The sequence below is a fragment of the uncultured Shimia sp. genome, from assembly GCF_947493595.1.
Taxonomy (GTDB): domain Bacteria; phylum Pseudomonadota; class Alphaproteobacteria; order Rhodobacterales; family Rhodobacteraceae; genus Shimia.
Genome location: NZ_CANLRL010000001.1, coordinates 276,617 through 333,507 on the forward strand (window position 1 = coordinate 276,617; position 56,891 = coordinate 333,507).

Genomic DNA, 56,891 nt, shown 5'->3' on the forward strand with positions numbered 1-56,891 from the left:
GACACGTCTTTCCACTCTTACGTGCGTGTGTTTGAACACTATCTGGAGCGCATTGCGCACCTGATGGCACAGGCCACGCCGGAGGAGTTGGAAGGGCGCTTGACGCCGGAGAGTTTCACGGCGCTGGAAAACTTTGCGATTGCGCAGGGCTATGTGTTGCGCAGTCTGTTCCCGCTTTTGGGACGGGAGGTGCCGGAGTTGGCAGCGGCCAGTTCGGTGGCCGATGTGGCGGCGCGCGGGACGTTTGTTCGGGCGCAGATTGCGGGGCTGACGCCTTCGGGTTTTGCGGGGGCGGAGACCCGCGCAGTGACCCATGTGGCTGGCGAGGCCACGCTTACCCAGCCAGCTTGCGACTTCATCACCCTTTACGGGATGCCAAATTTCTTTTTTCATCTGAATATGGGCTACGCGATCCTGCGGGCGCAGGGCGTGGCCATTGGCAAAGGTGATTTTGACGGATTTCATAGCTACCCCAAGGGGTTCAGCTTTGTGACAAACGCCGCAGAGACGGTGTGACAACAATAAAATAGCTAAAACCAACAAGGAGATAAGCCAAAATGAAAACGATGATAAAAGCTCTGACAGCAGCGGCGCTGGGCGTGGCCGCCAGCGTGGCGCAGGCGGCAGATGATGTAACGTTGCAGCTAAAGTGGGTGACGCAGGCGCAGTTTGCGGGCTACTACGTGGCGCTGGACAAAGGGTTTTATGACGAAGAGAACCTGAACGTGACCATCAAGCCGGGTGGTCCTGATATTGCCCCGGCGCAGGTGATTGCCGGTGGTGGTGCGGATGTGGTGCTGGACTGGATGCCCTCCGCGCTGGCGAGTCGTGAAAAGGGCCTCGCGCTGGTGAACATCGCGCAGCCGTTCAAAAGCTCCGGCATGATGCTCACCTGCCGTAAGGATGCGGGTGTATCTTCGCCAGAAGACTTCAAAGACAAGACGCTGGGCGTTTGGTTCTTTGGCAACGAGTATCCATTCCTGAGCTGGATGAGCAAGCTGGGTCTTGCGACAGATGGGTCTGATGGTGGCGTGACCGTGCTGAAGCAGGGCTTCAACGTGGATCCGATCTTGCAGGGGCAGGCGGCTTGTGTGTCGACCATGACCTACAACGAATACTGGCAGATCATTGATGCGGGCCTGACCGAAGACGATCTGGTGGTGTTCAAGTACGAAGATCAGGGCGTGGCGACGCTGGAAGATGGCATGTATGTGCTGGAAGACAACCTGAAAGATCCGGCGTTTGAGGACAAAATGGTGCGCTTTGTGCGTGCGTCCATGAAGGGCTGGAAATACGCCGAAGCCAACCCAACTGACGCGGCGATGATCGTGCTGGACAACGATGCCTCCGGTGCGCAGACCGAAGAGCATCAGACACGCATGATGTTTGAAATCGCCAAGCTGACCAAAGGCACCAATGGCGCGCTCGACCCAGCGGACTATGAGCGCACGGTTGAGAGCCTGATGTCTGGTGGGTCTGATCCGGTGATCACCAAAGCCCCAGAAGGCGCGTGGACACACGCGATTACGGACAAAGCGCTGAACTAAGGTTCGGGTTACGTACTAGCAAAGGCCGGGTTTTGCCCGGCCTTTTTCTTTGGTGCAGGGTTTCAATTCTGGTATGTGCCACATATGTGGATTGCGGAATGTGATGGCGGAGATTTCCCATGAGCGGCAAGAAGCTGACCTGTTTTGACTGTGGCCAGGTGAACCGGGTGCCTTTTGACAAGCTGGGCGCTGGGCCGAAGTGTGGCACCTGCGGCAAGGGCTTGATGAGCGGCAAGGTGGCGGAGGTTGATCTCGCGACTTTTGAGAAGGCCGTGCGCACGGATGATGTGCCGCTGGTGGTGGATTTCTGGGCGCCGTGGTGCGGGCCGTGTCGGCAGATGGCGCCGCAGTATCAAGCGGCAGCACAGGAGGTCAAAGGTGCGGTGCGTTTGGTGAAGCTCAACACTGAGGCGCATAAAAACGCGGGGGCCAAGTATCGTATTCGTGGTATTCCTACGATGGCGGCTTTCACCAACGGCAAAGAGCGCGCGCGGCAGTCCGGTGCGATGTTCAAAGCGGCGATTGTGAAGTGGGTTAAGGCGTCCGTCTGAATGCGTTGAGCAAGTAGCGCGGCAGGCGGGCCAGCACACGGCGGGCCAGCTCCGGATATTCCACTTCGCCTGCCAGAAGCCGCATGTACATCATGCGCACGGTGCCGGAGCGGCGAAAAGTGGCGATGAAGGCTTTCTGCCAGCGTGGCGCAAAGATGATGCGGCGCAGATTGCGGGCGATACGCAAGTTGCGGTGCATGTCTTTGAGACTGGTTTTATAGAGAACAATGGCGGTGTGGGGCGCATTGGCTTTGAGCGCGTCACTGGCGGCCTGGGCAGCGAGCTGGCCACTTTTCATCGCAAAAGCAATGCCCTCGCCGGTGATCGGGTCCACCAGCCCAGCAGCATCGCCTGCAAGCAGGATATGGGCGCGTCCCGGAGTGGGGCGGAAGTCGCCAAACGGCAGGTGGTGGCCTTTGATTTTCACTGCTTCCGACGGCAGACCCAACGTGCGCATATAGCACTGCATGTGGTCTTTCATATCCGGGTTTGGTGCCCGCAGACCGCCTACGCCCACTGTGGTGGAGCCTTGTTTTGGGAAGGACCAGCCATATCCCCAGGTGGCGGCGGCAAAATCGATGCGTAGGGGCTGTTCGGCCGGATCCTGGGCCGACAAAGGCGCCTCGATTTCCAGGCCAAAGCCGATGGTTTTGGTGTCAAAGGATTTGCCAAACAACCGCTTAGCAACAATCGAGTTCACGCCGTCGGCGCCGATGATCACGGCGGCGGTCAGGGTCGTCCCGTCACGCAATTTCAACGCGGTTTCAGTGAGTTCTGCGATGGCCTGTCCGGTGAAGTCTTCCACACCGGCATCCAGCGCATGGGCAAACATCGCTGCATCCAGATCCAGCCGCATGGTCAGATGCAGGGGCGGGATGTCAGTGAGCACGGCCAGCTCGCGGCCTTCATGCCAGAAGGCAATTTCGTCACGCGTGACGGCATGGGCGAGGTCGACGTCCTGGCCAAAAATCTCATGGTAATAGGTCCGGCTGCGCTCTGTGAACAGCCCGCCGCAGAGCTTGTTGCGGGGGAAGGATGCCTTGTCGATCAGCGCCACGGAGCGGCCCTGTTTGGCAGCCCAGGTGGCCGCAGAGCTGCCTGCGGGGCCTGCGCCAATTACAATGATGTCAAACTGGGTCATGCGCGCGTCCTTCTGGGGCGGGTTTCTACCAGCTTTTCGCGGCGGCGCCAGAGGGTTAGGGTGGGGAAAGCCAAGAAAGGAAGCGCCATGAGTGACGAGACACAACCAAACGGAGAGGCAACCCTGCGGGTGCTGGCGATGCCGTCAGATGTGAACATCAATGGCGACATCTTTGGCGGTTGGGTGTTGAGCCAGATGGACATTGCCAGCGGGATCATCGCCGCCCAGCGCGCCAAGGGGCGGGTGACCACGGTTGCGGTGGACGCGATGCAGTTCATCAGACCGGTGCAAGTGGGTGATATCCTTTGTGTTTGGGCCTGGGTGGAACGGGTGGGGCGCAGCTCTATGGGCATCAAAATTGAGGCCTGGGCGGTGCGGCACCGGCGCGGTGTGTCGGAGAAAGTGACCGAGGCGGTGTTCACCTATGTGGCGATTGATGAGGACGGAAAACCGCGGGCTGTGCCGGAGGAAGATGCGGCCTGGCCGCCGCGCTAAAACGGGCCGATTGGCATGTCGGTATTGCGTCTGTATCGCGGCTGTTTTGCGGAGGTGCATATTTTTGCACTGCGCAACGGCGGCGGGCGGTGGGGTTTGGCGGCTTTAACGCTTGATGGGCAGGGTGTCTTTCAAGGAGGCGCAGGATGTCTGAGGATCAGAGCGAAGATTGGCCACCGTTTCAGCGGGCCAGCAAGGGCACCAAGACGCAGCGCATGGCGCGGGAGGCGTTGGGGCGCAACCTGCTGGCGTTGACCGCAGAGACCTGGATCACCGAAGCGCTGCGGGAAACCGTTCCGGAGGCATGGCATACGCTGGAGCAGGATCTGGATGTGGCGGAGCCGAAAGAGAAGGTGACGCTGTATCTGGATCGCTCGGTGGCGAAGTTTTACCGCGCCATGGGGCAGGGCTATCAGGCGCGCATCAATCGATTGTTGGCGACCTGGGCGCAAATGAAGATTGCGGAAGAGGTGCAACTGGACGCGCATTTGGCGGCGCGGTTGCGTGATTAGGGGGCGTTGCCCCCGTCCCTGCGGGGCAGGGACTCCCCCAGGATATTTTCAGACTGTGAAAGGCTTAGGCTTTGTAGAGGCCAAACTCGTCTTGTTCCGCAAAGCGGCCGCGTAGGGCGGTGAGCGTCAGGGCAATGAGGCCGGCGCTGAGCGGGAAGCCGAGGGAGAAGCTCAGATAAGTGGTGAGGGCGGTCCAGACGGAGGCACCTTGGAGCATCATCTGAACGCCACCAAGCAGGATGCCTGCGATGCTGCCAGCAAAGATGAGGATAAGGGCCATGTCTGCGTCTCCGATTAGTGTCGTTAACCATTACTAGGGTGAATTGGGGCGCAAATGTGGCACGTGTGGGGCTTTGCTGTGGGTGGTGGCTAAAACTTATCTGGATTTGTTGGGGCACAGGGTTTGGATGAGGGCTGTGAGCGTGGCCGTGAGGGTTGCGGCGAGGGTGGCACCGGTTGCGATCCAGCCGAAGTACCAGAGCTTTCCGGCCAGTTGATCCTCGGCATATGAGGCGGCGAATTGGGTTTGGCCGTATTTGGCGCAGGCTATGGCCAGTGCGGTGGTGATGACGAAAGTGATTGTGAGCGGGAGCGGGCGCAGTTTGAGGCTTGTGAGGGTGGCGAGGATCAGGCCGATTGGCGCGCCGATGAGGAGGGTCTTTTGGCTCCACCATGGGTGCGCGCCGAGGGGGCGGGCGATGTCGAGCGCAATGAGTTCACCCATGACGAGCGCGGCGATGAGGGTAGGGAGTATGTGGCGCATGGGGCGGTTCCTCGTGAGTGGTGGTTCACTGAGGGTGGGGGCGCGAGGAGGTGGTTTTAAGAGGTGTTACAGCGGGATGGCGGGGGTGTGATGTTTGTTGCTGGTGGGCCGGGCATCGGCCGACCTCGGGTGGGCGAGGGTTGGTGAGTGTCTTGGGGCGCTGTGTGACAAGACTATTGGCGGTGGTTTGAGGTGCTGCGGGTGCATGATCGCCCTCCCGTGGGGAGGTCGGGCGATGCCCAGCGGCTCGCGCAGCGAGCCTATTTTCTTTTAGTGTTGAGAATTTTTTAAGTTTAAGTGTAGAACATATAGTGAACAAAAGCGTCATTTGGAAAAGAGTTGAAATGGAGAGGGGTAATGCAACATATAGTAGTCTCATGGAACATTCAAAACATGTACTTACTTTAACTATCGATACAGAAGATCCGATAGAATTAGCGCATTTCGTAGGTTCGCTCACCTCTTTAGCGGACGAGTATAAGCAATTTGCCCGTAATCATGCGGACTTGGTAGCTGACGAAGCAAAGGTTTTTGTTTCTGAGGTACGAAAGGGATCTTACGTCGCGGACTTAATTCCCGTGGCCGCTTCCACGATACCGCTCCTTGCAAGTTACGCCTCTGATCTCAAGACCATCGAAGAATTTGTGAAACTTTGGGCGCATCGCGCCAGTGGTGTAATCAACGGCGTTTTTCCAGACAAAGAAACAAAGTCAAATGCCAAGCATTGGTTGGATACTTTTGCTGCAGTAGCGAATTCGAACGACGGTAAAGGAAGATTGGCCGTTGCAACCTACGAAAACGGGAAAACACAGGAACGTTATTCTTTCTCGTTTGATGCCGAGGAAGCGAAAGATGCCATGAAGACTATTGATGGCGTTTACGAAAGGTTGGAGGCTGAGGAACACCTCGATCACGAGAGAGTTTTGTTAACTTTCACCCGTACCGATGTGGGCGATGCGAAAGTCGGCAAACCATCTGGCGAGCGCGTGAAAATTGAGGAAATCTCCGAGAGACCGTTGGCATTGACCTATGCCTCTGAGTTGGCCGAAGAAAAAATTAAACATGAGATCAGGGATGTGCCTGAGAACATTTACCAAAAGGGGTTTGTTGTTGATGTAAATGTTCAGACTAGAAATACGAAGCCTGTGGCATATTCAGTAGTCAATGTTCATGAAATTGTGCTTTTGCCAGAGGACGGCAACACCGAAGATTAAAAGACACACGCGCCGGGGCGCGGGTGTTTTTTGTTTTGGTCACTCAGCGTTTGCTTGCCGTCTCACCGGGGCGCGTACGGGTTATTGGCTGCGCCAAAACCCTGCCACGCGCTGTAAGTGTTTGACGGGGTCAAACACTTACCGTGAAAACTTCTTATGCTTCAGGCGCTTCGGCTCCAAGGCATCGGCTCCCAAACGCCGTTTCTTGTCTTCTTCGTAGTCTTCAAAGTTGCCTTCGAACCATTCCACATGGGCGTCGCCTTCGAAGGCCAGCATGTGGGTACAGATGCGGTCGAGGAAGAAGCGGTCGTGGGAGATGACCACGGCGCAGCCGGCAAAATCCACCAAGGCGTCTTCGAGCGCGCGGAGGGTTTCCACGTCCAGATCGTTGGTAGGTTCGTCGAGCAGCAGGACGTTGCCGCCTTCTTTCAGCAGACGCGCCATGTGCACGCGGTTGCGTTCCCCTCCGGAGAGCAGGTTCAGCGGTTTCTGCTGATCGCCGCCTTTGAAGTTGAACGAGGAGCAGTAGGCGCGGGAGTTCACTTGCGCGTCGCCCAGTTCGATGATTTCTGCGCCGCCGGAGATGGCTTCCCAGACGGTGTCCTTGTCGTTCAGGTCATCGCGGGACTGGTCCACATAAGACAGCTTCACGGTGTCGCCGTACTCTACGGTGCCTTCGTCGGGCTGTTCCTGACCGGTGAGCATCTTGAAAAGCGTGGATTTACCAGCGCCGTTGGGGCCGATCACGCCGACAATGCCGCCCGGAGGCAGGGAGAACTCGAGGTTTTCGATCAGCTGCTTGTCGCCGTAGTGCTTGGACAGGCCGTTGACCTCGATGACCTTGGAGCCAAGGCGCGGGCCGTTGGGGATGACGATCTGGGCGCGGCCAACTTTTTCGCGCTCAGACTGGTTGGCCATCTCGTTATAGGCGGAGATACGGGCTTTGGATTTGGCCTGACGGGCTTTTTGACCCTGACGCATCCATTCCAGTTCGCGCTCCAGCGTTTTCTGCTTGGATTTGTCCTCGCGGGCTTCCTGCTCCAGACGTTTGGCTTTCTGCTCGAGCCAAGCGGAGTAGTTGCCCTCGTATGGGATGCCGCGGCCGCGGTCGAGTTCGAGGATCCAGCTGGTGATGTCGTCGAGGAAGTAGCGGTCGTGGGTGACGCAGAGGATGGTGCCTTTGTAGTCGATCAGGTGCTGTTGCAGCCAGGCGATGGTTTCCGCGTCGAGGTGGTTGGTCGGTTCGTCGAGCAGCAGCATGTCAGGCGCTTCGAGCAGCAGTTTGCAGAGCGCGACACGGCGGGCCTCACCACCGGAGAGGTCTTCGATGCGGGCGTCATCGGGCGGGCAGCGCAGGGCCTCCATGGAGATGTCGACCTGGCTGTCCAGATCCCAGAGGTTCTGGGCGTCGATGTCGTCCTGCAGCTTGGCCATTTCCTCGGCGGTCTCGTCCGAATAGTTCATTGCCAGCTCGTTGTAGCGGTCCAAAATGGCCTTTTTCTCGGCCACGCCCAGCATGACGTTTTCACGCACAGAGAGGCTTTCGTCGAGCTTTGGCTCCTGTGGCAGGTAACCCACTTTGGCGCCCTCAGCCGCCCAGGCCTCGCCCGTGAAGTCTTTGTCCAGACCGGCCATGATCTTCATCAGGGTGGATTTACCGGCGCCGTTGACCCCAACCACACCAATTTTCACGCCCGGAAGGAAGGACAGGTGGATGTTTTCGAAACACTTTTTACCGCCGGGATAGGTCTTGGACACACCCTGCATGTGATAGACGTACTGATAAGCTGCCATGAGAGAGACTCCGTTTGGCTGAATTCGTGGTTGGCGGATGTGATAGCGGAGGGCGGGGGCAGGGGCAATGGAGGTTGGTGTTTCGGATGTCAGCTTGCTTCAAAGCACTCACATACTTTGAAGGCGTGTGTTTTACTTGCTTTTGACGTGATCCAAAACAACTACCACAAACAGCAGTGACGCACCCAGTGCGATGTTTTCCCATGTCATGCCTGTCTCAATGCCGAACTTCAACAATACGAAGTTGGAGGACTGCGCGACAACGGCTGCCACAAGAAAGAAAATTCTCCAGAACTTTTTTGATGGTTTCAAATCTGTTGGCCTGCAGTGTTGCGATGTTGGGCAGTGCTTTTCAGCACTAGAGAGGCTAGCCAAGCGCGGGCAAAAGGGCAATGATCCGCACGATCACGGGGAAGGAATTTTCGATGCGTTGGGTGATGGTTTTGGCGATGATGTGGGCCTCTCAAGGAGGGGCGCAGGTGACCAATTATGAGGCGGATGGCAATCTGGAAAGCACATATGATGTGGGCTGTGTGGCCATCGGTGCGCTGTCCAATGACTATTCGCCCGCCGATTTGGCGGGAGGGGTGATCCGCTGTTTCGAAGATGGTGAGGACGATCGTGCCTTTGAGTTGGTGGTGGTGATGCAGCTGCGCACCGCGTTTGATACCTTGCGGGTGGAGGATACCACGGCGCACCAGGCCGGGCAGGTGATGATGTTGGAAATTCAATATGCCACCGGCGACGCGTTTGGGCCGCGCATGCAGGAGGCCGTGGCGCGGTTTGGCGATAGCGGCAGCCCCAAACATTCCGCATTGTGTGCGCAGATGGCAGAATTTGGACCGCCCACGCACTCGCCGCGCTATATGGTGCAGCATGGGATGACGGCGTTTACCGGACGCGAGGGCGACGGGGTTTTGGATGACTTTGATCCACAGGAGAGCTGGGAAATTCTTTTGGAAGAGTATCTTCAATGTGGATAATGGGATGAGGTATCGGTGACGGTACCGTTTCGAAGGGGGCGGTACCTGAGGCGGGCGCAATGGGGGGGGTGTGCAGGTCGGTTGATTGGGAACCGGCATTGGCTGAGGCCAAAAGTTAAATCACTTTCGCCGCAACGCGCGATAACACTGAAAAGCTATGTAGAAGTGGCCAAGAAAAACGGCGACACGCAAAAACCTGTCGCTGCCTCCGAAGTCCACCCCAACATAAGGTAAGCAGTAGAGGATCAAAGCGAGGGCATAGCCGATGAGATCGCTTTTCAGCTGTTCTTTTGGTGGAAGGTTTTTGTAAGAGTACTTGGATATTTGCGACAAGTTCCGGGTGGTGGCTATCTAACTTTGGCAAAAACTGAGGTTTTTTCTGACTTGGTGCCCATGCGCAATGCTCATGACGGCGGATCAAGGAACTTCTGAATTTGGTCATAAAACACCAAGCACAGTCCGATCATGACCAAGCCAAGAATGTCGAAGAAGCTGAAACGCCCATCGTCGTGATAGCCAATCAGCACAAAAACTGCGAAAATTAAGATGCCAGTTAAGTAGAGCATTTCCTGCGCCAAACTCGTCCAGCTAGCCCTTGTTTGAAAACAGAGCGGAAAAGATTTTTGCTATTAGAAAGATGGACGAGAACAGAATGAACCAGAAAGCCATTTTCATTGTCGCTTCGCTGTATAGGTGCGTCTCATGCCGACCTTGCCAAATGTGTGATGTATAGAAACCGGCTAGGCAGAGCGCACACAGAAAGGCGATCATCAACGCGCCGAGCCTCTGCTTTTCTTTCGGTTTCCTCCAAGGTCGGGCATTTCGTTTCTCACGCATTCAATTGCATCCAGGTTACAACTTTGGTCGCCGTGACATTATGCGGATATTGCCCAGTGTACAGGCGCAGACAACAAAAACTAGGAGTCATACTTTTTCTTTCGCTTCTACCGGCAAAGGAGGTAAAACTGGTGCGCTATGTAGTACGGCATGACAAAGAGGGATGCTCTGGCCACTGCGATGCCGTAGCCTTGTGGCAGGTCGTCCGAGAAGAGAAAGAACATCATGCAAATTGCGATTTAGCAGGCCAAATCAACTCGAATTTGCTCACTTTTGGTCATGCCGCGGTAATGTTTCATCGGAACTTGATAATCAAAAACTGTGGCCGAACCAACAGGAGTTTTTTGTTTCCAGGATGGCAACTTTGTCGTTGGATTATCACAATATCAGACAAACTGAGTCGACCTATTAAATAGAGCTGCCGTTTGCACTTAGAGTTGACCTTCCCGTTCCAAAAGCCCACTAAACCCCGTGCCTTACGGATTGCCATATGTCGCGCGCGGCCAGAGAATTGGGCTGCTGGGGGGATCGTTTGATCCGCCGCACAAAGGCCATGTGCATATCACGCTAGAAGCACTTAAGCGGTTTGGGCTGGATCAGGTCTGGTGGCTGGTCAGCCCAGGCAACCCTCTTAAAGATCGTGGACCGGCCAAGTTGGCACGCCGTATGTCTGCGGCGCGGGAGATCATGGATCATCCGCGGGTGCAAATCACTGATTTTGAGGCACATGTCGGCACGCGTTTCACAGCAGAGACTATTGCGGTGTTGCAGGACAAATGCCCGCAGGCACAATTTGTCTGGCTTATGGGCGCGGACAACCTGGCGCAATTTCATCTATGGCGCGACTGGCAAGACATCATGGCGCGGGTGCCTATTGGGGTGCTCGCACGCCCGGGCGACCGTATTGAAGCGCGCACTGCCAAGGCAGCGCAGGTGTACCGACGGGCGCGATTGCATCCGCGGAGCAGCTGGCAACTGAGTCGCGCAAAAGCGCCTGTTTGGGCTTTTGCCAACGTGCCGATGCGGGACATAAGCTCTACGGAGCTAAGAAAAAATGGTGCTTGGGCAGAGAGTTAAGGGCCATTTGTTTCACCTGTGAATTTCTGTCGCACCGCGTAAGTCTCTATTAACTCAGCGGGTCTAATTTGACCAAGGAACTAAAGGCGTCTGTGCGTCTTCTGGGGTGCCGAATTAGCGGTTTTCACATCAAGACACACAGGCACACTCAGAGTTGACGGTTTTTCATCTGGCGGTTGCGCCAGCTGGGAGGGTGACGTGTCCGGCCCGCCAAGGTGGCGGCGGGGCATATGTGATTGATTGAAACTGCGCCAAAAATCTGGCGCCTAATCAGGCCCCACCACAGGATGTGGCGATGGTCTGGCCGGAGCGAATAATGACTGGTGAAAAAAAGCGGTCTTTGGGGCTGTCGATCATGGGGCGGCTGTTGCTGCCTATCGTGGCCTGTATTTTGGTGGCCTTCATTGCCACCACGGTGTTTTGGGTGACCAAGCAGAGCAATACGTTGATCAAGGCGTTTGAGAGCGAATTGGCATTGTCACAGACCTTTGTCGCGCCACCGGTGGCCGCGGCAGTCTGGGATTTCAACACAGATGGCGCCGCGGGCGCAATCGCTGGCGTGACCCAAATGGAAAATGCTTTGTTTGCCAAAGTATTCGTGGACGGTGAGCTGTTTGCCAAAGTTGCGGTGGAAGGCGCGGATGATACCGGTTGGGACGAAGGCGTGGCCGAGATCCTGGCGATGGAGGCGGCTGAGGCGCGATTTGAGGCCAATCATGTGGCCTACGTGAAATTCCCGATCCACCACACCGATGGCACGGTGGTCGCGGAAATGGTCATGGGGTTTTATGACGGTGTGATCGCCGCTGTGGTCAATCAGCTTTACATGCAGTCTTTGATTGCTGTGGCTGTCATTTGCCTGGTGATGTCCGCAATTGTGTATTTCTCCGCTGCCGGTGTGACCCGGCCGCTGGCGCGGATTGTGGCGCGCATTTCAGCTTTGCGCGAAGGCGACACAGCCAGTGAGGTGCCGTTCACCGAGCGCAAGGACGAGTTGGGCCGTCTGGCGCGTGCAGTTCGGGAGTTTGTGGAGACCATCAAGGCCAACAAATCGATGGAAGACCAGGCCACGGCCGCCGCCCGTGAGCAGTCCGAAGTTGTGAATGAACTGGCCGACGGGTTGAACCATCTTGCGCAGGGGCAGTTGAGCCACCGCATCACAGCTGAATTCAGCAGCGATTATGAAATGCTGCGCGCGGACTTTAACAAGACTGCCGAGGCGCTGGATGATGTGATTGGCCGTGTGTTGGGCACAATTTCGCAGATTGAAGATGAGACCGGCGAGATGGCCGAAGGCACGCAAAATCTGGCGAAGCGCACTGAAGCGCAGGCCGCTACGCTGGAAGAAACCGCCGCAGCCATTGGCTCGATCACCGATGGCGTGCAGAAGGCGTCTGATCAGACCAAATCTGTTGAGAACACCGTGGACGCAACCAAGTCAGAAGCCCTGCGCGGGGGCGAGATTGTGAAATCTGCCGTGGAAGCGATGCAAGACATCAAAGACAGCGCTGGCAAGATCAGCGAGATCAATCGCGTGATCGAGGATATTTCCTTCCAGACCAATCTGTTGGCGTTGAATGCCGGGGTTGAGGCAGCCCGGGCTGGGGATAGCGGTCGTGGCTTTGCCGTTGTGGCCTCTGAAGTGCGCTCATTGGCGCTGAGATCTGCGACAAGTGCGCATGAAATCAAAGAGCTGATTGATACCTCTTCTGATCAGGTTGAGGTTGGTGTAGATCTGGTTGATCAGGCCGGTAAGGCGATTGAAGGTATCATCACCAAAATCCAGGATGTGAGCCGGTTGGCGGTGCAGATTGCCGACAGCTCCCGCGATCAGGCCACCGCGATCACCGAGATCAATTCCGGTGTGATGGATCTGGACCGTGTGACGCAACAAAACGCCAGCCTGGTGGATCGTTCCAGCGCGCAGGGGCGCGCATTGCAGGAAGCGGCCCGCGAACTGGCGGAATTGGTTGGCAGCTTCCGTCCGTCTTCGGTGGGCGGTGCGTCCAGCGAGCATTATGAAGCGGAGTACCGTCAGTCAGCCTGACACCAAGGTGGAAAAAATTTGAAAGGTCGGTGCGCAAAACTGCGCGCCGGCCTTTGTCGTTTTGGTACTGTGAAGCTTTTGACTCTGTGAAAGCGAATGCCCTTCACGTGGGCTTTACCGAATCCCATCAGGATGACTCTAACGGGGGGTGGTGTCAGAGAAAGGATTTGCGATGCAAAAACGCGCGATGATGTTTATGATGCTGACCGTTTTGGCGGTCTCTGCGATGGCGGCAACCGGGTCTGCCGAAAAAGGTTTTGCGGTTTCAGGCAGCCTTGGTTTTTTGAACAGCCGTTAATAAACGCGGCCTAGTTCATGGCAGTTGACGGGGCGGTGTTTCGGCTCGTGGCAGACCGGCGGTGAGGGCCTCCAGAGGGGCAAACCGCATTTGGCCGACGTAGGCCTGTGCGGTTGTGTTCTCGGCTGTCAGGCCGGCCCAAGACTGCACGGTTTTGTCAACGGCCCAAAGGTTGGCAAAGAGAAACCCAGGTTCTTTGGGCAAGTCAGCGGCGTCTTCGGTCACCTCAAAGATCAGGCGATCTTCGACAAACCAGCGCAAGCGGTCCGGATGCCATTCGAACGCATAGCGGCGTGGTTTGTCCGCGGCGTCAAATCCAAGTGCAACTTTATGGGCGGTGAGCTGGCCATCGACAAACCACGCAATTTGCATCTTTGTGGTGTCTTGTCCCAAAAACTCGATGTCAATCTCGTCATGGCGGGTGCCATAGTGCGGGCCGGTGTAAGTAAAGAAGCCCGTGACGAGCCCGGGGCCTTTCGCCGGGTGTAAGATTGCCTCGTAGCGGCCATAGTGCGTGCGGGTTTCACGCCGAATGGAGGCGCCCAAGAAGCGGTTTTCGGCGGCGGTTTGCGGGGTCAGGGAAAGATGCAGCCCGTGATCAAAGCGCAGATTGTCACGGCTCCAGTCCGTGTCAAACGCGGGATGGCTGAAGGTGTAATGTGCCACCTGCCAACCGCGGGCAGGCGCCCGGTCAAACCGCTCTGAAAATCCGTTGATTGAATCTGCGACACCAACGCTGCCCATGGTCAGAGCTATGGCCAGGCCAAGACGCAGACGGCGTCCGCCCTCGAATATCCTACGCATCAGACCCCCACCCGATTAAGGTTAATGGATCATGTCCATGACCTTGAGAGCATCAGGGAGGGAAGGGGTGCAAGACAAAACGCGCGTGATGGTTAACGCGCGTTCTGGTTAATATTTATAGTAGTGCAGGCAAAATTGGCGTGGTGTCCGGCTCAGGGACAGGTCTTGGCCTGAATTTCTACACGCCGGTTATGGGCCGAAGTGCCTTCCAGTCCAGTAAGAGGCCGGGACTCCCCCTCAGATTCTACCACACGGATGCGAGACGGGTCCTTGAGCCCGTCACGCAGGGCTGCGGCCACGGCTTGCGCGCGTTTGAGCGCCAGAGCCTTGTTGGCGGCGTCGCCCCCACTGCTGTCGGAATGCCCGATCAAGCGCAGGCAGGCCCGTTGCAGCACGGAGGTGTCCAACACAGAGACCAGGACCGCAAGCTGCACTTGCGCGTCCGCACTGAGGTTGGCACCGCCCTGCGTAAAGAAGATGTGGCTTTCCTGGATTTCGTCGGACAATGGGTTGGGGGCGCTGTCCGTCGGGTGTGATTGAGGGGCTGCACAGCGTGCTGGTGTGACTCCATATTGTTGCATCGCCTGGGCACAAAGGGCTGCGTCGTCCGAGGCGAGGCTTGTGGTGGCGGGGCCAAAAAGAGCCAGGATCAAGATCCCAAAACCGGGCGGGCGACAGGTACACATAACAACACTCCTAACCTCTTCAGGGTAAGAACAAACTCTTGCGAAGTGGTAAATGGAGGTAGAACAAAATAAAAACAAATGCAGAAGTGTTCACTTTTTGTTCAGATTTACCAGCGACACTGGTTGACGTTGTTTGTTTGGTAAATGGTGAACTGCATGGTTGCAGACGGTCCTGAGACGGGGCGGCAGACCTGGATTGATGCTTTGCGGTTGTGTGCGGGCGTATCCATGGTGGGGCTGCATGTGACGGCGGATGCTCACGGGCAACCGTTCCCGGATGCGGACCCGGCGGCGCGCTTGGCGCCTATGGTGCTACGCGCGCTGTTGTACACGGCGCGGACAGAACTTTTCTTGATGATTTCGATCCTGCTGTTGTTGATGGCGTTGACCAAGCGCCCACGCAGCTACGGTGCGGTTTTGCGCGAACAGGCCCGCAGGCTTTTGATTCCGTTTGTTTTTTGGACCGTGGCTTACGCGGTATACAACCTCTTGAAGGCCACTGCTTTTGGTTATGAGGCGCAGGTTGTGGCCGCGCTTAGCTTACCGGCGACCTGGGGGGGGTATCTGCTGTTGGGGGATGTGAAATATCACATGCATTTTATCCCGACGCTGTTTGCTTTGTTGGTGTTTTTCCCTCTGTTCCGACTGGCTGAGCGGCGGCCCCTTCTGGGGCTGACAGTGGTGCTTGGCTTGTTGCTGAAACAGGTTCTGGATCCGGTGATGTACAAGCTGTTTTGGGGCACGGAGGCGCTTGGCTACGCGGTGCGGGGCCTCAAGGTGGTGAGTTACCTTGGGTATGGCATGGCGGCGGGCGCGGTGCTTGGGTTGTGGCGGCGCACAACGGCGGCACAGCGAGAGGCCTGGTTTGGTCCTATCGTGGTGATTGCGCTGGCGTTGTTAACACTCAAGCTTATGGCCACGGCAAAAGTGGTGGCCACTGGACACTGGGTATTTGACAACCCGTTTGCGTATTGGGCGGACTATTTGATGCCGGTGGCACTGTTGCTGCTGTGTTTAAGTCTGGCGCACATGGCTTGGCCAGCGTGGATCGCGCGCGCATCCAAATATGCCTTTGGACTATACTTGTGCCACCCGATTTTTCTCGACCTTGCGGAGATGGCCCTGGCGGGACGTGCAGTTTCTCCCAGCCAATCCGTTGCGCTTGAATTTCTGTGGACCCTGCCGATGACCTGGCTGTTTGTTGTGGCGCTAAGCCGTCACCGGCTGACCGCCTGGACGGTGGGGCTGGGCCCGTCGCCTGATTTGCCTCTGCTGTGGAGCGGGCAACAAGCCTGAGCCCGCCTTTTCATAAAGGAGACCCTTATGCTTACCAATTCAGAAGACGTTGGCATGATTTCTATCCTGAAGATCGCAACCGCGCGGTTGACGTCCGCGGACTATGTCACGCTCAAATCGGCGGAAGCCCGTTGTTTGGCCCGGGGACGCTCTGCGATGCTGGTAGATTTGAGTGCGGTCCGTCGTGTGGCGCGGTCCGGGTTGGCCGCCTTGGTCGAGTTTCAAAGTGAGGCCCCGCAAGGCATGGCTGTGGGTTTTTTTGGCGCCCGGGAGCGGGTGGAAAACGATATCGCCAGATGTGCGCTGTCCTCACTGTTGACGCTGTTCAAATCGCGCAAGGATGCGCTTGTGGCCCCGCGGTTTCGTGCCCGGCAATTGGCCGGGGTGAAAGCGGTACTCCTTGTGGCAGGCAGTGGCAGCCGGATGGCTCCGCTCAGCGCGCACACGCCTAAACCGCTTCTGGATTTTCTCGGGCGGCCGGTGTTGGACCACGTGATGCGGCATTTGTCCGGCTTTGGCATCCGCGATTTTATCCTGAACCCCGGTCATTTTGCACCGCAGTTTCACGCGTATGTGCGCAGCTCTCCGTTGCGCAGCGTGCAGTTTCTCAACGAGGGGCAGTTGCGGGGCGACGTATGGCAAGCGGACCCGCTTGGATCGGCCAGTACCTTGCGACAGTTGCACCAAAATCATAACGCCTTTGATCAGGACTTTTTGGTTTTTTGCGGCGACGCGGTCACAGATATTGATGTGGCGGCTTTGATGGAGCAGCATCGGGCCAGCGGTGCGGATGTGACCATTGCCGCGCAAAAAGTGCCGCCGGATCAAGTGTATAAATACGGGATCATCGACGCGGATCGCGCCGGGCGTGTCCGTCGTTTTGTTGAAAAGCCCAGCTTACAACAGGCGCCGTCGCAACTGGCAAGCTGCGGGATCTATGTTGTGTCGCCGCGTGCGCTGTCTCATGTTGTGCCGCTCCCGGCGCAGGACATTGCTCAGCATCTTTTGCCAGGGCTGCTGGCGGCGGGGCGGCATCTGCAGGTTTATGATGCGGCCTTTAATTGGGTCGATATGGGATGCCCACAAGATTATTTTGCAGGGCTGTCTCGGGGGTTGCGCGGCTTGATCCCTGGCGTGATGCCGCTTGGACACTTGGTGCGCCGTCATGTGTGGGCGGCGGATGGCGCAAACGTCTCACCGCGCGCAGTGATTGTCGGGCCCGCCTTCATTGGGGCAGATGCGGTTGTCGAAGCTGGCGCAAAATTGGAGGGGCCAGTGGTGGTCGGGGCAGGGGCGCGGGTTTGTGGCCGCAGCTTGGTGCGCCGCTCTGTGATCAGCAGTCAGACGCGGATTGGTGCAGGAACATGGGTTGATGACATGATTGTCGCCCCGGATTGGGCGCTCGATCATCGGTTTTCGGAGAGTCATTTGCAATCGCTGACCCCGTTGGAAGGGGTGGTGTCGGAGACAGTCGCCGAGGAGATTCTGGCAGCGCCGCTTATGGATGTGCCGTCGCGCTGGGGAGGCACAGGATGACAGTATGGTGGCGTGGTTTTTGTTTTGCATTGATTGGCGGGGTGCTCCTGACGACTGGAACCGCACCGCGGGCGGACATGTCGGTGGCGACGGCGTCTGCTCAGGATCGGTTTTGGATCATGTGGGAGCGTGTGGATTTTGTTGGTCGCCATTGCCCTGGCGGGGCGCAGTGTCAGAAACGACGCAGCTATTCCAGTCGGCCGTTGGACACAAGCAACACGGGCTTTATCTATCGGCTTTTTGGTCTGCGTGATGGTGCCAACCGGACAGGCTCCCTGCCGCGAGATCACCCCGAGGCGCCAGTGATATGCCAGAAAAATCAAGCGGCTCTTGGACTTGGATTTGACCCGCGTGCCTTGCCGAGATCAGAGAAAGGTGAGGTGTTGCGCGGTATCAGCCAGTTGCATCTTGATCTGACCACCCTGAAACCTCCGCCGGGATTTGATGCCAGGTTTGGGGGGCGCTTGCATAAGGCGTTTGTGGCACGGCTCAGCGACGCGGGCATTCAGGTGGTGCCCAAAGATCAGCTGCATCTGGTGCCAGGGCAGCCAACCCTTAACCTGTATTTCTCGTTTTCCGATCTGGATGACCTGTGCAAATACGAATATTCGGTTTTTGCAAGCTTGACCCAGGAGGTTCTGCTGACCAGAGATCTGCGGATCAAAGTGGCGGCCGGCGTTTGGTCGCACTCCACCGGGTCCACAGCCAAGGGCCATCAGGGCACCGAAGCGGACGCCATATTGCGCGTGTTGGAGGCATTTGTACGTGATCACCAGCAAGCAAATGCGCGCTGAAATGGAGAGTGAACCGCAATGAGTAAGCCCTATTTTGAGGCGTTTTCCCATCGGCAGCCAGCTTACTTTGCGCCGATGAGCGCAAAGCGACGGTGGGTTTGGCATTTTTTGGCCGGGGCGACGGTTGCGGCCGGAGCGGCCTATCTACAGTGGCGCTGGACGGCGTCGCTGAATCCTGAGGCCTTGGTGTTTTCCGTTTGTGTGGCGTTGGCGGAGACTTTGTTTTTTGTCGGTACATTGTTGTTTTATTTTGACATTTGGGACGAGGGAGACACAGTGTCTCCCCCCCCAACAATTGCGAAAGTGGCCCAAGGCGCGCCTGCGTCAGTGACAACCGTGGATATTTTTGTGACCACATATGACGAGCCAATCGAGGTTGTGCGGCCGTCCTTGGCGGCCGCTGCGGAGGTGGAGGTGCCGGACGGGGTGCGGGTCCGCGTGTGTTTGCTGGATGATGGCGACCGGAGTGAGATGGCCCGTGAAGCAGAGCGGCGCGGGATCAGCTATTTTGCGCGGCAAACCAACACCGGGTTCAAGGCGGGCAATCTGCGCCATGCATTGCTGCGCACCTCTGGCGATTTTGTGGTGATTTGCGACGCTGACACCAGGCTACAACCGACCTTTTTGCAAAACACATTGGGCTATTTTTCTGATCCCAAAGTTGCATGGGTGCAGACACCTCATTGGTTTTATGACCTGCCGCCCGGCAAAAACTGGCAAGCTTGGATGGTTGACAATGTGCCACGCTGGCTATGGCCGCCGGCTGGAGTGACAGCGTATTTTGGCCGCCAGATCGCCTGGCTGGCCACTTGGATCACCGGGCGCACAACGGTTGGGGCTGACCCTTTTCTGTCGGATCCCAGCGTTTTTTTTGACGTTATTCAACGCCGGCGAAACCGGAATGGGGCTTCGTTTTGTTGCGGCGCAGCCAGTATTCACCGGCGCGAAGCGGTGTTTGATGCTGCGTTGCGCGATAAGGCCCATATGGTGAGGGCGCACGCCACTCCGTCGGGCCTGAACCGCGCGGCCTGTTTGGCGGCTCTGCCGTTACAACCTTACCGGTTTCACGTGTCTGAGGACCTATATACCTCGATTTTGCTGCATGCAGATCAAGAGGCCGGATGGACGTCTGTGTACCACCCCCAGGTTGAAGCGCGGATGTTATCGCCTTGGTCGATGACGGCCTGGGCAGCACAGCGGCTCAAATACGCCGGGGGCACGTTTGACATCGCTGTGTGGGACAATCCGATATTTCGGCGTGGGTTGAACTGGCGGCAAAAACTGCACTATGGCGCGACGTTCTGGTCATATTTTAGCGCGCTTTGGACGCCGGTTTTGCTCTTGGCGCCCGTGGTGTCGCTGTTCACCGGATTGGCGCCGGTGACAGCATATTCGATGGATTTTTTCCAACGATTTTTGCCCGCCGTTGTCTTGGGGGAATTGGCCATGGTGGCTGCCTGTAAAGGGCATTCTATTGGCGCAGGGCGGGTGTTGTCGGTGGTGGCGCTGCCTCTGCAATGGCGGGCGCTTTATTGCGTAATGCGGCGCCAGAAACCGCGGTTTGCCCCGACACCTAAGCTGCCCGGTGTCAATGAAACCTCAAGTCTGTGGCTGGTGTGGCCGCATGTGGTGTTGCTGGCGACGATGATAGCGGCCGCAAGTTGGGGGATTTGGCATACGTTGTTGCAAAGCCCCGGTTACAGCAGCGCGCTGTTGTGGGTGAATATGTTCTGGCTTGTGGTCAATATGCGTCTTGTGGCGCGGGCGTTGCACATGGCACGCTGGCGTCCACCTTCCCAACCGTCAGTGCAGCGCCCGGTCCTGTCTAAATCCAAACAACTGGAGGTGTCTCATGGTGTGTAAGTCTCCACAGGCTGAGGGCATCAGTCGGTCCAATCGTGGCAGTATAGCGTTTCTGGCGGGCTTGCTGTTGACTGCCGGCATTGCCGTCAATCAAGACACTTGGGGCCAGGTGATGCGCGACAGCAGCCTTGCGCAGCTGCCGCAGGCGCAAGGGCTTGTGCCGCAACCGGCGCGGGGTCTGACCGCGCAGGATTGGCAGTCCGCGGCAACGGCATGGCGCTATTTTGAGAGCCACTTCCGTGCCGAAACCGGGTTTGTGGACGCCATACATAATCATCCCAGTGCAACCCTATGGGATCAGGGCAGTTACTTGTTTGCGTTGATGGCGGCGCAAGGCCTTGGCCTCGTTGAGGCTGAAACCTTTGAGCAGCGGAGCGAGGCCTTTTTGAATGGGCTTGCACGGTTACCATTGTTTGACGGGCAATTGCCCAACAAGGCGTATGACACGCGCAGCCTGGCTATGGTGGATTACGCAAACACGCCGGTGCCTGAAGGGATTGGTTGGTCTGCGCTGGACATCGCGCGGTTGTTGATGGCACTGCGGGCGCTGGAAATGCGCGCGCCTTCTTTTGGCCCGCAGATCAGGACGCTTTTGGCAGGCTGGGATTTGGCGGCGATGACGGCCGAGGGTCGGTTGTGGGGCAGCAGCCGAAATCGGGGGCAGACCTGGTATCATCAAGAAGGGCGCATTGGTTATGAGCAATATGGCGCGCGGGCGGCGGCGCTTTGGGGGTTGGATGTTCTCGATGCCAGCACCGCGCGGCTGATTTTGGCCTGGGAGGAGGTTTCCGGTGTGCAGGTGGCAACAGATCGGCGCCGGGCCAAAGACTTTGGTGCAATTACGCCGGTGGTGAGTGAACCTTATCTGTTGCAAGCATTTGAAGTCGGGCTAAATGCTGAGGGGCGCTTGCTCGCCAGCCGCATTTATCAGGCACAAGAGGCGCGGGCGCGCCACACGGGCCAAGCTACGATGGTCAGTGAAGATCACATCGATCAGGCGCCACATTTTTTATACGGCAGCGTGTTTGGCAACGGTGCGGATTGGGCGGTGGTGGCCGAAGATGGCAGTACCCATCCGGAGTTGCGCACGGTCAGCCTAAAGGCGGCCTTCGGGTGGGATGCGCTTTATGGAACCGACTACACGCAAACGGTTTTGGCGGAAATGGCCCCGCTGGCGGGCGCGCAGGGATGGTATGCGGGACGGTACGAGGAAGATGGTCGGATAAATCTGGCATTGACCATCAATACCAACGCGGTGGTGCTTGAAGCCCTTCACTACAAGTTAAAGGGACCGCTATTGCAGGTGAAATGATCTTGCTCAGGCACGGTTGCCATCAAATGGATCAAGCAAAAGGCTCCGGTGACGTCCGGAGCCTTTTGCTTGAGCGGTCCTGATGTCCTCTTACATTTTACACTTAGAAAGATTGCAACAGTCGCTCCGTGGCGCTTCCAAGAATATGGCCGAGCCGTTGCATCGGCAGTTCAACCTGCATGGTGGAGCGCGTGCCGGCCGGCAATGTGCGGAGCGCAGCCTGGACTTGTGGCCCAGGATTGGACAGACGCACAAGCACTTCGCGTGCTGCGACGTCTCCCACATTGATCGATGAGATTGATTGAACATGAGCCGGGAAGCGGTTGTGCGGCTGGGGAATGCCAGCCAGGGAGATATGAAGTGGATCTCCTGATCGCAGGGCATCAGCTTCGGACATAGACAGCACAAAGCGGGCTTGGTACGCGGCGGGGGATGCAGTGTGAATCTGGGCCAAAGTCACATCCCATGCGCGCGCCGCCGTGTCCGGCATGCGGCGCAGCCGTTCGATACGCCCATCTTGTGGCGCGTAAAGCCAGGGAGCGGCAGCAATTTCTTCCAGCTCGATCACTCGTGTTTGCAGCGCGGCGGCTTGTGCCTCTAGGGCGACAATTTGCGCCAAGCTGCCAGCTTCCTGAGTCTGAACAAGCTGGGCCAGCTCAAATTCAACGTCACGCACCAGGCTCTGGAGGGTTTCGCGCTCCAGAGCGGCACGCGCCATCAAGATATTACGGATGGCTGGCGGCGTGTTCTCCGCCCGTAAGACCAATTCACGCACCGCCAGCGCGGTTTCGCGTTGCAGGCTTTCGCGGCGGTGCAAAAGCTGTTCGCGTGCCAAAAGTTCCTGGCGTTTTGTGTTTTGGCAGGCTTGCTGGGCTGTGTTGGCCTCTGGCTTGCCAGCCGGGGAGGGCTGGTCGGCGGTACGCCAGCAGGCAACCGCAGCTGCGGTGTTGGCGATGTCGCGGCGCAGATCATGTAGCAGCCGATGGATGCCGGTTTGATCCAAGCGCGCGACTTTCTGACCAGAAGTCACCTGATCGCCGTTTGTGATCAGCACCTCCGCCAGGGTGACGTCGGCGGGTAAAACCACATCCACTGTCGGCGTTTGGCTATCAAAGGTGCCGGATGCCACCCGGGCGGCGTAGACCGGAAACCGTGTCGCAAAGGCCCACGCACTGATTGTCAGAAGGGCTGTCGCAAGCACGGCCCACAACACCCACATCACTTGGAGGGGATTGAGGTTGCGGGGGGGGCGCAAGTCAAGTTTGGGGCGAAACATCAGCAGGCCCTTTGCGTTTCTCTAGCAGCCGTGGATCGTAGGTTTTTATTGTCACTTCAAGATGGCTTTGGCCATCTTCGTCGCCGGTTTGCACATCCAGGCTGTCGCGCATGATTTTGGCCAGCGGGGATAGGCGTTCCCCCTCCACCGAGGTGTCCGCCGCCACGCGGGCTTTTTGCATTGCGCCTGAGGACAAGGCCAGTCGCTGATCGATCATGCGCAACTGGCATTGACCAACAAAATGTTTGAACTCAAAGGAAATGTCATCGGAAGGCGCGTCGCTATCGGTGGGCGACTGGCAGGCCACTGCGAGCATTTCATTGGCAACCATACAGACCGCGCGGCGGTTGCCTTCGTCGCCGTCGCGCCGGAACTGGCTGCAGAGCCAGGCGTCCAATGCCTCCTCGTTGTCAAGTTCGCGGGTGGTGACAAAGCGGCTCCAGCCAGAAGAAAGGCGTGCGCGGATTTCGGCGGTGGAGGCAAATTCAATCACACGGCCGTTTTGCATCATCAGCAGGCGGTCACAGCGTTCCAAAAGCTGGCGGTTTTCGGTGGCCACAAGCGTGGTGTGCCCCAGTCGGGCTTCGGCGCGCAGACGATCCCCTAGCGCTGCCAGAAGGCTTTCGCTGGCGCCGTCCTCAGGCCGGTCGATCAGGAACAATCCGGGACGCAAAGCCAGAGCACGGGCCAGAGAGAGGGCCTTTTGCTCGGTGCGGGACAGATGGCGCACGTCTGGGGCAGATAGAATGCGGTCCACTGTATCGGCGGTAAAGACCAGAGATTGTAAGGCTTTGCGGGCGCGATCCAATTGGGCCTCCACGCTGAAGCAGGACAGGTTGGCCGCGCCGCCGCCAGGGACCGCCAGAGTTTCCGGCGGGACCAGAACGCTTTGGATTGGACGTTCTTCGCCGCTGCGACCCCAAAGTGGGGCGCCTTGCAGGGCCACAAAGCCCTCCACCTGAAGTGCGGTGAGATCGTGTGGGGCGTGTAGGGCCCTCATCAACAGGGATTTGCCCGAAAAACTGTCTCCAGACAGGCCGATCACCTCGCCGGGCTCTACGCGAAAGGACACATCCGACAGCAAGGGCGTTCCTGTGTCCGTGCGTACCGAGAGATGATGCACCACCAGCGCAGTTTCGTCGCCTTCGGGATCAGCGGAATACGGCGGTGGCAAGCAGACGACCTCATTTGCACGACCCAAACGCTCCGGGTCGGCCACGGAGCGTTGCCGGAAATAGGCAAAGAAAGCGTCGATAGACCAATAGGTCACCAGCGCGATGGTGGCGATGGCCGCGGCGTTGATCACCTCAAGCGCGGCGAGCCAACTTGCGACAGCGAAGCCGGCAATCAACCCGCCAAATGCGAGAGCCTTTTGCAGCGCCTCCAAAAGGGCGCTGTCTCCGCGCGCGGCATTGGCGAGATCGATCGCGCGCTGATCGCGGCCGCTTAGAAAACTTGTGGCCTCTTGTGGCAGAAAGTCCCACATCGGCTCGCGGCGCGTCCAACGCGCGGCCAGGCCGCAGAGCAGCCACGACAGAATGCCGCCCGCCACAAATGGCGCGACAATGAGCGGATGTAGAAAGCCAAACACGCCCCCAGCCAGGACAGCCACAAGCGCTTGGCCGGTCACGGCGTTGCGCCGACGGATTTGACGGTACCCGGATAAAGCGCGGGCATGGCCGACATCAAAAATCAGAATTCCAAGGATCGGCACGACGGCGCCAAACGCCAGCAACGGTGCAAGGATAAGCTGCCTGTCCTGGGCCACCAGTTCGTAAAAAAACACCACGAACACAGCCACTGCAAGCAGGCAAATCCCGCCGCCAAGGGAAAACAGGAAAGAGACCCCGTGGGTCCACATCGGAATGGTACGGTCGCGAAACGGCAATGGTCCGGAAGGCGCCGAACCGGTGGCGTCTATAGAGAGATCAGGCAGCACGCGATCATGAGACATAAAACAATTCCCAGTTACACAAAGAACAAGGGAATGGTATCGCCACTCGGTTAAGATTGTGTTTTTGAATCTATTTTTTGTTCTTATTTTGTCCAATTTCTGCTTATCGACTCTGTAATTCTTGTCGTTGCCAATTTTTAACCATTTTGTCGTTTCATAGTGGCGTTCCGTCTGGAGTGTGTTTGATGAAGAGTGCTGTTGGTTCCGGTAAGCGAGCGCCGCTGTTGGGCGTCCTGATGTTCTGTGCTGTTGTTCTGGGTATTTCCGGGACGAGCTACGCAGTGGGCATCACGGCGCGGCGGGTGTTTCTGGCGCAAGAGGAAGAGATCATCCCGATCATTGCGGGGGGTGCATTGGATGAAATTCCCGCGTTGATGCGGGGCAATCTGCCCAGCGTGACCAGCAGTATGGTTTTGGAGGAGCGGCGTCGGGAGAAGCCGCCGCGCATGTGTGAGATGTCGGCGGATTTCTTTGACGATATGCCGCGCGGTGCAAACGTGCCCCAAGGCTACGACAAGCATAACGCCTATGTGCGCAAATACCGGAGCCGTCGCGGTTTTTTGAACGAGCGCGAGTTGCGCGCGGCGCAGGTGGCGTGGCATTACTTTGAGCAATTTACCCAGGAAAGCACGGGGCTTGCCAATTCGGTGGGTAATTACCCATCGACCACGTTGTGGGATACGGCGTCTTATATGGCGGGGTTGGTCAGCGCTTATGAATTATGCCTTATCGAGAAGCCGGAATTTGATCGGCGGATAACGCAGCTTTTGACCACAATCAAAGGATTGGATCTGTTCCGCAAAGAATTGCCCAATAAGGTGTATCACACCCAGACCGGCGCGAAGGTAGACTATACCAACAAACCGGGAGAAATCGGGTTTTCTGCGTTAGATATCGGGCGCTTTCTGGTGTGGATGCGGATTTACAAGAACCGGTATCCCTATTTGGCCAACACCATCGATTCCGTGCTGCTGAAATGGGATTTCCGCAACGTGATTGATGATGAAGGGCTGATGTTTGGCGCCTATGTCGACAAGGAAACCGACGAGACGGTTTATGCGCAGGAAGGCCGGTTGGGCTATGAGGAATATGCCGCGAAAGGTTTTGCGCTTTGGGGGTTTAGACCACGTCTGGCACATCGCGCAGAGCCGTTTTTGACAGCGTCGATATTTGGCATTCAGGTGCCTTATGACGGGCGCGACCCGCGGATTTTCCACTCTCAGAACTACGTGGTGACCGAAAGCTACCTGCAGGACGGGTTGGAGCTTGGGTTTGACATGCCACATGACGACAGCAGTCCAGAGTGGGTGCACACCGATGGTTGGCGTGCCGAGTTTGCCGACCGGATTTATCAGGTGCAGGAAAACCGCTGGCGTCAGACCGGGTTTATGACGGCACGCTCAGAGCACAACGTAAAAGGTCCGCCGTATTTCACCTATGACACGATTTTCTCAGACGGCTATCCGTGGAACACAGTGACGCCGCGCGGCGACTATGTGCCAGATCATGCGGCGGTGGCCGGAAAGGCGGCGCTGGGCCTCTGGGCGTTGTGGGAGACCGACTATACCGATGTGCTTTATGAGGCGATGATCGAACTCTATGACCCTGAAAACGGCATGTATGAGGGTCTCTATGAGCGCGGGCAGGGCCGGGTCAGCATTTTTACCGCCAACAACAATGGCATCATTCTCACCGCCTTATTGCACAAGGTGCAGGGCACAATTTTGACGCCGTACACCGGCGACACCGAGGTCTGGTACACCGCCTTTCGCGATCAGGACATCCGATTGCTGCGCAAATACCCGGACCCTCCCCAGAAAGACGATTGGCTTCCCGCCTTGCGTCATTCGGTACAAGAGAAGGCTGATTTCTAATGCGACACATCATGCAAACCCTGTTTCTCTCCATGGCCGTCCTGACAGGTGGTTGGGCGCCGGCCACCGGGCAACCTGCCATCGCGCAGGACCGGAGTGCCGAAGCCTTTGCCTCCGAGAATGCGATATTGGACACGGCCATTCCCTTTGCCATAGGTGCGCGGGAAGCCCGTCAGGCTCTGCGTGGGGCGTTTGGCTGGCCAAGTTTTCAAGAAGGTTTGGTGGAAGGGGTGTATTTCCGCTTTGATCCGGACGGCTATGCCCGCTTTGCCCCAACGCCGCGGCTGGACGTCGATGTGTTCGAAGTTATTTGCCGTCCGCGCACCTATGCGTGTGCCGCCCGAAAAGATGGGCTGGAAGTATTTCTGACGGATCGCGGCCAGTTGCAAATGCGACTGGAAAACGCGCTGGCTGGTGACATGTTCTTTGTTTCTGAGGGGGTGTCGGAAATTCAGGTGCCAGAGCGCATTCTACAACCGCTTGATGTGCAGTTGGAGCTCCTATTGGGCGCAGGCGGTGAGCTGAGCACGCGCCGCGGGGGCACAGAAGTGTCTCGTGTTTCGCTCAAAGGGTTTTCTGCGGTAACCGCCTATTTGCGGTGGATTGCCGCCAGACAGGATTACGTGGTTTTGCCGCGTGGCTGGCCGGTGCCAAATGCAGAAACCGCCGGCGGGATGACCAAGCCAGCGGCCTGGAATTCCCCGATGCCGCAGCCTCAGGTTGTTGCACCGGGCTATGGCGCATCGATGACATCTGGTATTGCCCCTCCGACATCCGCCGCGCCATTGACCTATCCGGGGCAAGCGCCACAGGCGGGGCTGGTGCCCGGGGGGGCAATGCCTTCTGTTCAGGTGCAACCGTTGGCAATTCAGCCGGTGCTGTCGGCCTATGGTGCTGCGCCGTCGGATGTGTTGGATGCCGAGACATTGCGCAGAGAGCTGTCCGGGCTGAAAGATCTGATTGTGGAAGCGCAGGGCAATGGAACTGGGGCGTCACCTGCGCCAACCGCGTGGCGGACTGCGGACGGCGCATTTGCCGAGCCTCCGACCTCGATGGATCTGGCACTGCTTCTTGAGACGTTGGAGCGGTTGCAGGCTCAGGTTGCCCATTTGCAATCCGAAGGGGGCGCAGGCTTTGAGCCAGCTGTCGAAACCGCATTAGATCCGCAAGGCAGTCAAGGCTATGTGGCGGGCGGGCGTTTGGATGGGGCTCGTTTGTCTGCGCAGGACCAAACCGGCGAACGCTTGGCCTATTTGGTCAAGCAGTTGGGGTTTGACGCTCAAACTGCCGTTGCGATTTTGCAGGCCTCCCCCGACGCGGCGCCAGGCGTGCAACAGTCGGGCGCAGTGCTCGGTGGGGCTCTGGTGAGCGAAATTTCGATGCAACAGCCCGGGGTTCTTTACGAGAATGCGATGGTGGACCAAATCCTTGCGGAACTGGAGGCCGAGATGGTCAGCGCGGAAGCGCAAGCTCCGCGTCAAGAGGTGTCGCGCGAGGAGTACCAGCTGTTGTCGCGGTATTTTGTGTCGGTTGGGTTGCCTACATTGCTGCCGGAGTCGCAGCCCCGACATGCGCAACAGCCTTGATCCGCGTGGTCGGGGCGGTGTGCGGCGATTTGGGAGAGGACGTGGCCCGTACATAGGTCGATTTCACAATCCCAAAGAGACGCCGGTTCTCAGCAGCCGGTGGTTGCAGGCTCAAAGACCCTTGCGCAGGTTGCGCTTCATTCGCTAGGCCTAGCAGATGTCAAAAACGGTCACGGCCTAACGGGTTCCATGCTGAAGTCTTCCTTTTCTGCGCTTTGTCTTTCTGCTGGAGTTTTTCTGGCCACCGCCCCGTCCGTGACAGCGGAGCAGGTCACTGTCTTTGCCGCAGCCAGCCTGCAGGAGGCTTTGTCAGACGTGATTGCAGGCTTTGAAGCCGAGAGTGGTCATGATGTGACCGCGTCCTTTGCTGGGTCATCTGCGTTGGCGCGGCAAATTGAGTACGGGGCGCCTGCTGATGTGATAATGTTGGCAAATGTCAATTGGGTAGCGCATCTTGACGCCAAGGGTCTGCTTGAACCCGGGCGTAAAAATATCTTCTTAGGCAATAGGATGTCTGTTGTTGTTCCCGCGCGTGGTTCGGCTGAACATGCCGCAGGCGACAGTGTGGAATTGTCTCAAATTTTAAATACCGGTCGTGTTGCGATGGCGTTTGTTGAGGCGGTTCCAGCCGGGATGTACGGCAAAGAGGCGTTGCAATCGCTTGGTTTATGGGACGCCGTTCGACCCAACGTTGTGGAAACCGATAATGTACGTGCGGCACTGGCGCTGGTGGCTTTGGGGGAGGTCGCGGCCGGAATTGTTTATGCAACCGATGCATTGGTCGATGATCGGGTTCGGATCGTGGCGCAGTTTCCGGCGGAAAGCCATAGCAACATCACCTATCCGGCGGCGATAATTGTTGGGCAGGACCGCCCGGAAGTGGTTGATTTCATGACCTATCTTGACGGTTCGGTGGCGCGGAAGGCTTTTGTTGATCGTGGGTTCATTGTTGCGGAGGACGGGCGATGAGCGATTGGCTGGGACCGCAGGAATGGGCCGCAGTTGGCCTGTCTCTAAAAGTGGCTTTCTGGGCGATGATGGGCGCGGTTGTCCCTGGCATTCTGGTGGCTTACGTGCTCGCGCGTTGGGAGTTTTATGGTAAACAATTTGTTAATGTTTTGGTGCATTTGCCGCTTGTTCTTCCACCAGTGGCAACCGGGTATCTGCTGCTGGTGACCTTTGGCACGCAAGGTGTGGTTGGTGGCGCGCTTAAGGAGATTGGCGTGGTTTTTGCCTTCCGCTGGACCGGTGCGGCGCTAGCCGCGGCTGTGATGGCCTTTCCACTTTTGGTGCGCTCCATTCGATTGTCGATAGAAGCCATTGACCCCAAGCTTGAACAAGCGGCGGCAACACTGGGAGCTTCACGCCTTCGCGTATTTTTTACGGTCACGCTACCGCTGATGTTGCCTGGATTGTTGGCGGGTATGGTGCTCGCTTTTGCCAAGGCGATGGGCGAATTTGGCGCAACCATCACATTTGTCAGCAATATTCCCGGCCAAACTCGCACGCTTCCAAGTGCGATTTACGCGTTTCTGCAAGTTCCCGGCGGAGAGACAGCTGCGATGCGATTGGTGGTTGTGAGCATCATTGTGGCGGCGGGAGCGTTAATTCTGTCTGAAGTGCTCGCACGACGGATCGCGGCAAAGGTCGGGTAGGCATGAGTGTGGAAGTACAGATCCGCCAAGAGTTTCAGGGCTTTGACCTTGATGTGGCGTTTGAGGCGCCAGTGGGACTGACTGTTCTGTTTGGTAGTTCAGGCTCAGGAAAAACCTCTGTGATCAATGCTGTGGCTGGCTTGAGCAAGCCTAGGCAGAGCCGGATTGTCGTGAACGATGAGGTTTTGAGTGACAGTGTGGCAGGGCGCTGGGTGCCAACACATCAGCGTTGTCTTGGCTATGTTTTTCAGGAAGGTCGGCTGTTTCCGCATATGAATGTGCGAAAAAACCTGTTGTATGGCAACGGGTTAGCCAAAGGTCGGGGGGAGGTCGCAAGCTTTGATCAGGTGGTGGATATTCTTGGTATTGGCGCTCTGTTGGATCGCCGGTCGTCTGAATTGTCTGGTGGGGAAAAGCAGCGGGTGGCCATTGGCCGGGCGTTGTTGGCGCGCCCCAAAGTGATCTTGGCGGACGAGCCTTTGGCGGCGCTGGATGAGCCGCGCAAGGCGGAAATCTTGCCGTATTTTGAGAAGTTACGGGATGAATTTTCCCTTCCAATTCTGTACGTTACCCATTCGATCGCCGAAGTGGCACGGTTGGCGACAACGGTGGTTGCGCTGAAGGATGGCAAGGTGGATCGGGTGGGGTCGGCGGCGGAGGTGTTGTCGGATCCGAGCTTTACGCCGATGGGACCGCGCGCAGTGGGCGCGGTTTTGGAGGCCAAAGTGGTCAGGCACCATGAGGATGGATTGACCGAATTGTCCGCCAATGGCGTGGCCTTGATGCTGCCGCAGCTGTCCCATTCTGTGGGTGATCAGGTGCGTGTGCGCGTGGCGGCGCATGATGTGATCTTGTCAAGAGAGGCGCCTAAAGGGTTGTCTGCGCTCAATATTGTGGAGGGTAAGGTGCATTCGGTGCGGTCCGGTGGTGGGCCGGGGGCGATTGTGTCGGTGGACACCAAGGCGGGGCGCATTTTGGCGCGGATCACGCGGCGCTCGGCCGCGGCCTTGGAGTTGTCAGAAGGCGTGCCATGTTATGCGGTGATGAAATCCGTGTCCGTGGCGCCGCAGGATATTGGCACGCGCTGAGCTTGGATTGTTGCCGTGTTAACCGGCAAAATGGTGGCGAAACTCACGTCGGTATCGCGTCTGTTTCACGACTGTATCGCGGAGGTGTGTTTTGCAGCGGGTAGGGTGCGTGCACCTGTTACCGCATCGCGCGTTGCTTCCCTTTAGAGCACGCCAATTTCTGCCAGCGCGCGGTTAAGCTCGTCCGGCAGGACGTCGTCATTGGCGCGGTTGGCAGGCAGGTCCGCGGGAGCGTCTTCGGGCTTCAGATAACGCCACCCTTGAAAAGGTCGTTTGAGTGCCGCCTGTGTCAGATGTATCTCTGGTTCCAGAACGATGGCACAGCGACGGACACCATCTTCGCCAATGACTTCGTCGAGTCGCAAAATGCGTTGACGGCATTGGATGCTGCCCTTGATGACCCAATAAATTGAGCCGCCGTTGAGAATTTCAGCCTCACGTTTAGGCCACATCCGTGTGACGTGACGGGGTAGCCCATCCGGAAAGCGTGCTTTATGAGTGGCTTGCCATGCGGCGAGGGTTTCGGGGCTCTCTGAGCCCACTGACAATTTCACAAGATGCATGAATTTATCCACAGTTTTCCCACAGGATTATGCACGAGTCACACATGATATAGTGGGGTTGTTAACCTTCAGCCCCAAAATAATGTGGTGTCTTCGCGGAAATTTCCATATTTGCCCGTTGTCAGATGACGCAGATTTGATATAGATTAAAAAACCCTAAACTCACGCGCAGCACAACCAAGGAATCCATCGATGAGCCGTTTCGCCGCCCCCATCGCAGAGCAAATCTGGGACATGAAATACCGTTTCAAAGAGGCGGACGGTACGCCGATTGATCAGTCGGTAGAAGACAGCTGGCGCCGCATTGCGCGCGACCTGGCCAAGGTGGAAAAAGACCCGGCCAAGTGGGAAGAGAAATTCTACGGCGCGTTGGAGGACTTTAAATACCTGCCAGCTGGCCGGATCACGGCTGGCGCTGGCACCGCGCGCAACGTGACATTGTTCAACTGCTTTGTGATGGGTACGGTGCCTGACAGCATGTCCGGCATTTTTGACATGCTGAAAGAAGCGGCGTTGACCATGCAGCAAGGTGGCGGCATTGGTTATGACTTCTCCACCATCCGTCCGCGCGGCGCGGACGTTATGGGCGTGGCGGCGGATGCTTCCGGTCCGTTGAGCTTTATGGATGTGTGGGATGCGATGTGCCGCACCATTATGTCTGCGGGCTCCCGCCGGGGCGCCATGATGGCGACCATGCGCTGTGACCACCCGGATGTGGAAGACTTCATCACCGCAAAATCGGATCCGGCGCGTCTGCGCATGTTCAACATGTCCGTGCTGGTGACCGATGACTTTATGGAAGCGGTGAAAGCGGATGGCCCTTGGGAGCTGAAGTTTGGCGACCGGGTGTATCACACCGTGGATGCACGCGATCTGTGGAACAAGATCATGCAAGGCACCTATGATTATGCTGAGCCTGGCGTGATTTTCATCGACCGCATCAATCAGCGCAACAACCTGAGCTATGTTGAGCAGATTGCCGCAACCAACCCTTGTGGGGAGCAGCCATTGCCGCCTTATGGGGCGTGTCTGCTTGGCTCGATCAACCTGGCCCGTCTGGTGACCGATCCGTTTGAAAAAGCGGCGGAACTTAATGAAGCGGCGCTGACCGATCTGGTGGCGACCGCCGTGCGGATGATGGACAATGTTGTCGATGCGTCCAAATTCCCGCTGGAGGCACAGGCGCAGGAAGCGCAAGCCAAACGTCGGATTGGCCTTGGCGTGACCGGTCTTGCGGATGCGCTGCTGATGTTGGGTCTGGAATACGGCACCGAAGAAGCGGCCTTGCAGACCGAAGCCTGGATGAAAGCCATCGCGCGCGCGTCTTATCTGGCGTCTGTTGATCTGGCAAAAGAGAAGGGGGCCTTCCCGCTCTTTGATAAAGAGAAATACATCAACGGTGGTCTGGTTCAGGACATGGATCAGGACGTGAAAGACGCGATTGCCAAACACGGCATCCGCAACGCCCTGCTGACCTCCATCGCGCCAACCGGCACGATCAGCCTCTATGCGGGCAACGTCAGCTCGGGCATCGAGCCGGTGTTTGCCTATGCCTATACCCGTAAGGTATTGCAGAAAGACGGCTCGCGCACGGAAGAGGAAGTTGTTGATTACGCTGTACAAATGTGGCGTGATAAGTTTGGCGACAAAGAACTGCCGAGCTATTTTGTGAACGCGCAGACATTGGCGCCCGCAGCACACGTACGTATGCAGGCGGCGGCGCAGAAATGGATCGACAGCTCGATCTCCAAAACCATCAACTGCCCGGAAGACATCGATTTTGAAAGCTTCAAAGACGTCTACATGCAGGCGTGGGACACCGGGTGCAAAGGCTGCACAACCTATCGTCCAAACGATGTAACCGGTTCGGTTTTGACCGTTTCTGAGAGCAGCGAACAGGCGCCGGGCGAACAGCCAGCCGATCACGTGGCCGACAGTGGTGAAGTGATCTACATGTCAGAGCCTCTGGAACGTCCGCAGAGCCTTGAGGGTGCGACCTACAAGCTGAAATGGCCAGACAGCGAGCACGCGATTTACCTGACCGTGAACGATGTGATCATCAACGGCCATCGCCGTCCGTTTGAGGTGTTTATCAACTCCAAAAACATGGAGCACTACGCTTGGACATTGGCGCTGACCCGGATGATTTCGGCAGTGTTCCGTCGCGGCGGTGACGTGTCGTTTGTGGTCGAAGAGCTGAAGGCGGTGTTTGACCCGCGCGGTGGTGCGTGGATGGAAGGCAAATACATCCCGTCCATTCTGGCCGCGATTGGCGGCGTGTTGGAGCGTCACATGATTGCGATTGGCTTCATCGAGGGCGAGGGTATGGGCCTGAAATCTGATCCGCAGGCCGAAGTGATGGCTGTGGGTGGCGCGCCGCGTGGCAAGCCGTGCCCAAGCTGTGGCGAGTTTGGTTTGCAGATGGTTGAGGGCTGCATGACCTGCAACAGCTGTGGCCACAGCAAATGCGGGTGATATGACCTGAGAAAGCTGTTGTTGTGACGGACGCCGATTAATGTCCATTCCTGTCATCGGAAATTCTGGACGGCGCGTTCGTTAAGGGTGCTCAGAGACCCGCTACAGCGAATTGCATTTTTGTCATAGTAAACCAAAAGCGGCGACACAGGTTGTGTCGCCGCTTTTTTGCATGTGAGCAGTCTTAGGTGAATTTGGACGGTCAACGGTGACCAAAACGGAAATGAGAGCGTAGCATGCGGATGGGCGGTCTGGATTTGGGACGTGCTGGATTGCAGTGCGCTGTGCCGTCGTCAGAAGGCGCTCAATGTGAGCCTTCTCGGTCACGGGAGAAACTGGGCCGCCGAACCTGCTCACTGACAGTACAGGCATCAAATCAGAGGGTGGAGGCGAGTGGACTGCCCGTAAGCATGGCGGGTCGAAGTGCCGGATTTGGCGCGCATTACCCCTCGGGATCAATGAAGAAACGTTGGAAGTGCGGGCCGTGGAGATCACCACCAGCTATATCGGTGAGGCGCCGATAAGGCTGGAATTTCTTAACCAAATCCCTCCAGATCAGGACGTCGGATCGGTGACCGCCGATGGGGCATTCGACACGCGCAAATGTCACGAAGCGATTGCGTCTTTTGTAGCGGCATTTGGCGTATTTCACGGCCTTCTTGCGTCGCTTCGACCTAGGAAGCAGGGATGTTGATTGTCAGTGTCAACGGACACTCAACAGGCAATGTTTCATCCGCTTGCAAAATCGGGCTCTTAATGTGCCGTGACCTTCGGTATTGGGGTGACCCAAAGGGTAAGTGACCGGAGTTTTCGAAAATAGGTGGCACCAGCTTCATTGCCTGTGCCAGAGTTGTACCAAGGAAAACCTGCCGGCGCTGTTACGGCATTGTCGTTGATGCGGATTGATGCCTACGTGCATATAATGAAAAAGTTATTTGGGAGAGAACCATGTCGAAGAGTGTCTGCGGAGCCATTTGCGGTGTCTTATTTCTTACGGGATGCACAGGTGTTGGCGGAACAAACTCGGACGGTCATCTCGCCAATCTTTCCGACAATCTGGTTGCGCTGGCTGCGCCGAACCAAGATCTCAACACGGTTCGGATTAACCCCGTTGATGGGTGTTATGAGTATCGGCACGTGGGGCCGGTTGAAACAACCTACTTGCCTTTGAGGGCACACGCCGGAAACCCGCTGTGCTCGCGCCCTCCGGAATAGCGGCGTCAGCCGATCACACCTATGTACTGGATGTGACTACAGTCTCAGGTGGGTGTAAGTGGGCTGTCGATCCGGTGGCAACATGATCGTACAGGTCATTGATGTGGGGCATAACCATCCGAACACAGCCCGAGCTTGCACGTCCGCCAATAGACCGAGGTGAAGGTGATCCGTGAATTCTCAGATAGGTGTCGCGATTGCCGACGTATAGGTAAAATGCCCGTGATCCCAATGGGTTGGTGGGGCCGCCGTTCATACCATTTTCGTGTTGTTTGTAGACATTCGGTTCCCGTTTGATCATCTGCGCGGTTGGGGTCCAGGTCGGCCATTTGGTCTTGCGGCGGATTGTATAAGTGCCAGGCTCGTAAAGGTTGCCTTTGGCAATGGCGACGCCGTATCGCATCGCAGTTCCGTCATTTTGAATGTGATACAAATAGCGCGCAACGGCGTCGACGTGGATGTCGCCTGGGGTTAGGCCATCGTTGGCTTGAACTATTTGAGGCAGAAGTCTGGGGTGCAGCCCCCAAGGATTGGTGGTCGCTGGATCATAGTTCGCAGGGGTCACGTGACGGTCCCAGCTGGCCCATTTTGAGCGGTCGGATACCGGCGCAGCCATCGCGGCGGGGGCCAGTGGTGCTGAGAATAAGGCAGCAGAGGTGATCAGGAAATGTCGGCGGGTCAGCATGTCAAATGTACCTCGGAAAAACTCAGAGTCGCAGTCTATTGGGTTATTTTCTGCCTCAGAAGTCAATTTTTTGTGTGGCGGCATCCTGCGGTGGCTTCGGCGCGAAACGCAACGGACATAGCCGTCATAGTGTAGGGGCATTGCTGGTCGTTTTTGCCCGGTTGGGGCCGCTCTCAGCACGTGTTTTCCCAATCTGCCTCGATTTGTGTTCCGGTTCCCGCTTAAAATCCAATCGGTCATGCGTCGTTTGTTCGTAACAATCTCCTTGACACAAAGCGCTCACTGATTTCAAAAATGTCCAACATTTTTAGTTTTGGGCAACAAAATGATCCTCCGGCGCGACACTCAGGAAGATGACACGGTTATCGCGATGCTTGCGGCAGCTTTGCGGCGTGACATCTCTTTTGGTGCTTTGCTGCCGGATCAAAAGCTCAAGCTGCAGAATCTGCGGGCGCGCTACGGAGGGTCAAACCACTCCATGCGTGAAACCCTGCGTGTTCTTACTGCGGAGGGGCTGGTTGAGGCGACATCTCAGCGGGGGTTTCGCGTGGCATCCGCAACAGAGGATGATGTGCGCGACATTTTGATGGTGCGCACGGAAATCGAGAAGCTGGCCATTGGGCTGGCCATCGACCTTGGGGATGTGGCCTGGGAAGGGCGCGTCATTGCTGCACATCATGCACTGCGAAAAGCAGAAACACGTGTGATCGAAGTCTCAGATGATTTGGCTGCACTGGAATGGGACGAGGCGTGCCGAGCTTTTTCTTACGCCTTGATTGACGCCTGTGGCAGCCCGCGGCTGATTGATCTGCAACGCAAATTATACAACCAAAGCCGTCGCTTTCGCTTGGCGCAGCTAAGAGAAAATCAACTGGACTTTGACCGCCGTTGCACGCGTCAGAAGGCGCTTGTCGATGCGGTCTTGGCCCGAGACAGCACCGCCGCGCAGGCGGTTTTGGTCAAAGACATCAAATCGGAACTACAACCGGACATCTAAAAGATCATTGGGAGGATAACGTGATCAAATTTACTCGCCGTAAGGCACTGGCCCTGATGGGCGGCACTGTTGCAGCTAGTGGCCTGGCCGCGCCAGCTCTGGCCATGAACAAGAAAATCAAAGTGGGCGCGTTGCGCTTCACATCCCACTCCGGCAATTTTGTTGCTTTTGAGCGCGGCTATTTTGCCGAGGCTGGTCTGGATGTGGAATTTGAATTTTTTCAGGCGGCCCAACCGATGGCTGTGGCGATTGCCAGCGGGGACATCGACTATGCGGTGACCGCGATTTCCGGTGGTTTGATCAGCCTGGCTGACAAGGGCGCCATCAAGGTGATTGGCGGCGCGCTGCAAGAAGAGGCGGGCATTGATGGTCAGAAATATCTGATTTCGGATGCGTCTTACCAAGCGGGTGTTCAGAGCCTGAAAGACCTGAATGGCAAGAAATACGCCATCACTCAGGCCGGATCGTCGTTCCACTACATGGGCGCAAAGATGGCGACCGCCGAAGGCATCGACTTGAACTTCACGCCGCTGCAAAAAGTCGGCGCGATCATTGGCGCGATGAAATCCGGCCAGGTGGATGGCTGGTCGATTGTACCCCATATTGCCAAGCCGCTGGCCAAGGCGGGCGCATGGCACATTGTTGGCAACGTCGCGGATTACATCCCGGATTATCAGGTCACCACCGTGTTCACCTCCGCCAACAACGCTGCCAATGAGCGAGGCCAGACCGAGAGCTTCCTCGCGGGCTTCTCAAAAGGGGTGGACGACTATTCTGCGGCGATGATTGACGGCACCGCAGATCAGGACGCGATGGTCGATCTGATCCACAAATATGTCTACACGGATCGCGAACGCGCCAAGGCCGCAGGCTCCATCATCAATGGCACCATGCGGATCAGCTCCGGTGCCGCATTAAACCTGGCCTCCGTTCAGGATCAGCTGAGCTGGTTCCAGTCCGAAGGTCTGGTGGGCAAGGACATCACGCTCGACACGCTTGTGGACAGCTCCTACGTGAAAACTATCGGCGGATAACCCCGCTCTTAGGTGGGGCTATGACAACGGCCCCGCCGCAGACTATTTGAGGCAGACATGGACATCAGGCTTGAGGGCATTGGCCATTCCTACGATGACTTTGAGGTGATGCGCGACATCACCCTCGACATCCCCAACCAACAGATCATCTGTATCGTTGGCCCGTCGGGGTGTGGCAAGTCTACGTTGTTGCGGTTCATTGGTGGACTGGAGCGCCCGCAACGAGGTCAGGTGCTGCAAGTTGGCGATGCGCCCAAGGACTGCCTCAACCCGCTGACCTATATTTTTCAAGATTTTGCCCTGCTGCCGTGGCGCACGGTCAAAGGCAACATCTCGCTTGTGCTGGAGGATCACGGCATTCGCGGCGCTGCGGCACGGGAGATCATTGACGATGTGCTTGCCCGTACCAAGTTGACCGATTTTGCCAAAGCCTTGCCCAAACAGTTGTCTGGCGGGATGAAGCAACGGGTGGCCATTGCGCGCGCTCTGGCGGTGAAGCCTGCGGTGATGTTGATGGATGAGCCTCTGTCCGCGCTGGACAGCCAAACCCGCGAGTTGTTGATGGATGACCTGGTGAGCCTCTGGTCACGTCAGCCTTTCACCGCTGTTTATGTCACGCACAATTTGGCGGAAGCCGTGCGCCTTGGCCATAAGGTTGTTGTGCTGTCGCGTCGTCCCGGCCAAATCCGGGAAATTGTCGAGATCGATAAACCATTGTCTGAACGCGCCTTTGGCGACGCCGATTTGGACGCCTACCAAAAACGGCTGTGGAACCTGATGCGCGATGAAGCCCGCGCGGCAGATGAGGAACTGATCCATGTCTGATACCTCCAAACGCACAGTTGTTTTCCGCGGTGGCGGTTTTGCCCCCAAACCCCAAGCCTGGATTGGCGTGATGGTGTTTGTGGTGCTGATCTTGGTGGCGGAATGGGGCACACGATCTGGCTGGATTTCGGCCCTCACGCTGCCCAAGCCCTCTGATGTTTTGGAGACCTTCCGGCAACTCTATGCCAGCGGCCTCTTGTTCCAGCACCTCGGTCCTTCTTTGGCCCGTCTTGTTGTTGGGGCCACCCTTGGCGTCAGTATCGGCATCTCAGTTGGTGTGTTGATTGGGTTGTTTTCCCATGTCCGCTCGGGGCTTGTCCCGCTGATTGCCGCGATCTTTCCAATTCCCAAAATTGCACTGTTGCCGCTGTTTGTGATCTGGTTTGGGATTGGGGAAGGGTCAAAATATGCACTCATCGCCTTTGGCACATTTACCCCAACAGTGGTCGCCACCTACGGCGCCGTTGACAATGTGGACCGCACCCTGATCCGAATGGGCCAGAGCTTTGGTCTGTCCTGGTGGTCTATTGTGCGTAAGATCATATTGCCCGGCGCCCTGCCAGGTATCCTGTCAGGCCTGCGGATCAGCCTGTCGATTGCGATTATCCTGCTGGTCGCAGCAGAGATGCTCGGGGCGCAATATGGCATTGGGGCCTATATCCTGGAGGCCGGGTCTCTGTACGATCTTGAACGGTTGTTTGCTGGTGTGGTGATCCTGTCGCTGATGGGGGTTATTGTGAACGCCATCATCAGCTTCATTGAGCGGCGCATGTTGGGGTGGCGGTCGTAGGGGCATGTTGGCCATGAATATGTCAGGTGGTCGCTTCAGCAAGGAATAAATCGGGTTTATTCTTTTTAAGTACAGACTAAAGTGGACATCCCACACGATGAGGATGTGCCTGCATGAAAACCGCCTTTCGCGATGTGAAGGAAGAAATCCGGCGCCGGATAGTGCAAGGCGTTTGGGGGCCGGATGATCTGTTGCCCAATGAGGTGGATCTTGCCGAAGAGTTTGACTGTGCCCGCGCCACAGTGAACCGGGCGATGCGCGAGTTGGCGGACGAAGGTATGGTGGAGCGCAAGCGCAAAGCTGGCACACGGGTTTTGCCGTCGCCGGTGCGTCAGGCGCGGTTTCACATTCCGATTGTACGCAAAGAGATCGAGGGGCGGGGCGCGCAGTATCGCTATGCGCTGGTAAACCGCGAAATCATCGACACGCCGGATTGGTTGCGGGCACGGTTGGGGTTGGAGTCAGGCGGGAAGGTGCTGCATCTGACCTGCATGCACTACGGCGATAGCAGCCCGTATCAGTTCGAAGACCGGTGGATCAACCTGACAGCTCTGCCGCAGGCAGCAGAGGCGGATTTTGACACGGTTGGGCCAAATGAGTGGCTGATTGCCGAGGTGCCGTATTCCGACGCGGAGATCAGTTTTTCAGCGCTGACCGCGGAAGCGGAGATCGCCAAGCATCTCGGCTGCGCCGACGGCGATCCGCTGTTTCTGGCGGAGCGGTCCACTTGGTTTGAGACCCGCGCGATCACCTATGTGCGTTTGGTGTTTCAGCGCGGGTATCGGATGACGACGCGGTATTGAGCTTACAGCCCGTCGCGCAGTGGTTTGACCGCTTTGCGGTAGGTGGCGGTGATCTTGTCGCGGTGGATGTGGCGGCCGTGTTGAACCATATGTCGACCGGCTGACCAGACGTCTGTGATCATGCGGTTGTCGCCGGTGAACACAAAGCTGTCGAGCAGGGTGTCGCCCTGTACGCCAGCGAGATCGAGATGGTCTGTGTCGAGTGCCAATAGGTCTGCCCAGGCGCCAACTTCCAGCTTGCCGGAACCGCGTCCGGCGGCCTGGGCCCCACCTTTGCAGATCGCGTCAAACAGGCGGTGGCCGGTTGACAAGTCTGCTGTGGCAAGGGCGGCGCGGGTATGATCCCGCAGGCGCTGGCTGGTGTCGAGTTGGCGCAGTTCTTCCGCCATTGAGATCCGGATATTGCTGTCAGACCCAATCGAGATGCGGCCGCCGTTGTTCATCCAGCGTACAGCATCAAAAATGCCATCCCCCAGAGATGCCTCTGTGAGCGGGCAAAGCCCCGCGACGGCGCCGGTTTTGGCCAAGGCTTCGGTTTCGTGCGGCTGCATTTGTGTGAGGTGGATCAGGCACCAGCGTGAGTCCAGCGGTAGGTTTTCCAGGGCCCATTCCACCGGGCGGGCGTGCCAGTTGGCTTGCACTTCTTGGACTTCAGGGATTTGCTCTGCGAGGTGCAGGTGCACCGGGCCATCAGGCAACAGTGTGGCGGCGTTTCGCAGGTCCGCTTGCGACACGGCCCGCAGGGAGTGCGGCGCAACACCAAGCGTGGCATCGGTTGGCAAGGTTGTGAGGGCTGCGCGGGCGTCTTCGACAAGGCGAGCAAATTGCTCTGTATCATTGCCAAAGCGAATTTGCCCCGGGCCTAAGGGCCGTTGGTCACAGCCTCCAAACTGGTAGTGAACCGGCAATAGCGTCAGGCCAATGCCGCTTATCTCTGCGGCGGCGGCAATACGACCGGCCATTTCACCCAGGTGGTCATAAGGCTGGCCGCCGGGTTGGTGGTGCAGGTAGTGGAACTCCACATTGGTGGCAAAGCCTGCCTCCAGCATCTCCATCTGTACAAGAGCTGCAATGGCCTGCACTTGCTCCGGGGTGAGGGCGTCAAGAAAGCGGAACATCAACTGGCGCCAGGTCCAGAAGCTGTCCGTGGCATGTTCGCCACGTCGTTCGGTCAGGCCTGCCATGGCCCGTTGAAAGGCGTGGCTGTGACTGTTGGCGGGGGCAGGTAGCAAGGCGCCAACTGTGTGTCCCTCCGGTTTGTGTCCGGCTTGCACATCCGTGATGCGCCCGTCCCCACCGATCTCCAGCCGGACATCCTTGGCCCACCCCTCTGCGGTCAGTGCTTGTTCTGCCCAAATGATGCTCATGTCGGATCCCCGCTTGACGGATTAATATGTGCAGACATAATGCAAATTAATCTGACTTCGACAAGGGATTCGTCGACATGCTGCTGACAAATGCCACGCTGGCCACCATGGTCGAGGGTGCGCCCTATGGGATAATAGAGAACGGAGCGATTGCGCTTGAGGGTGAAAAGATTGCCTGGGCCGGTCCACAGTCCGATCTGCCTGCGGCCTATTCGGGTGTGACAACGCGGGATTTGGGCGGGCGGCTGGTGACGCCGGCACTGATTGATTGTCACACACATATTGTGGCGGGTGGCAATCGGGCGCGTGAGTTTGAGATGCGGTTGCATGGCGCAAGCTATGAAGAGATCGCGCGGGCAGGGGGCGGGATTGTCTCAACCGTTACAGCCACGCGTGAAGACTCAGAGGACGACTTGCTGGCGGACGCTTTGACCAGGGTTGATGCGTTGATTGCTGAAGGCACAACGCTCATTGAGGTGAAATCTGGCTATGGGTTGGATCTGGAGACAGAGCTGAAGATGTTGCGTGTGGCACGTCGGATCGAAACCGTGCGCCCGATCCGGGTCGTGACAACCTTCCTTGGGGCCCATGCGGTGCCGCCGGAGTTTGCCGGAGAAGACGACGCCTACATCGACACAGTATGCATTCCGGCGCTGCGGGCCGCCCATAAAGAGCGGCTGGTGGATGCGGTGGATGGATTTTGCGAGGGGATCGCATTTCAGCCAGTGCAAATCGCACGGGTGTTTGATGTGGCGCGTGAATTGGGCCTGCCAGTCAAGTTACACGCGGAGCAACTGTCAAATCTGGGCGGTGCAAAACTGGCTGCCAGCTATGGTGCGCTAAGCGCGGACCACATTGAGTATCTTGATGAGGATGGTGTTGCGGCCATGGCAACGGCGGGAACCACAGCGGTGATCCTGCCGGGGGCGTTTTATACGTTGCGGGAAACGCAAGTGCCGCCAATTGAAGCGTTGCGCAAACTTGGCGTGCCAATGGCGCTGGCGACGGATGCAAACCCTGGCTCGTCGCCGCTGACCTCACTTTTGTTGACGATGAACATGGGCTGTACGCTGTTTCGCATGACGCCCGAAGAAGCTTTGGCCGGGGTCACCCGCAACGCTGCGCTGGCGCTTGGCGCTCCGGATTGCGGCACTATCGAAGAGAACAAACGGGCCGATTTGGCTGTGTGGGATGTCAGCCACCCGGCTGAGCTTGCTTACCGCATCGGGTTCAACCCGTTGCATCAACGTATCTTTGGAGGTCGCGCATGAGCGTGTTGGAACTCACCCCTGGCGCAGTGACGCTGGAACAGCTGGCGGATGTTTATTGGAACGAGCGTGCGGTCACGCTTGATCTGGCGTGCCGGCCTGCGGTGGAAGAGGCGGCAAAGCGCATTGATGCGGCAGCGGCTGGGGATGTGGCGGTTTACGGTGTGAACACAGGGTTTGGTAAATTGGCCAGCCTGAAGATTGCGCCGGAGGACACGGCCACGTTGCAGCGCAATCTGATCCTGAGCCATTGCTGTGGCGTGGGCGCGGCGGTGCCACGACGCATGGCGCGGTTGATGATGACCCTTAAGCTGTTGAGCTTTGGGCGTGGAGCCAGCGGAGTGCGTTGGGACTATGTGGAACTGCTGCAAGACATGCTGGCCAAAGGCGTCACACCGGTGATCCCGGCGCAGGGTTCTGTGGGTGCGTCAGGTGATCTGGCACCACTCTCGCACATGACTGCTGTGGTGATTGGTGAAGGCGAAGCGGAGTATGCAGGTGAAATTTTGCCCGGAGCGGAGGCGCTGGCGAAGGCGGGACTAACGCCCATTCAGCTTGGACCTAAAGAAGGGCTGGCCTTCATCAACGGCACGCAGTTTTCAACGGCGTTTGCACTGGCGGGGCTGTTTGAGGCTTGGCAGTCGGCACAAAATGCTCTGGTGATTTCCGCCATGTCGACCGACGCGATCATGGGGTCAACTGCGCCGTTGCAGCCGGAAATCCATCAGTTGCGCGGGCAGCGGGGGCAGATTGAAGCGGCGGCAGCCATGCGGAAAATTCTTGCGGGCAGTGAAATTCGAGAGAGCCACCGGGATGATGACAGCCGTGTGCAGGATCCGTATTGCATCCGGTGCCAGCCACAAGTGACGGGCGCGGCAATGGATGTGATCCGGCAAGCGGCGATAACGCTTGAGGTTGAGGCCAATGCGGCGACCGACAACCCGTTGGTGCTGACTGAAGCGGGATTGATTGTGTCTGGCGGCAATTTCCATGCGGAGCCTGTCGGGTTCGCAGCCGATATGATTGCCTTGGCAGTGTCGGAGATCGGGGCCATTGCCCAGCGGCGCATCGCCCTGATGGTGGACCCAACCCTGAGCCATGACCTGCCGCCGTTTTTGACACCAGAGCCGGGGTTGAATTCTGGCTTGATGATTGCCGAAGTCACAACGGCGGCGTTGATGAGTGAAAACAAACATTTGGCCAATCCCTGTGTGACGGATTCGACGCCGACCTCTGCCAACCAGGAGGACCATGTGTCGATGGCTGCCCATGGCGCGCGGCGTTTGATTCAGATGGTCACCAACTTGAACCGGATATTAGGGGTGGAACTGCTCTGTGCGGCGCAGGGCATTGAGTTCCGCGCACCCTTGACGACGTCTGATCCACTGCAATCCGTGTTGATGCGCTTGCGTCAGGACGTGGCGACACTTGGTGCAGATCGGTATATGGCACCGGACTTGGAAGCTGCAGCGGATTTGGTTTCAGCAGGCGCGCTGACCGAGGCTTGTGGCACAAGTCTGCCGGAGCTGGGCGCATGAACATTGTTGATGTGATCCAAGGCGACAGCCCGATTGTGCTGGGGCAGCCCCATGGCGGCACCTTTGTGCCAGACGATATTTTTGCGCGGCTCAATGCCAATGGGCAGAATCTGGCGGATACAGACTGGCATATCACGCAGCTCTACGATGGACTTCTGGATGGGGCGACGGTGGTGGCATCCAACATCCACCGCTATGTGATTGATGCCAACCGCGATCCAACCGGTGTCTCGCTTTATCCGGGGCAGAACACCACAACGCTGGTGCCGCTCACGGACTTTGACGGCCAAGTGATTTGGCGTGACGGACAAACGCCTACTGGGGAAGAGATCGAAAGCCGTCGTGAAGCGTTTCACGCGCCTTATCATGCGGCCTTGGCGGAAGAGATCGCCCGTGTGAAAGCCCGCCATGGTGTGGCGATCTTGTATGATTGCCACTCGATCCGTTCAGACATTCCTTTCCTCTTTGAAGGGCAGTTGCCAGCATTTTCTATTGGCACCAACGTGGGGGCAACCTGCGACGACAGGATTGAGACCGCCGTGACTGAGGTCGCCTTTGCTGCCGATGGCTTTGATGCTGTGTCCAATGGGCGTTTCAAAGGCGGCTGGACCACGCGTCACTATGGGCAACCCGATCGCAACGAACATGCCATCCAGATGGAATTGGCGCAGCGCACCTACATGCGCGAAGCGGCGCCTTGGACATACTTGCCGGAGCATGCGACGGCACTGCGCGCGCATCTCAAGACCATCCTTCAGACTCTCAATGATCTCGCCTTGTCTGGCGTGCTGACCCGATAAGGAGACCGACATGACCGATCCACGCAAGAACACCCGTGATGTTTTTCCGCCCACAGGCACTGAGCTGAATGCCAAAAGTTGGATGACCGAAGCGCCGTTGCGGATGATGATGAACAACCTGCATCCAGATGTGGCCGAGAACCCGCATGAGCTGGTGGTGTATGGCGGCATTGGCCGTGCGGCGCGCACCTGGAAAGACTTTGATCTGATTGTCGACACGCTCAAGGACCTTGAGGGTGACGAGACCCTTATTGTGCAATCAGGAAAGCCTGTTGCGGTTGTTAGGACACATTCCGATGCGCCGCGTGTGTTGATTGCCAACTCCAACTTGGTGCCGCATTGGGCCAATTGGGATCACTTCAACGAGCTCGATAAAAAAGGCTTGATGATGTATGGCCAGATGACCGCCGGGTCGTGGATTTATATTGGAACGCAAGGCATTGTGCAGGGCACCTATGAGACCTTTGCCGAGGCGGGACGTCAGCACTACGGCGGTGATTTGACAGGCAAATGGGTTCTGACCGGCGGCCTTGGCGGCATGGGCGGTGCGCAGCCTTTGGCGGCGGTGATGGCCGGGGCTTGCTGTCTCGCAGTAGAATGTGACGAAACCCGCGCCGACTTCCGTCTGCGCACGCGCTATGTGGATGAGAAGACCGATAGTCTTGATGACGCGCTTGAGATGATTGCGCGTTGGACCAAGGCGGGCGAGGCAAAATCTGTCGCGCTGATTGGCAACGCGGCTGACATTTTCCCAGAAATCCACAAACGGGGCATTCGGCCGGACATCGTGACCGACCAAACTTCGGCGCATGATCCGGTCAACGGCTATCTGCCACAAGGCTGGACCGTGGCAGAATGGCGTGCAAAAGCGGAAACAGCGCCAAAAGAGGTGGAAAAGGCAGCCCGTGCGAGCATGAAGGTGCAGGTTGAAGCCATGGTGGCCTTCCACGAAGATGGCGTGCCAACCGTGGATTATGGCAACAACATCCGTCAGATGGCCTTGGAAGAAGGTTTGGAAAACGCCTTTGCTTTCCCGGGGTTTGTGCCGGCCTATATTCGTCCGCTGTTCTGCAAAGGTGTAGGCCCGTTCCGTTGGGCCGCTTTGTCCGGTGATCCGGAGGATATCTACAAAACCGACGCGGCCATGAAGAAACTGTTCCCAGAGAATACACACCTGCACAATTGGCTCGATATGGCGCGTGATCGCATTGAGTTTCAGGGCTTGCCAGCGCGGATTTGCTGGATTGGCCTGGGGGATCGCCATCGCGCTGGGCTGATGTTCAATGAGATGGTGGCATCGGGGGAACTAAAGGCGCCGGTGGTGATTGGACGCGATCATCTGGACAGTGGATCCGTAGCCTCGCCAAACCGTGAAACCGAAGCGATGAAAGATGGTTCTGATGCGGTGTCGGATTGGCCATTGCTCAATGCTCTGATCAACACGGCCTCTGGCGCCACCTGGGTCAGTTTGCATCACGGAGGCGGGGTTGGCATGGGATTCAGCCAGCACTCCGGCGTGGTGATTTGTGCCGACGGGACCGCTGAGGCCGCGAAACGACTGGAGCGGGTTTTGTGGAATGACCCTGCGTCAGGCGTTTGGCGCCATGCGGATGCCGGCTATGAGAGCGCGGCGGATTGCGCACGCGCGCATGGGTTGCGGTTGCCGGGCATTTTGGGAGCGTAACCAACGCGAAATTGGCAATTTTGGATTTGAGTGGGGGGGCTTTGTGGATTGTGGATCGTGAAGCTGCCTCCGCCAGTTTGGGAGCCGTAAATCAAATTCCCTATCGTGAATTCAAGCATCTGGTGTAGGCTGGACCTATTACACTTGTGAAGGATGCGCCGTATGACCCCAGAACAGATCGCTTTGGTGCAAGGCAGTTTTCGGCAGGTGATGCCGGTGGCTGCGCAGATTGCAGATCTGTTTTATGGCCGCTTGTTTGAATTGGCTCCGGCGGTGCGGCCACTGTTTCCTGACGATTTGACGGAACAGAAGAAAAAGCTGATGCAGATGTTGGGTTTGGCGGTCACGGGGCTCAACACTCCAGAGACGTTGTTGCCCGCGGTGGTGGGCTTGGGGGAGCGGCACAGCGGGTACGACGTTGCCCCGGAGCATTACGCGGTAGTTGGCGAAGCGTTGATTTGGGCACTGGGGCGGGGGCTCGGTGAGGCGTTCACAGAGGAGGAGGCCATGGCTTGGGCGTCTGCTTACGGCACGCTTGCCGATGTGATGATTGGCGCAAGTTCCAGCGCAACTCACACATAAAAAAGCCCCCGCCACGGTTGCGGCGGGGGAAGTTTCCTCACGGGTTAGGATAATCCTAGAAGAAGCCCAACTTGTTTGGGTTGTAGCTCATCAGGATGTTCTTGGTCTGCTGGTAGTGGTCCAGCATCATTTTGTGGTTCTCGCGGCCAATACCGGACTGCTTGTAGCCGCCAAACGCTGCGTGGGCCGGGTAGGCGTGGTAGTTGTTCACCCAGACGCGGCCAGCTTCGATGGCGCGGCCAAAGCGGTAGCAGGTGTTGGCATCGCGGGACCAAACGCCGGCACCGAGGCCGTACATAGTGTCATTGGCAATCTCGAGCGCTTCTTCTTCGGTTTTGAAGGTGGTCACGGAGACAACCGGGCCAAAGATTTCTTCCTGGAAGACGCGCATTTTGTTGTGGCCCTTCAGGATGGTTGGCTGAATGTAGTTGCCGCCTGCCAGCTCGCCGTTGAATTTGGCCGCTGCGCCACCGGTCAGCACTTCTGCGCCTTCTTCCACACCGATGGTCAGGTAGGAGAGAATTTTCTCTTGCTGTTCCACGGAAGCCTGTGCACCAACCATGGTCTCAGGGTTACGAGGGTCACCCTGTTTGATGGCCTGAACGCGGGCGATGGCACGTTTGATGAACTCTTCGTAGATGTCTTCCTGGATCAGCGCACGCGATGGGCAGGTGCAAACTTCGCCTTGGTTGAAGGCAAAGAGCACAAAACCTTCGACTGCTTTGTCGAGGAAGGCGTCGTCTTTTGCCATGACATCAGAGAAGAAGATGTTTGGCGATTTGCCGCCCAGTTCCAGCGTGACCGGGATCAGGTTGTCGGTGGCCGCTTCCATGATTTTTTTGCCAGTGGCAGTGGAACCTGTGAAGGCGATCTTGGCGATGCGCTTGGAGCTTGCGAGCGGGGCACCCACTTCGGCGCCGTAGCCGTTCACGATGTTCAGAACACCGGCTGGCAGGAACTCGGACATGATTTCCGCAAGGATCATGATTGCGGCTGGAGTTTGCTCCGCTGGTTTCAGCACGATGCAGTTGCCGGCGGCCAATGCAGGTGCCAGTTTCCACGCGGCCATCAGGATGGAGAAGTTCCACGGGATGATCTGGCCCACAACACCGAGAGGCTCGTGGAAGTGATAGGCCACGGTGTCCGCGTCGATTTCAGACATGTTACCTTCCTGACCGCGCAGCACGCCTGCGAAGTAGCGGAAGTGGTCGGCAGACAGCGGAATGTCAGCGGCCATGGTTTCGCGGATTGGTTTGCCGTTGTCCCAGGTTTCAGCCTGTGCGAGGCGCTCCAGGTTGGCATCGATGGCGTCGGCGACTTTCAGCAGCAGGTTGGAGCGTTCTGCCGCAGAGGTTTTGCCCCAGGCGTCTTTGGCGGCGTGGGCCGCGTCGAGTGCTTTTTCGATGTCAGCGGCGTCGGAACGGGCAACTTCACAGACTTTTTCACCGGTGATGGGCGTGACGTTGTCAAAGTAGCGGCCGTTGACCGGTGCTACAAATTCGCCACCGATGAAGTTGTCGTAGCGAGCTGCAAATGGCGAGACGTAGGTGCCTGCCTCTGTGTGGGTCATGTCGTTCATAATTTCCTCCTCATATGCCGATCTCCTCCGATCGGATTGCGGGGAGGATGGCGTGTACGGAGGCGCGCGTCAGGGTGGGTGCAAACGGTTGTGCACAGGAGGTGTCTCAGAGGTGAGACACATGTGGTCACGTTTCGTTGAGGCCGAGGCGTTTCATGCGGCGATAGAGCGTGGCGCGGCCAATGCCAAGCTGGCGCGCCGCCTGGCTGATGTTGCCGTCTGCGCGGGCAATTGCGCGCACCACGGCGGCGCGTTCAGCTTTTTCAAAACCGGTCGGGCCGTCTTCGCGGCCCAAGATGTCAGCTGCCGGGCGCGGGGACAGTTGGGCGCTGGTTTCCATGCCAAAGACGCGGCGGGCCTCGCGGGTGGCGCCCACCACCAGATCATCGCTGTCGATGGCCAGTAGGGTGGCGGCTTCGGCGTCTTCGCTTTCAGCCACCACAATGCGCGCCGTGGGGAAAGTGGCGCGGAAGTGGGCTTCCTCAATGGCGCGGGCCGTTTGGGCAACCTGCGCGGCGATCAGGCGATTGAAGGCCTCGGTTTGATCCGCGCGGGCAGAAGACACATCCAACGCGGCGACAATGGAGCCGTCGCTTCCATAGATTGGGGCGTCGATGCAGCTCATGCCGGTGTTGCAGGCAAAGAAGTGTTCGTCGCGGTGGATGATTAGGCGACGGCCTTCGGTCAGGCAGGTGCCAATGCCATTGGTGCCTTCCTGCGCTTCGCTCCAATCCGCGCCGTTGCACAGGCCCCAGTGATCAAAGGTAGGGGCGTCCGCGTCGCTGAGACGTTGATCCAAGATCACGCCTTTGGCGTCGGACAAAAACACGCCACAGCCGGATTGGCCGACAAGGGCATAGAGCGCGTCCAGACGCGGGGCGGCGACGGTCATAAACGTGTCCAGCGACGCTCGACGGTGTTTGAGGCAATCTTGGGTGACGCGGGCGACGTCGCGCTTTGAGGCAGGGTCCAACCCGTGTTTATGGGCGGAGCGGTGCCAGCTTGCGGCGAGGCGGGAATGTGCGGCGGCTGAGGGAGAAAAAGCAGCGTCCAGAACGCGATCAACATGGGAAATGGGGCGCATGAGCGTCGCTCCGAATAGGTACTAATCTGAGGGCTGGCTTTAATTGGCTGCGGGACTTGTTGGGAAGTTAGTGGAACGCGGACAAAAGGCAACTGCGACCAAAGGCGCGGGCCCACTATAAGAGAAGGGCGACATCCTGATGGGATGCCGCCCTTGGGGAGGTGTTCTTTGGGATAGGTCCGGCGGGCCGGATCTTAGGTTTGTGTGGTTGGATCCAAGGCGGCTGGCAGGTTTTGGTAGCACACCGGGCGCAGGAAGCGCCGGATGGATAGGGTGCCGACGGAGGTGGCGCCAAAGTTGGTGGAGGCCGGATAAGGGCCGCCGTGCACCATGGTGTCGCTGACTTCAACGCCGGTTGGGAAGCCGTTGGCCAGGATGCGGCCGGCTTTGCGTTCCAGAATGGGCAGCAGGCCTTGCGCGGCATCGGTGTCGGCGTCATCCATGTGCAAGGTGCAGGTGAGCTGCCCCTGAAGCTGCTTGGCAACGGCCCGCATCTCGTCGAGGTCTTCCGCAACCAGGATCACGCCCAGCGGGCCGAAGACTTCTTCGCCCAGCACGTCGTTGGCGAGCCAGTTCTGTGCGGTGGTTTGGTAGAGATAAGGCGTGGCGCCGCGCAAATCGCAGCTGGTTTTCAGCAGTTCCTGCACGCCGGTGGTTTCGGCCACAAGCGTTTGGCCTTTGCGGTAGGCCGCGGCGATGCCGTCGGTGAGCATAGTTTGCTCTGGCTGATCAGTGAGTGCGGCGGTGGCTTCTTGTGCGAACGCTTCTGCGTCTGTGCCAGCCAGAACGACGGCGATGCCGGGGTTTGTGCAGAATTGGCCCGCACCCATGGTGAGGGAGCCTGCCCAGCCAGTGGCCAGATCTGCGTGATGGTTGGCCAGCGCGTTTTCAAAGATGAACATTGGGTTCACGGAGCCGAGTTCGCCAAAGAATGGGATCGGTTCAGCGCGGGCGGCGCAGAGGTCAAACAGGGCACGGCCACCGGCGAGGGAGCCGGTGAAACCCACCGCTTTGATCAGCGGGTGTTGCACCAATGCGGACCCGACAGCGCGGTTGCCGCCCTGGATCAGGCTAAAGACGCCCGGATGCATGCCGCAGGATTTGATTGCGGCGTGGATGGCTTCGGCGATGATTTCACCGGTGCCGGGATGCGCGGAGTGGCCTTTCACCACAACGGGGCAGCCAGCGGCCAATGCGGCGGCGGTGTCGCCACCTGCGGTGGAGAATGCCAACGGGAAGTTGGAGGCACCAAACACCGCGACTGGTCCAATTGGACGCTGCATCATTTTGAGCTCAGGGCGGGGCAGGGGGGCGCGGTCCGGCAAAGCATGGTCATGGCGCAGGTCGAGGTAGTCGCCTTTGAGAATGTGCTCAGCAAACAGGCGCAGTTGGCCGGTGGTGCGGCCACGTTCGCCTTGCAGGCGGGCTTCGGGCAGGCCGGTCTCTTGCGTGCCAATCTGGGTGATCGCCTCGGCCCGCGCTTCGATTTCATCGGCGATGGTGTTCAAGAAGACGGCGCGGTCCGCGCGGGTGGAGTAGCCAAAGCTCCAGAACGCGTCTTCGGCCGCCTGCACAGCAGCGTCGACGTTGTCGACGGTGCCAACAGAGAAGTCATGTGCCGGGCCGTGGGCAGGCTCGGAAGGGAATTTGGTGTCGCCAGACACCCAGGTGCCAGCAATGAGGTGGTTGCCGTGAGGAACAAAAGTCATGTGGGACTCGCTGCTTAAAAGATCAGTTGTGGATATTGTATCCAATTTATGCGCGCGTGCAAGTCCATTCCACCCAATAGCGGCTGAGTCTTAGGTTTCGATGGCGCGTTTGGCTTCGATCAGTTCGAGCAACTCGACTTTGGTGCGTTCGATGTGAGCGGCCAGCAGTTCACAAGCGGCGTCGACATTTCGATCTCGTGCCAGCTTGAGCAGATTACGGTGCTCTTCTTTGGCCGGTTCACGTTGTTCCATAACGCTGAGGTGAAGGCGCACATAGCGGTCGGATTGAATGTTGATGCGGTCGAGAATGTCTTTGGTGAGACTACGCCCCGCAGACGCGTAAAGTGCGCCGTGGTATTCGTGGTTCAGCGTACCCCAGCGCGCAACGTCGTCTTCGTCATACGACGTTTCCATTTGCTGTAAGATGTTCTCACACTTGTCAAAATCGGCAAGCGACATCTGTGGAATCGCGCGGCGGAAGAGGTCGGTCTCGATCAGGATTCGCAGGTCAAAGATCTCGCCAATCTCGGCTATGGAGTGTTTGGTGACCGAGCCGCCGCGATTGTTGGCCCATTGGATCAGGCCTTCGGCATTCAGGCGTTTGAGGGCCTCGCGGATCGGCATGCGGGAGACATCGTATTCTTCGGCGAGGGCTTCCTGACGGATCGGTTCACCTTCAGACATGTCGCCACTGAGGATGCGTTCGCGTAGATCGTTGGCGATCATCTCTGGCAAACTCTGTTTGGTTACCGCGCGCTTTCCAGCCATCCCGTTTCTCTCATTCTAAGGTGTGTTTTGGATACAACTACCGTCTGAGCGCTGATTTTCCAACAGGATTTGCGGTCGGTCCGTGGTTTTACGGCTTGAGATCGAAGTTGAGTCTATTGTATCCAATATCCATGTGGTGAGTTTGGGAGATCTTGGAATGACGGAAATGGTTCAATTGCCGCTGGATGAGGTGCGGGCGCTTTCGGTGCAAACTCTGTCAGACGTGGGCTACGGCCCGCGCCATGCCGCAGCGATTGCCGAGATGCTGTATCAGTGTCAGCGTGATGATTGTCAGTCCCATGGTCTGTTTCGCCTACTTATGTGTCATCAGACCATGAAGGCCGGAAAGATCGACGGACATGCCTTGCCGCGAATTGTTCCAACGGACAGCGCCATTGTGCGGGTGGATGCGCGGGATGCGATGTCCATTCTGGCGGTGAACGAGGCAATGCCGCTGTTGATCGAAAAGGCCCGCAAGTTTGGTATGGCGGCCATGGCGGTGAACAACTGTTTTCATTTTTCCGCCCTTTGGCCGGAAGTGGAGCGGTTATCCGAAGCGGGGCTGGCTGGTCTGTCGATGGTGCCGAGCCACTCCTGGGTTGCCCCTGCGGGAGGCAAACGTGGAACATTGGGGACCAATCCATTGGCGTTTTCCTGGCCGCGCAAGAACAAAGACCCGTTCACATTTGATTTTGCCACCAGTGGTTTTGCGCGGGGAGAGATCGAGCTGTACTTGCGCGCCGGTAAGCCGTTGCCAGAAGGTGTGGCGGTGGATGCAGATGGCAATCCGACCACCGATCCGCAGGTGGCGTTGGACGGCGCGATGCTGACCTTTGGCGGCTACAAAGGGTCTGCGTTGTCGATCATGATTGAATTGATGGCTGGGCCACTGATTGATGATTTGACCAGTTCGGAAAGCATGGCCTTTGCCGAGGGGCAGGGTGGCGCGCCCTATCATGGCCAGATCATTCTGGCGTTTGACCCGTATCGTCTGAGTGGTGGGCGCGTGGCGGACAATGATGCGCGGGCGGAGCGGCTGTTTGCGGATATTCTGGAGCAGGGTGCAAGGTTGCCATCCCAACGGCGGTTTGAGGCACGGGCGCGCAATTGTGAGCGCGGATATGTTGAGGTGCCAAAGGCGCTTCTGGAGGATCTGAAGAGGTTGGGCGGCTAAGGGCCACCCAGCCTGTTTTAGGCGCCCCAGGTGTCGCTGAGGCGGTAGCCTGCGGGCCAAGGATCGTCCGGGTCCAGCATGTGCTGGTGAATGCCAGTTACCCAGCCACGACCGGAGATTTCCGGCACGATTGCAAGTCGGTCGCCAACGGTTGTACTTTCTACGATGCGGCCGGAGAAGCGCGAGCCAATGATGGATACCGCTTCAAATGTCTCATTGGGTTTCATCAGGCCTTTCGCGGCCATAAGCGCCATGCGGGCGGAGACAGCTGTGCCAGTGGGGGAACGGTCTACTTTGCCGGGCTGAATCGCGACGGCGGACTTGCCGGTGAGGCCGGTCTCTGTGCGGGAGAGCGGGCCGCAAAAAGCGCAGAAAGAGATGTGGTCCCAGTCCGGGTTTTCCGGATGCGTGAAACCAAGTTGGTCGTTTGCAGCGTTAGTAATGGCCACACCCAGCCGCGCGATGTCCTTTGCCTCGTGCTCAACAATCTCAAAGCCAAGCGCCTGCGCGTCGACAACCACAAAGCTGTCGCCGCCATAGGCGGTGTCCACCGTGATTGTGCCATATCCCGGCACCTCAAGTGGCACGCCAATCTTGTCGGCAAAGCTGGGCAGGTTTTGCACAAAGATACGCTGCGCCTTGCCGTCTTTGCATTCGGCGCGAACTTTGACCAAACCGCCGGGGGCCTCCAGCGTCATATGGGTTTCCGGTTCCTGCATCGGGATGATGCCGCCATCCAGAAGCACAGTGGAGACGCAGATCGAGTTGGAGCCGGACATGGGCGGTGTGTCTTCGGGCTCCATGATGATCCAGGCGGCGTCGGCCTCTGGGTGCTTGGGCGGCACAAGCAGGTTCACGTGGCGGAAGACGCCGCCACGTGGTTCGTTTAGGACGAAATTCCGCAGGGTTTGATCCTCGGCGATGAAGCTGCGTTGCTCCCAGATGGTGTCGCCCGGTGGCGGGGTCACACCGCCGACAATCACGTCGCCCACTTCGCCTTCGGCATGGGCGGAGATGACATGTATGGTTTTGTTGCTGCGCATTAGGTGGTCCTTCAGCGGTAGGTGGCGACGGGCTCGCCAAGAGCGTCAAACACAGGTGTGATGCCAAGACCTCGGGTGTCCGGCGCGGTCATGCGGCCGTTTTTGCGTTTCGGTGCACCCTCGGCGATGGTGACTGTGCCGTAAGAGTTGAAGTCTGTCGCGGAGAAAGTGAATTCCGCAGGTGTGGAACGGGCCAAATGAGCAATGGCTGCGGTGGTGATGTCGCCGCCCCAGGTGTCTTCAATGGTCATAGGGATGCCATGCGCGACGCAGAGGTCACGCATCTGGCGGGCTTTGGTAAGGCCGCCGACTTTGGAGATTTTCAGATTGATGGCGTCCATCGCATCCTCTGCGATGCCTTTCACCAGAGTGTTGGGTGTGTCGATGACCTCATCCATCACAAACGGCAGGGAAGTGCGGCGGCGGATGGAGACACTCTCCTCATAGGTCAAGCAGGGCTGCTCGATGTAGACGTCGAGATTGGACACGGCGTTCACGACGCGGGCAGCTTCGTGGCGGGTCCAGCCAGTGTTGGCGTCTGCCACCAACTGATCGGTTTTCTTCAGCACCGCGCGGGTGGCGTGGATGCGGTCGATGTCGTCATTGGCTTCGCCTCCCACCTTGAGTTGGAATTTGGTGTAGCCTTCGGTGGCATAGCCTTCGATTTTCTTGGCCATGACGTCCGGGTCTTCCTGACTGATGGCGCGGTAGAGCACCACGTCGTCCTGTGCGGCGCCACCCAGCAGAGTGTAGACCGGCAGTAGGGTGGCTTTGCCCAGCAAGTCCCAGCAGGCGATGTCGACAGGGGCCTTGGCGTAGGGGTGACCGCGCAGAGCGGCGTCCATGGTGCGGTTAATCGCACCGATGTTAAGCGGGTCCTGACCAATCAGGTGGGGAGCCAGTTCGGCAAGGCCTGCGCGCACGCCTTTGGCGAAAGAGGGCAGATAGGCGGAGCCCAGCGGGCAGCATTCGGCATAGCCTTTGAGGCCTTCATCCGTGAGGATTTCCAGCACGGTGCTGTCAAAGACTTCGATGAAATTGCCGTTGGACCAGTTGTAGCGGCCTTCTTTCAGAGGCAGGTCCACTTGGTAAACGTTGAAACCGGTGATTTTCATTAGGGCGCTCCTTTCAGAAACGGGTGGCCGCATAGGCGGTGAGAGGAATGGCGGGTGTTGCGTTGTCCACGAGGTCCGCGATCAATTCGGCGGTGCCTGCGGATTGGGTCAGGCCGAGGTGGCCATGGCCAAAGGCATAGAGGATGTTTTTGCTACGGGCGGAGTGGCCGATGACGGGCAGGCTGTCAGGCAAGGAAGGACGGAAGCCCATCCATTGTTTGCCGTTGGAGGTGTCTAGCGCAGGTATAAACTTGGCTGCTTTTTGCAGCAGTGTGTCGGCGCGTTTGTAGTTGGGTTTGAGCGTGAGCCCGCCCAGTTCCACCGCGCCGCCGACGCGCACACCGCCGTTGATCTTGGTCACAACAAACCCGTGACCGCCAAAGGTCAGGTGGGTGCGCAGCGGGAAGGCACCAGCGGGAAGCGTGGTATTATAGCCGCGCTCGGTTTCCAGCGGGATCTTGTCGCCCATAGTATGGGCAAGGTGGTGCGACCAAGCGCCCGCGGCCACAATCACTTTGGGTGCGGCGATGGGGCCGTTGTCTGTGTGCACTACGGCCGCGCCGTCATGACATTTCAGCGCGTGAATGTGTGCGGTGTCAATGCGTCCGCCGAGGGTGAGAAACGTGTCGGCGAGATGCTGGGTCCACGCTTGTGGATCAACCGTGTTCATCCATTCCGGCGTAAAGACCGCATGGGTGAACCGAGGGTCGAGGCCGGGCTGGATCTCTGCGATGGCGTCAGGGCTTTCGAGCATTTGAAAGTCGATGCCGTGCGCGCGGCGCAGCTCCCAGCCGGGCAGGCTGGCGCGGA

Annotated in this window: 52 protein-coding genes and 1 pseudogene (2 of these 53 running past the window's edge); 33 read left to right on the forward strand and 20 right to left on the reverse strand. The window is 57.9% G+C overall.

Features of this window, described 5'->3' with window-relative positions; genetic code table 11:
- The 3 genes from Q0955_RS01405 to trxC all read left to right on the forward strand — a co-directional run.
- Nucleotides 1-516: the 3' portion of a DUF1993 family protein gene (locus Q0955_RS01405; RefSeq protein ID WP_299418991.1), read on the forward strand. It extends 6 nt beyond the left edge of the window; the window shows 516 of its 522 coding nt (coding positions 7-522); its start codon lies off the left edge, out of view; the stop codon is at nt 514-516.
- Between the two features lie 50 nt (nt 517-566).
- Nucleotides 567-1,547, forward strand: coding sequence for an ABC transporter substrate-binding protein (locus Q0955_RS01410; protein WP_299421009.1), 981 nt, complete (start codon nt 567-569; stop codon nt 1,545-1,547).
- A 119-nt stretch (nt 1,548-1,666) separates the two neighbouring features.
- Nucleotides 1,667-2,098, forward strand: coding sequence for a thioredoxin TrxC (gene trxC, locus Q0955_RS01415; RefSeq protein WP_299418993.1), 432 nt, complete (start codon nt 1,667-1,669; stop codon nt 2,096-2,098).
- Here the strand turns inward: trxC and Q0955_RS01420 are convergent.
- Nucleotides 2,082-3,239: a geranylgeranyl reductase family protein gene (locus Q0955_RS01420; protein WP_299418995.1), complete on the reverse strand. Its 1,158-nt coding sequence runs from the start codon at nt 3,237-3,239 to the stop codon at nt 2,082-2,084. The two genes, trxC and Q0955_RS01420, sit on opposite strands and share 17 nt — an antisense overlap.
- Nucleotides 3,240-3,326: 87 nt before the next feature.
- Between Q0955_RS01420 and Q0955_RS01425 the strand changes: the two genes are divergently transcribed.
- Together Q0955_RS01425 and Q0955_RS01430 are read left to right on the forward strand one after the other, a co-directional pair.
- On the forward strand, nt 3,327-3,734 hold the full coding sequence (locus Q0955_RS01425) for an acyl-CoA thioesterase (RefSeq protein ID WP_299418997.1): 408 nt from the start codon (nt 3,327-3,329) through the stop codon (nt 3,732-3,734).
- 146 nt (nt 3,735-3,880) lie between these two features.
- Nucleotides 3,881-4,246: a BrnA antitoxin family protein gene (locus Q0955_RS01430; protein ID WP_299418999.1), complete on the forward strand. Its 366-nt coding sequence runs from the start codon at nt 3,881-3,883 to the stop codon at nt 4,244-4,246.
- A 64-nt stretch (nt 4,247-4,310) separates the two neighbouring features.
- On the opposite strand, the gene Q0955_RS01435 is transcribed toward Q0955_RS01430, so the two are convergent.
- Nucleotides 4,311-4,526, reverse strand: coding sequence for a hypothetical protein (locus Q0955_RS01435; RefSeq protein WP_299419001.1), 216 nt, complete (start codon nt 4,524-4,526; stop codon nt 4,311-4,313).
- A 96-nt stretch (nt 4,527-4,622) separates the two neighbouring features.
- Entirely contained in the window at nt 4,623-5,009 is a 387-nt protein-coding gene (locus Q0955_RS01440) for a hypothetical protein (RefSeq protein ID WP_299419003.1), read from the reverse strand.
- 377 nt (nt 5,010-5,386) lie between these two features.
- Between Q0955_RS01440 and Q0955_RS01445 the strand changes: the two genes are divergently transcribed.
- A complete protein-coding gene (locus tag Q0955_RS01445) occupies nt 5,387-6,223 on the forward strand; it encodes a hypothetical protein (protein WP_299419005.1) in 837 nt (278 codons plus the stop codon).
- Nucleotides 6,224-6,361: 138 nt separating this feature from the next.
- On the opposite strand, the gene ettA is transcribed toward Q0955_RS01445, so the two are convergent.
- Nucleotides 6,362-8,017 carry an energy-dependent translational throttle protein EttA gene (gene ettA / locus Q0955_RS01450; RefSeq protein WP_299419007.1) on the reverse strand — a complete coding sequence of 552 codons (1,656 nt, stop codon included), beginning with the start codon at nt 8,015-8,017 and terminating at the stop codon, nt 6,362-6,364.
- 132 nt (nt 8,018-8,149) lie between these two features.
- Complete coding sequence (locus Q0955_RS01455) at nt 8,150-8,290, reverse strand: hypothetical protein (RefSeq protein WP_299419009.1); 141 nt, start codon at nt 8,288-8,290, stop codon at nt 8,150-8,152.
- 152 nt (nt 8,291-8,442) lie between these two features.
- On the opposite strand from Q0955_RS01455, the gene Q0955_RS01460 reads away from it, so the two are divergent.
- On the forward strand, nt 8,443-9,000 hold the full coding sequence (locus Q0955_RS01460) for a hypothetical protein (RefSeq protein WP_299419011.1): 558 nt from the start codon (nt 8,443-8,445) through the stop codon (nt 8,998-9,000).
- 404 nt (nt 9,001-9,404) lie between these two features.
- On the opposite strand, the gene Q0955_RS01465 is transcribed toward Q0955_RS01460, so the two are convergent.
- Nucleotides 9,405-9,566: a hypothetical protein gene (locus tag Q0955_RS01465; protein ID WP_299419013.1), complete on the reverse strand. Its 162-nt coding sequence runs from the start codon at nt 9,564-9,566 to the stop codon at nt 9,405-9,407.
- Nucleotides 9,567-10,308: 742 nt separating this feature from the next.
- On the opposite strand from Q0955_RS01465, the gene Q0955_RS01470 reads away from it, so the two are divergent.
- The 3 genes from Q0955_RS01470 (at nt 10,309) to Q0955_RS01480 (ending at nt 13,259) form a co-directional block, all read left to right on the forward strand.
- On the forward strand, nt 10,309-10,914 hold the full coding sequence (locus Q0955_RS01470; RefSeq protein WP_299419015.1) for a nicotinate-nucleotide adenylyltransferase: 606 nt from the start codon (nt 10,309-10,311) through the stop codon (nt 10,912-10,914).
- A 316-nt stretch (nt 10,915-11,230) separates the two neighbouring features.
- Nucleotides 11,231-12,961 (forward strand): methyl-accepting chemotaxis protein, encoded by a 1,731-nt coding sequence (locus Q0955_RS01475; protein WP_299419017.1) that lies wholly within the window; start codon nt 11,231-11,233, stop codon nt 12,959-12,961.
- Between the two features lie 172 nt (nt 12,962-13,133).
- Nucleotides 13,134-13,259 carry a hypothetical protein gene (locus Q0955_RS01480; protein ID WP_299419018.1) on the forward strand — a complete coding sequence of 42 codons (126 nt, stop codon included), beginning with the start codon at nt 13,134-13,136 and terminating at the stop codon, nt 13,257-13,259.
- Nucleotides 13,260-13,274: 15 nt separating this feature from the next.
- Here the strand turns inward: Q0955_RS01480 and Q0955_RS01485 are convergent, their stop codons facing one another.
- On the reverse strand, nt 13,275-14,063 hold the full coding sequence (locus tag Q0955_RS01485) for a family 16 glycosylhydrolase (protein ID WP_299419020.1): 789 nt from the start codon (nt 14,061-14,063) through the stop codon (nt 13,275-13,277).
- Between the two features lie 152 nt (nt 14,064-14,215).
- Nucleotides 14,216-14,569 (reverse strand): OmpA family protein, encoded by a 354-nt coding sequence (locus Q0955_RS01490; protein ID WP_299419022.1) that lies wholly within the window; start codon nt 14,567-14,569, stop codon nt 14,216-14,218.
- Nucleotides 14,570-14,905: 336 nt separating this feature from the next.
- On the opposite strand from Q0955_RS01490, the gene Q0955_RS01495 reads away from it, so the two are divergent.
- From Q0955_RS01495 to Q0955_RS01515, 5 genes are read left to right on the forward strand one after another with little or no spacing between them, the layout of a single operon-like run.
- Nucleotides 14,906-16,045: an acyltransferase gene (locus Q0955_RS01495; protein WP_299419024.1), complete on the forward strand. Its 1,140-nt coding sequence runs from the start codon at nt 14,906-14,908 to the stop codon at nt 16,043-16,045.
- Nucleotides 16,046-16,072: 27 nt separating this feature from the next.
- Nucleotides 16,073-17,581 carry an NDP-sugar synthase gene (locus Q0955_RS01500; RefSeq protein WP_299419026.1) on the forward strand — a complete coding sequence of 503 codons (1,509 nt, stop codon included), beginning with the start codon at nt 16,073-16,075 and terminating at the stop codon, nt 17,579-17,581.
- A complete protein-coding gene (locus Q0955_RS01505) occupies nt 17,578-18,375 on the forward strand; it encodes a hypothetical protein (RefSeq protein ID WP_299419029.1) in 798 nt (265 codons plus the stop codon). The genes Q0955_RS01500 and Q0955_RS01505 overlap by 4 nt, the downstream gene beginning before the upstream one ends.
- An 18-nt stretch (nt 18,376-18,393) precedes the next feature.
- Nucleotides 18,394-20,238, forward strand: coding sequence for a cellulose synthase catalytic subunit (locus tag Q0955_RS01510; protein ID WP_299419031.1), 1,845 nt, complete (start codon nt 18,394-18,396; stop codon nt 20,236-20,238).
- Nucleotides 20,228-21,550 (forward strand): DUF3131 domain-containing protein, encoded by a 1,323-nt coding sequence (locus tag Q0955_RS01515; RefSeq protein ID WP_299419032.1) that lies wholly within the window; start codon nt 20,228-20,230, stop codon nt 21,548-21,550. Before Q0955_RS01510 ends, Q0955_RS01515 begins: the two co-directional genes overlap by 11 nt.
- Nucleotides 21,551-21,653: 103 nt before the next feature.
- On the opposite strand, the gene Q0955_RS01520 is transcribed toward Q0955_RS01515, so the two are convergent.
- The gene (locus Q0955_RS01520) at nt 21,654-22,769 is read right to left on the reverse strand and encodes a hypothetical protein (protein ID WP_299419034.1); all 1,116 of its coding nucleotides are present in this window, start codon (nt 22,767-22,769) and stop codon (nt 21,654-21,656) included.
- 37 nt (nt 22,770-22,806) lie between these two features.
- Nucleotides 22,807-24,780 (reverse strand): ATP-binding cassette domain-containing protein, encoded by a 1,974-nt coding sequence (locus Q0955_RS01525; RefSeq protein WP_299419036.1) that lies wholly within the window; start codon nt 24,778-24,780, stop codon nt 22,807-22,809.
- Between the two features lie 185 nt (nt 24,781-24,965).
- On the opposite strand from Q0955_RS01525, the gene Q0955_RS01530 reads away from it, so the two are divergent.
- The 5 genes from Q0955_RS01530 (at nt 24,966) to modC (ending at nt 30,983) form a co-directional block, all read left to right on the forward strand.
- The gene (locus Q0955_RS01530; RefSeq protein WP_299419038.1) at nt 24,966-26,654 is read left to right on the forward strand and encodes a DUF3131 domain-containing protein; all 1,689 of its coding nucleotides are present in this window, start codon (nt 24,966-24,968) and stop codon (nt 26,652-26,654) included.
- An 11-nt stretch (nt 26,655-26,665) separates the two neighbouring features.
- The gene (locus Q0955_RS01535) at nt 26,666-28,240 is read left to right on the forward strand and encodes a hypothetical protein (RefSeq protein WP_299419040.1); all 1,575 of its coding nucleotides are present in this window, start codon (nt 26,666-26,668) and stop codon (nt 28,238-28,240) included.
- Nucleotides 28,241-28,429: 189 nt separating this feature from the next.
- A complete protein-coding gene (modA, locus tag Q0955_RS01540) occupies nt 28,430-29,209 on the forward strand; it encodes a molybdate ABC transporter substrate-binding protein (RefSeq protein ID WP_299419042.1) in 780 nt (259 codons plus the stop codon).
- Nucleotides 29,206-29,895, forward strand: coding sequence for a molybdate ABC transporter permease subunit (gene modB, locus Q0955_RS01545; RefSeq protein ID WP_299419044.1), 690 nt, complete (start codon nt 29,206-29,208; stop codon nt 29,893-29,895). The genes modA and modB overlap by 4 nt, the downstream gene beginning before the upstream one ends.
- 2 nt (nt 29,896-29,897) lie before the next feature.
- Nucleotides 29,898-30,983 carry a molybdenum ABC transporter ATP-binding protein gene (modC, locus tag Q0955_RS01550; protein WP_299419046.1) on the forward strand — a complete coding sequence of 362 codons (1,086 nt, stop codon included), beginning with the start codon at nt 29,898-29,900 and terminating at the stop codon, nt 30,981-30,983.
- Between the two features lie 143 nt (nt 30,984-31,126).
- Here modC and Q0955_RS01555 read toward each other — a convergent pair whose 3' ends face one another.
- Nucleotides 31,127-31,558, reverse strand: a complete 432-nt coding sequence (locus Q0955_RS01555) for a DUF1489 domain-containing protein (protein WP_299419048.1) — start codon at nt 31,556-31,558, stop codon at nt 31,127-31,129.
- Between the two features lie 180 nt (nt 31,559-31,738).
- On the opposite strand from Q0955_RS01555, the gene Q0955_RS01560 reads away from it, so the two are divergent.
- Together Q0955_RS01560 and Q0955_RS01565 are read left to right on the forward strand one after the other, a co-directional pair.
- Entirely contained in the window at nt 31,739-34,021 is a 2,283-nt protein-coding gene (locus Q0955_RS01560) for an adenosylcobalamin-dependent ribonucleoside-diphosphate reductase (RefSeq protein ID WP_299419050.1), read from the forward strand.
- A 264-nt stretch (nt 34,022-34,285) separates the two neighbouring features.
- A pseudogene (locus tag Q0955_RS01565) lies at nt 34,286-34,646 on the forward strand (transposase); the annotation flags it as partial.
- A 609-nt stretch (nt 34,647-35,255) separates the two neighbouring features.
- Here Q0955_RS01565 and Q0955_RS01570 read toward each other — a convergent pair.
- The gene (locus tag Q0955_RS01570; RefSeq protein ID WP_299419051.1) at nt 35,256-35,921 is read right to left on the reverse strand and encodes a L,D-transpeptidase; all 666 of its coding nucleotides are present in this window, start codon (nt 35,919-35,921) and stop codon (nt 35,256-35,258) included.
- 325 nt (nt 35,922-36,246) lie between these two features.
- On the opposite strand from Q0955_RS01570, the gene Q0955_RS01575 reads away from it, so the two are divergent.
- From Q0955_RS01575 to Q0955_RS01595, 5 genes are all read left to right on the forward strand, one after another.
- On the forward strand, nt 36,247-36,918 hold the full coding sequence (locus Q0955_RS01575) for an FCD domain-containing protein (protein ID WP_299419053.1): 672 nt from the start codon (nt 36,247-36,249) through the stop codon (nt 36,916-36,918).
- Between the two features lie 20 nt (nt 36,919-36,938).
- A complete protein-coding gene (locus Q0955_RS01580) occupies nt 36,939-37,952 on the forward strand; it encodes an ABC transporter substrate-binding protein (RefSeq protein ID WP_299419055.1) in 1,014 nt (337 codons plus the stop codon).
- Between the two features lie 57 nt (nt 37,953-38,009).
- Complete coding sequence (locus Q0955_RS01585) at nt 38,010-38,777, forward strand: ABC transporter ATP-binding protein (protein ID WP_299419057.1); 768 nt, start codon at nt 38,010-38,012, stop codon at nt 38,775-38,777.
- The gene (locus Q0955_RS01590) at nt 38,770-39,567 is read left to right on the forward strand and encodes an ABC transporter permease (RefSeq protein WP_299419059.1); all 798 of its coding nucleotides are present in this window, start codon (nt 38,770-38,772) and stop codon (nt 39,565-39,567) included. Before Q0955_RS01585 ends, Q0955_RS01590 begins: the two co-directional genes overlap by 8 nt.
- 113 nt (nt 39,568-39,680) lie before the next feature.
- Nucleotides 39,681-40,370, forward strand: coding sequence for a GntR family transcriptional regulator (locus tag Q0955_RS01595; RefSeq protein WP_299419061.1), 690 nt, complete (start codon nt 39,681-39,683; stop codon nt 40,368-40,370).
- 2 nt (nt 40,371-40,372) lie between these two features.
- Here Q0955_RS01595 and Q0955_RS01600 read toward each other — a convergent pair whose 3' ends face one another.
- On the reverse strand, nt 40,373-41,737 hold the full coding sequence (locus Q0955_RS01600) for a formimidoylglutamate deiminase (protein ID WP_299419063.1): 1,365 nt from the start codon (nt 41,735-41,737) through the stop codon (nt 40,373-40,375).
- 77 nt (nt 41,738-41,814) lie between these two features.
- On the opposite strand from Q0955_RS01600, the gene hutI reads away from it, so the two are divergent.
- The 5 genes from hutI (at nt 41,815) to Q0955_RS01625 (ending at nt 47,609) form a co-directional block, all read left to right on the forward strand.
- Nucleotides 41,815-43,008, forward strand: a complete 1,194-nt coding sequence (hutI, locus tag Q0955_RS01605; RefSeq protein ID WP_299419065.1) for an imidazolonepropionase — start codon at nt 41,815-41,817, stop codon at nt 43,006-43,008.
- Nucleotides 43,005-44,543 (forward strand): histidine ammonia-lyase, encoded by a 1,539-nt coding sequence (gene hutH, locus Q0955_RS01610; RefSeq protein WP_299419067.1) that lies wholly within the window; start codon nt 43,005-43,007, stop codon nt 44,541-44,543. Before hutI ends, hutH begins: the two co-directional genes overlap by 4 nt.
- Complete coding sequence (gene hutG, locus Q0955_RS01615) at nt 44,540-45,343, forward strand: N-formylglutamate deformylase (RefSeq protein ID WP_299419069.1); 804 nt, start codon at nt 44,540-44,542, stop codon at nt 45,341-45,343. Before hutH ends, hutG begins: the two co-directional genes overlap by 4 nt.
- A 10-nt stretch (nt 45,344-45,353) precedes the next feature.
- Nucleotides 45,354-47,027, forward strand: a complete 1,674-nt coding sequence (gene hutU / locus Q0955_RS01620; RefSeq protein WP_299419071.1) for a urocanate hydratase — start codon at nt 45,354-45,356, stop codon at nt 47,025-47,027.
- 162 nt (nt 47,028-47,189) lie between these two features.
- Nucleotides 47,190-47,609, forward strand: a complete 420-nt coding sequence (locus Q0955_RS01625) for a globin family protein (protein ID WP_299419073.1) — start codon at nt 47,190-47,192, stop codon at nt 47,607-47,609.
- Nucleotides 47,610-47,664: 55 nt separating this feature from the next.
- Here the strand turns inward: Q0955_RS01625 and adh are convergent, their stop codons facing one another.
- The 4 genes from adh to Q0955_RS01645 all read right to left on the reverse strand — a co-directional run bounded on the left by adh (nt 47,665) and on the right by Q0955_RS01645 (nt 52,749).
- A complete protein-coding gene (gene adh, locus Q0955_RS01630) occupies nt 47,665-49,188 on the reverse strand; it encodes an aldehyde dehydrogenase (RefSeq protein WP_299419075.1) in 1,524 nt (507 codons plus the stop codon).
- A 127-nt stretch (nt 49,189-49,315) separates the two neighbouring features.
- A complete protein-coding gene (locus Q0955_RS01635) occupies nt 49,316-50,272 on the reverse strand; it encodes a GAF domain-containing protein (RefSeq protein WP_299419077.1) in 957 nt (318 codons plus the stop codon).
- A gap of 194 nt (nt 50,273-50,466) precedes the next feature.
- The gene (locus tag Q0955_RS01640) at nt 50,467-51,981 is read right to left on the reverse strand and encodes an aldehyde dehydrogenase (NADP(+)) (protein WP_299419079.1); all 1,515 of its coding nucleotides are present in this window, start codon (nt 51,979-51,981) and stop codon (nt 50,467-50,469) included.
- Nucleotides 51,982-52,071: 90 nt separating this feature from the next.
- Nucleotides 52,072-52,749, reverse strand: coding sequence for a GntR family transcriptional regulator (locus tag Q0955_RS01645; RefSeq protein ID WP_299419081.1), 678 nt, complete (start codon nt 52,747-52,749; stop codon nt 52,072-52,074).
- A 157-nt stretch (nt 52,750-52,906) separates the two neighbouring features.
- Between Q0955_RS01645 and Q0955_RS01650 the strand changes: the two genes are divergently transcribed.
- Complete coding sequence (locus Q0955_RS01650; protein ID WP_299419083.1) at nt 52,907-53,923, forward strand: Ldh family oxidoreductase; 1,017 nt, start codon at nt 52,907-52,909, stop codon at nt 53,921-53,923.
- Between the two features lie 17 nt (nt 53,924-53,940).
- Here Q0955_RS01650 and Q0955_RS01655 read toward each other — a convergent pair whose 3' ends face one another.
- The 3 genes in view from Q0955_RS01655 to Q0955_RS01665 are tightly spaced (at most 13 nt apart) and all read right to left on the reverse strand, a layout consistent with a single transcriptional unit that may run on beyond the window.
- On the reverse strand, nt 53,941-54,966 hold the full coding sequence (locus Q0955_RS01655) for a proline racemase family protein (RefSeq protein WP_299419085.1): 1,026 nt from the start codon (nt 54,964-54,966) through the stop codon (nt 53,941-53,943).
- Between the two features lie 11 nt (nt 54,967-54,977).
- Nucleotides 54,978-56,081 (reverse strand): cis-3-hydroxy-L-proline dehydratase, encoded by a 1,104-nt coding sequence (locus Q0955_RS01660; RefSeq protein ID WP_299419087.1) that lies wholly within the window; start codon nt 56,079-56,081, stop codon nt 54,978-54,980.
- A 13-nt stretch (nt 56,082-56,094) separates the two neighbouring features.
- Nucleotides 56,095-56,891: the 3' portion of an FAD-dependent oxidoreductase gene (locus Q0955_RS01665; RefSeq protein ID WP_299419089.1), read on the reverse strand. Its footprint extends 442 nt past the window's final position; only the last 797 of its 1,239 coding nucleotides appear in the window; its start codon lies beyond the right edge, outside the window; it ends in the stop codon at nt 56,095-56,097.

Bases quoted from the DNA above. Each gene is read 5' to 3' on its own strand.
- hutI (WP_299419065.1), top strand. From the start codon at position 41,815: ATGCTGCTGACAAATGCCACGCTGGCCACCATGGTCGAGGGTGCGCCC.
- Q0955_RS01410 (WP_299421009.1), top strand. From the start codon at position 567: ATGATAAAAGCTCTGACAGCAGCGGCGCTGGGCGTGGCCGCCAGCGTG.
- hutH (WP_299419067.1), top strand. From the start codon at position 43,005: ATGAGCGTGTTGGAACTCACCCCTGGCGCAGTGACGCTGGAACAGCTG.
- Q0955_RS01515 (WP_299419032.1), top strand. From the start codon at position 20,228: ATGGTGTGTAAGTCTCCACAGGCTGAGGGCATCAGTCGGTCCAATCGT.
- Q0955_RS01465 (WP_299419013.1), bottom strand. From the start codon at position 9,566: ATGCTCTACTTAACTGGCATCTTAATTTTCGCAGTTTTTGTGCTGATT.
- Q0955_RS01480 (WP_299419018.1), top strand. From the start codon at position 13,134: ATGCAAAAACGCGCGATGATGTTTATGATGCTGACCGTTTTGGCGGTC.
- Q0955_RS01510 (WP_299419031.1), top strand. From the start codon at position 18,394: ATGAGTAAGCCCTATTTTGAGGCGTTTTCCCATCGGCAGCCAGCTTAC.
- Q0955_RS01495 (WP_299419024.1), top strand. From the start codon at position 14,906: ATGGTTGCAGACGGTCCTGAGACGGGGCGGCAGACCTGGATTGATGCT.
- hutG (WP_299419069.1), top strand. From the start codon at position 44,540: ATGAACATTGTTGATGTGATCCAAGGCGACAGCCCGATTGTGCTGGGG.
- Q0955_RS01440 (WP_299419003.1), bottom strand. From the start codon at position 5,009: ATGCGCCACATACTCCCTACCCTCATCGCCGCGCTCGTCATGGGTGAA.
- Q0955_RS01425 (WP_299418997.1), top strand. From the start codon at position 3,327: ATGAGTGACGAGACACAACCAAACGGAGAGGCAACCCTGCGGGTGCTG.
- modB (WP_299419044.1), top strand. From the start codon at position 29,206: ATGAGCGATTGGCTGGGACCGCAGGAATGGGCCGCAGTTGGCCTGTCT.
- Q0955_RS01645 (WP_299419081.1), bottom strand. From the start codon at position 52,749: ATGGCTGGAAAGCGCGCGGTAACCAAACAGAGTTTGCCAGAGATGATC.
- Q0955_RS01590 (WP_299419059.1), top strand. From the start codon at position 38,770: ATGTCTGATACCTCCAAACGCACAGTTGTTTTCCGCGGTGGCGGTTTT.
- Q0955_RS01585 (WP_299419057.1), top strand. From the start codon at position 38,010: ATGGACATCAGGCTTGAGGGCATTGGCCATTCCTACGATGACTTTGAG.
- Q0955_RS01505 (WP_299419029.1), top strand. From the start codon at position 17,578: ATGACAGTATGGTGGCGTGGTTTTTGTTTTGCATTGATTGGCGGGGTG.
- Q0955_RS01435 (WP_299419001.1), bottom strand. From the start codon at position 4,526: ATGGCCCTTATCCTCATCTTTGCTGGCAGCATCGCAGGCATCCTGCTT.
- Q0955_RS01535 (WP_299419040.1), top strand. From the start codon at position 26,666: ATGCAAACCCTGTTTCTCTCCATGGCCGTCCTGACAGGTGGTTGGGCG.
- Q0955_RS01660 (WP_299419087.1), bottom strand. From the start codon at position 56,081: ATGAAAATCACCGGTTTCAACGTTTACCAAGTGGACCTGCCTCTGAAA.
- Q0955_RS01560 (WP_299419050.1), top strand. From the start codon at position 31,739: ATGAGCCGTTTCGCCGCCCCCATCGCAGAGCAAATCTGGGACATGAAA.
- Q0955_RS01500 (WP_299419026.1), top strand. From the start codon at position 16,073: ATGCTTACCAATTCAGAAGACGTTGGCATGATTTCTATCCTGAAGATC.
- Q0955_RS01520 (WP_299419034.1), bottom strand. From the start codon at position 22,769: ATGTGGGTGTTGTGGGCCGTGCTTGCGACAGCCCTTCTGACAATCAGT.
- modA (WP_299419042.1), top strand. From the start codon at position 28,430: ATGCTGAAGTCTTCCTTTTCTGCGCTTTGTCTTTCTGCTGGAGTTTTT.
- Q0955_RS01640 (WP_299419079.1), bottom strand. From the start codon at position 51,981: ATGACTTTTGTTCCTCACGGCAACCACCTCATTGCTGGCACCTGGGTG.
- trxC (WP_299418993.1), top strand. From the start codon at position 1,667: ATGAGCGGCAAGAAGCTGACCTGTTTTGACTGTGGCCAGGTGAACCGG.
- Q0955_RS01625 (WP_299419073.1), top strand. From the start codon at position 47,190: ATGACCCCAGAACAGATCGCTTTGGTGCAAGGCAGTTTTCGGCAGGTG.
- modC (WP_299419046.1), top strand. From the start codon at position 29,898: ATGAGTGTGGAAGTACAGATCCGCCAAGAGTTTCAGGGCTTTGACCTT.
- Q0955_RS01485 (WP_299419020.1), bottom strand. From the start codon at position 14,063: ATGCGTAGGATATTCGAGGGCGGACGCCGTCTGCGTCTTGGCCTGGCC.
- Q0955_RS01655 (WP_299419085.1), bottom strand. From the start codon at position 54,966: ATGCGCAGCAACAAAACCATACATGTCATCTCCGCCCATGCCGAAGGC.
- Q0955_RS01650 (WP_299419083.1), top strand. From the start codon at position 52,907: ATGACGGAAATGGTTCAATTGCCGCTGGATGAGGTGCGGGCGCTTTCG.
- Q0955_RS01575 (WP_299419053.1), top strand. From the start codon at position 36,247: ATGATCCTCCGGCGCGACACTCAGGAAGATGACACGGTTATCGCGATG.
- Q0955_RS01460 (WP_299419011.1), top strand. From the start codon at position 8,443: ATGCGTTGGGTGATGGTTTTGGCGATGATGTGGGCCTCTCAAGGAGGG.
- Q0955_RS01525 (WP_299419036.1), bottom strand. From the start codon at position 24,780: ATGTCTCATGATCGCGTGCTGCCTGATCTCTCTATAGACGCCACCGGT.
- Q0955_RS01420 (WP_299418995.1), bottom strand. From the start codon at position 3,239: ATGACCCAGTTTGACATCATTGTAATTGGCGCAGGCCCCGCAGGCAGC.
- Q0955_RS01595 (WP_299419061.1), top strand. From the start codon at position 39,681: ATGAAAACCGCCTTTCGCGATGTGAAGGAAGAAATCCGGCGCCGGATA.
- adh (WP_299419075.1), bottom strand. From the start codon at position 49,188: ATGAACGACATGACCCACACAGAGGCAGGCACCTACGTCTCGCCATTT.
- Q0955_RS01635 (WP_299419077.1), bottom strand. From the start codon at position 50,272: ATGCGCCCCATTTCCCATGTTGATCGCGTTCTGGACGCTGCTTTTTCT.
- hutU (WP_299419071.1), top strand. From the start codon at position 45,354: ATGACCGATCCACGCAAGAACACCCGTGATGTTTTTCCGCCCACAGGC.
- Q0955_RS01600 (WP_299419063.1), bottom strand. From the start codon at position 41,737: ATGAGCATCATTTGGGCAGAACAAGCACTGACCGCAGAGGGGTGGGCC.
- ettA (WP_299419007.1), bottom strand. From the start codon at position 8,017: ATGGCAGCTTATCAGTACGTCTATCACATGCAGGGTGTGTCCAAGACC.
- Q0955_RS01430 (WP_299418999.1), top strand. From the start codon at position 3,881: ATGTCTGAGGATCAGAGCGAAGATTGGCCACCGTTTCAGCGGGCCAGC.
- Q0955_RS01475 (WP_299419017.1), top strand. From the start codon at position 11,231: ATGACTGGTGAAAAAAAGCGGTCTTTGGGGCTGTCGATCATGGGGCGG.
- Q0955_RS01445 (WP_299419005.1), top strand. From the start codon at position 5,387: ATGGAACATTCAAAACATGTACTTACTTTAACTATCGATACAGAAGAT.
- Q0955_RS01530 (WP_299419038.1), top strand. From the start codon at position 24,966: ATGAAGAGTGCTGTTGGTTCCGGTAAGCGAGCGCCGCTGTTGGGCGTC.
- Q0955_RS01570 (WP_299419051.1), bottom strand. From the start codon at position 35,921: ATGCTGACCCGCCGACATTTCCTGATCACCTCTGCTGCCTTATTCTCA.